Raw genomic sequence first — 57,671 nt, 5'->3', positions numbered from 1 at the left:
CGATCCGTCTCGCGGAGTTCGCGACTCAACTTGCTGTGCGATCAACATCGAAGCTGAGCGGGTTTTCGGACCGTGGATCGACAACACGTAACGACACGTTTCCATCCAGAACGTCGGTCAAAATTTTCCCGCAAACCTCTCCTCGCCAGCCTTCGAGAAGCTTCGGTGTTTTCCCCCGCTGATTGTCGAAGACATGCCAGCGGACAAGTTCCTTCAAATCAGAAGTCGTCCCGACAAGCGGCATCGAGATCCCCAATTCCTGACAGCGATTCGCGAGTGCTAAGCCTAAAATCCTCGCGAGAACTTCATCCTGTGAGGGGTACTGTTTACCCTTTTGCTTTGGAGGCAAATCTTCCTCAGCGATCTGAATCGCCTGTTTAATCACGGATAGAATTTCTTCAGCATGCTGCTGGTAGTCGCGACGGTTCATGTCGCGAACCATGTTGAGGTCTTTCAACGTTTTCGGCTGCCGCTTGGCAACATCGATTAGCAGGTCATCGCGGAGGACTCTGCGAGGCGGCTTATTCTTTTCGAAAGCAATCTGGTCTCGCCACTGAAACAACGCTTTCGCAGTTGCCATGTCGCGTCGACTCAAGCGAGAGAAGCCCGAGAGTCGCAGCCACCCTTCTCGCTGTTCCTCAGCGAACACATCTTCCACGAATCGTTCAAATTCAGCTTCAGCCCAGGAGAGTCGATTCAACTCATTCAGCGATTGTTGCTGAGTCTCCCAGATTTCAATCAGATGGTGTACATCTTCAAGAGCGTATTGAATTTGCTTCTCGGCAAGTGGTCGACGTTCCCAGTCGGTTCGCGTTTCTTTGCCATGCTTCACCGACGTATTCAAGACACGGTTCACCAAATTCGTGTGAGAGATTGGAAAGCCGCGTGAACGGAGCCCTTCGGCAATTTGCACATCGAGCAATTTTCGTGGACGCTTATGAATTGCGAACTGGCAGAAGCGTACTTCTTCACGCCCGCCATGGATCACGACTGTCGTTTTGTCGTCCGCCATGATTTCCCACCACATTGAGAGATCAGTGACTTCGAACGGGTCGACGCCCGCAATCACATCGTCAAAGGCGAACTGCAACAAGCAAAGCCTAGGTCGATAGTACGACTCTGAGGAGAACTCTGTGTCAAAAGCAACAATGCCCGCTTGCTCGATTTTTTCGCAAAGTTGATCGAAGTCGGACTGGCGAGTAATGAGTGTCACGGGAATAGTTTCGGTCGGAAGTGATGTCGAACAGGAGGGCGACTCGCCTCAGAGTAGGAAAGTGTGCAATTCTTGGCAACATTTCCAGCCGATCTTTCACAAAGACTTATGCGAAGAAACGGGATTCATCAACCGGCATCTCTCATGCCCGTCACTACGGAAACTCCCTTTCAGCACCTGTCAGGGGCTGCGAGGAACATTTTCAAAAGCATGCAGACAACGTACAGTGGTGATGGAGCAAACGGACAAAACCTTGCTCCAGTATAGAAAATTTCAGTTCAAGCAATAATCCAAAGTACGGACGATGATCCAAATGTTTACGCGATATCAATGCCTGGCACTTCTGATTCTGCTCACATTCACTGGGAGTTCAGTAGCTGACGAGCCTCAAACTCTCCGAGTGATGACATTTAATCTCTGGGTTGGAGGAGAAGCGGGAGGTCAGCCGCTTTCCAAAAGTGCGGAAGTCATTCAAAAAGCCGGAGCCGATGTCGTGGGACTCCAAGAAACTGCGGGAAGGGCGCGAGCAGGAACTCGCCTGGATCGAGCAGAAGAACTGGCTGAGATTCTCGGATGGAATTACCTCAACCAAAACGGACGAACCGCAATCATCAGCCGCTTTCCGATTCTCAGATCGACTCCAAACAAATGGGGAGCGGAAATCCAGCTTCCATCGAAACAAACAATTTTCATGTTTAACGCCCATCTTGCCCATGCACCGTATCAACCGTACCAACTTCTGAATATCCCCTACCATAACGGGGCATTTCTAAAGACCGAACAGGAAGCCATCGCAGCAGCCAAGTCCGCACGAGGAGAGCAAGTGCAGCAGCTACTTTCTGAAATCAACGCGTTTCAAAAGTTGAACCTTCCGATGTTTGTCACCGGCGATTTTAACGAACCGTCACACCTCGACTGGACTGCTGAGGCTGTCGAAGCAGAGCAGTCTCCCATATCCGTCCGCTGGCCCAGTACGGACGCGGTCCTGGCTGCCGGCTTTGTGGATGGGTATCGCGTTGCTCATCCCGACCCTGTCAAAAAACGAGGTTTAACATGGACTCCACTCACCAAAGAGACCGACCCGAAAGACCGCCACGACCGAATCGATTTCGTAATGTGCTCAACGAAAAGAACGCGCGTGACCGAGGCAAAAGTGATTGGGGAATCAAAACAGTACGCGGACATCATAGTTGAGAACTATCCGTCGGATCATCGCGCAGTAGTTGTTGAAGTGAAACTGATCGACGAACCGAAATAATCTTCCACTCACGTGAAGCGGTCTCGTCAGAAGTCTTCGCATTCATAAAATCCCCCCCGTCTCCAGAAAAGAGAGGAGCGGTAGATCCACATCAATCGTTAATGCATCTTGCGAATTGATTATTACGTTCTGCCTCGTGGCGAATGGCGGTTTTGTTAGAGCATCTTTCGAATTGGTTTGCAGGATCTGCCTCGTGGCTAACAGCATTTCACTAGCGAAATGCGTTCTTCACGGGCACACGGTAGAGCAAACTGCTCTAGAGCAACGAGTTCTTCACGGACACACGGTAGTACAAGGTAATCTATCGATTGCCGCGCACTTTGTGAAAGTTCTCCAGTAAGCAGCGAAGCCCAGCCTCTTCATGGGCTGAGCTAATCGAAATCCGTAAACGCGCTGTCCCTTTGGAGACTGTCGGTGGGCGAATTGCAGCAACAAGAACTCCGAGTGTTTGAAGCTCAGTGGCCAGATGGATGGCCCGCTCTGCCTCGCCCACAATCACGGGGATAATCGGACCGACCACGCTTTCTGGAACTGTCCAACCTTGTGACTGAAGCTGGAGCTTGATGCTCTCTGATCGGGAAAGTAAGTCTCTCCGCCGTCGTGGTTGGTTCTGAATTCTCTCCAGCGCGGCAAGTGCAGCCGCGCAAAGAACTGGCGAAAGTGCTGTCGAAAACATGCTGGTGCGCGACGTGTTCCACAGCCAGTCACACAAGATCCTGGAACCTGCCACAAATCCACCTTGGGCGCCGACAGCTTTACTAAGTGTCCCGACAGAAACGATGTTCTCCGATTTCACTTGTTGAGCTTCCAGCAAGCCCGACCCCCGCTCTCCGAAAACTCCCGTCGCATGAGCTTCATCAACCAGGAGCATCGCGTCAAACTCCTCAGCAAGTTTTGCAAGATCGCTCAAAGGAGCCACATCTCCGTCCATGCTGAAGAGTGAATCAGTAACGATCAGCCGTCTCCGAAAATCACCAGACTTCTCTAATTCCTTGCGAAGGGTCGAGAGTTCGCAATGCGGATAAACACGAAAACGAGCCCGCGAATGCCTTGCTCCATCGATTAAGCTGGCATGGTTGAGTCGGTCGCAGAAGATAACATCTTCAGGACCGACCAAAGATGTCACCGTCCCGAAATTGGCTGCGAATCCGGTCGGAAACAGAATCGCAGCTTCCGTCCCCTTGAACTCGGCGAGTCGTTCTTCCAGCTTAGAATGTAATGGCGTGTGACCAGTCACGAGCGCACTGGCTCGGGCTCCAACTCCAGTTCCACTTTTCAGTTCATTCTTCACGGCAGTCATGACCACTGGGTCATCTGCCAAACCGAGATAGTCGTTCCCGGAGAAATTCCACAACACCTGACCGTCAACTTCACATCGCCCCCCCGAGAGCGGTTGAACCTTCCTTCGCGCCCGAACGAGTGATCGCTCTTCCAGCGAGTGGAGCTCGTCAGCGATCCAGTCAAACGGAGAAGTCATACTCTCGGTCATTGAAGATGATGATGAAACACGAAAGTGTTCTAAGAAACTTGGGTGTCGTCCAGACCGCGTTCTTTCCTCACCTTGAGGACTTCCTGATAAACGGAATCGACCACACCGGAGTTCTCAGTAATTGCGAAGTACTGAATAACATTGACCAAAAGATTCGCCAGCAGCAAGCTGAGAGCGAGCGTAAAGTGAATTGTCGCTCCGTATTCCATTTGCGTGTTTGAAGCAGGGTCAGCGATGGCTCCGAAGGCTCCAGTGATCAGAATCAAACAAAGGCAGAGCATCATTCCCGGAAGCACTTTGTATTTCAGCTTCATATTATGACTGCGGGCATCACCATCAAAATGATAGGCCTCACTCGTTTCCTGAATCCAGCGGCCTGTCCCCATGAAGTACGTCAGCACGAGTGCATGTACAAACAGAACAAACGATGACGTCGCCAAAGCAAACAGGAAGTGGAAGGAGACTCCTTGCCGTGCAACCTCAGAAAGTGAACTGGCATCCTCGATCCGCCATCCCAGCCAAATCGTGACCAGAAGTGCCACGTTTCCAAGACTGGCTACAAACAGAAAAATCTGGTTCACTTGTTTCTCCAGAAGCCATGTGACTTCATTCGTAATTGACGTCTGAAATTATTCTCGCTCAGCCCGACAGTAAACTTCGCCATCGGGCTGGATTTCAACTCGAATCACCATCGGGCAACAACAGACAGGACAGTCTTCAATAAACTCCTGATCCCGACCTTGAGTCAGATCAACAGGAATCACGACTTCTTCGCCGCATGATGCGCAGATGTAACTCGCTTCTTCATTCATGGCGTCGGCTGCAATGATCGAGGGTCATATGATCCGGGGACGAGCATCGGTGCATTCAGTCTTTGTCGACTGGGTGGTCTGACACTTCGCAGCATGGATCATTTCAGATGATGATAATCAGCAAAGCGAAAGATCGGCACACTCAGCGATGACATTCTCAATAATCGATTATTCAAAGTCTTTCGCATTCCGATGTTCAAGATACTGAATCGCAATTTCTTCTTCGATCTTTTGAGAAAGGCCGTTAGCGAACAGGTCGAAATGAGTCTTTCCAGGCAGAATCACCACATTGGCATCGCTGCCCAGGTCTGCGAGCGTTTCTTTTACGAGCATCGTTGCTCCCTCAAGATAGAAGGTGTCCTGATCGCCCATGTAGATGTGAATTTTCCCCGCGAGAGCAGGTGCTAACGCTTTCCAATTTCTTTTGAGAAGGAGATTGATGTCATATTTCTCCCAACTTCGAGCCACTGCGTCATCGATCTCACCGGTCTCTCGATCCCATAATCGATAAGGAAGACCATTCGCGTCACGTCCGCTAAAAACAGCTTCGAAACTTTCCAACTGTCCACCATAGCCAAGGACATCTTCCATATGAGCAAAATTATCGTACCACAGCACAATCCGCCCATTCATACGGGCCAAAGGACGTCGTTTCCCGTCGCTATCAATGAACATATTTTCACTGGGCTCATAGAGATTGATTTGCTGAAAGTCTCGAAAGTCGACCGGATCGGGCGCGGTACTCCATGTGCCACCAAAGAACTTCGGTGAGTTCACCAGAACCCATAGTGAACTCCACCCTCCCGAGGAGTGCCCCGTCAGAAAACGCCCATATGGACGGGCATCGGTGCGAAATTGCCGATCAATCTCCGGAATCAACTCCTGAACCAGTGCATCTCCGTAAGGACCGTTATTCGCCGAGTTTGCAAAAACATGATGGCCACGCGGGCAACTGGGATCGAGCATCACCTTGATAAAGTCGACGCCCTGCTCGTTCAAGCGAGGCTGAGAATGCCGCTCGAGTTGCCGATCCACATGCGTCCCGCCAAAGCCTGGAATTTCGTAAATAACGGGATACCTTTTCTTTGTGTCTGTTTCATACCCCTCTGGGACCGTCACAGTGGCGTGCATCTCAACGGACCGCCCATGAAAATCACTCAGCAACCTGGACTTAATCGTCACAACTTTCGACCGGGCTGAAAGTTGCGGTCTCCCTTTCTTAACGATGTTCACAATCGGCAAGGTCACTTTCGGATCGTTTGCGAGGCGGACGACATTGCTGTATCCATTTCCAACCCCTGTGCCAACATTTCGCTCATAGGGATTCAGTCTGACCACTGCCTGAGCAGAAAGACCATTCAAATCTTTGCTACTTAGCGACTTAGGATATTTTCGCACCCTTGGATCTGTCAGCGAAATTTCTAACGACGTCCCAGGCGACCAGTCTTCGACATCCACTGAAACGAAGGGTTCAGGGTTGAACCAGTTCGGGCCTAGGCGAGGCTCACGATCCCCTTTGCTAAAGAAGAGAACGACCCGTCCCGAGTAGTTCTGGGAAAAAACTTTCTCGTCGAGCCGAACCTCAAATCTTCTCGAATCCGCGGCAGCAAAGGAGTTGACCCCACAGGACAGCAGAACCAGTAACATCAATGATAGTCGAAACATAGGTCATCCCGCAGGACAGCAATAAAAGGAAAATCAGAACAGAACTCTGGGTTCAATTCGAAACGAATTCTCATCTCGGGTAAGAAAATCTATAAAATGTTATCAAAAATGACGAACCTTTTTGATACACCGGAAGTCAACAGACGTAGAGAAAGGTGCGTGGATTGCAAATGGACTCAGCTTCCTGCAATATTGTACGCATCGTATCTCACCTTCTCACTCAGGCCTAATTACTGAGGCGAGATTTTTTGCTCCAGGTTACGACATCCATTTGAGCTTACGAAGAAAAGCGTAAGAATGAGACAGACTGACCAGCGAGCACTTCAACAGCTCAAATCCTGAGCTGAATTGTGTTTCCCAGAGATCTGCGAAGAACTTGCAGATCAACGACGGCGACGAAGTCGCAACAGGTGCAACAATGACACAGCGCATCATGACAAACGGCATGGAAATCAACGGAACAACTGGAACAGTCAATACGACTGTCGCCCAGATGGTCACCGTCGTCGCCGTTCGTGATCTCTGTGTCAACGTACGTACCAAGCGTAAAAGTCGCAGAGAGAACCAATGCGTTGATTCGTATTGTGACCCCGGGAAACGGCTATCTAAATCCTCAGGAGCAATAAAGCAGGACAGTTCTTGGCAACAGTCCTGTCTACATTCCTCCGACGGAGCACTACTACGGCATGCCGGTGATCTCCCGGCGGCAGCGTGGGCATCGCTCGTGATTAGTCGAGCGAATTCCTACGGCGCAGTTTCCTTATGACACTGAGCTGAAACCCCGTCGACCTTGTCGACGCTTTCAATTCGGTCTCACTGGTAAGTGCCAACCGCGGGGATTCACACATCTCGAGAGATGTGCAGTTTCTTCCCGCGATTCGATTGGTAATTTCTTACCAGATTTGATTTGGAATCCGCCTCAGACTGCAAGCACCATTCCGCTTACAGAACCGGCCCATTCCAAGTTTCCAGGATTCAGTCCGTGAGACATGCTCTCGAGAATCTCGAAGCGATAACGTCACACGGGTTCTTATTTTCACATTCTTATCCACCATTAGATAAAGGTTACTTCATGAATTCATTCGTCAAAGCCTATTCCGTTAGCAAGCGTCTCGTCTCTATGCCATGCGTACTACGGCGAGGATGTGATGTCGACCTGATTTGTTGTGCTCATGCACTCACAGGAAGACACAGCCAGTGGACAAAGAGGTACGACCCTTTTTACTAACAGACACAAAGAGACCGACTCCGGTGACTCTCCAAACTGCCCCTGAACCCAGCTTTGAAATTCCAAACTCCTAAACAGAGTTTTCATTGCGACAGTTTCAGGTGATTCTAGAGCATCTTTCGATTTGCTTTGCGGGATCAGCCTCGTGGCGAACAGCATTTTTTACCAGAGAAATGCGTTCTTCACGGGCACACGGTAGAGCAAACTGCTCTAAAAGGGGATCAGGTGATATGGAGTCGTCTCATAGTTGCCCCACGAGGGGGAGACGATATATGACCGATACATTAAACGTTGAATTGGTGCTTCAAGCACAAGCTGGCGACCGAGATGCCTTTGGCGAATTGGTGAAAGAGTACGAAGGCATTGTCTTTGCAGTCATCTTTCGTCGATTGCGAAATCGATCGGAAACACTCGAAGTGACACAGGAAGTCTTCTTGCGAGCAATGCGAAAAATTGATCAGCTGCGCGAGCCGGAACGCTTCGTCGGCTGGTTGAAGCGAATCGCAGTTCGCATGGCGATCAACCGAGCAGTCCGTCGACCACGGGAGACAATGCAGGACCCTGAATTGTTCGGCGGCGTATCCGCTGTCCACCAGGCTCCTCTCGACGATGTCCTGCAATCCGAAGAGGCCGGCCAAGTTCGAGACGGCTTGTACCAGTTACGACCACTCGATCGTGAAACGTTACTCGCCTTCTACTTTGAAGGTCAGTCACTCAAAGAAATGAGTGTTCGTTTCGCGAGTCCTATTGGGACAATCAAACGACGACTCCACACCGCCCGAGGCCGTTTGCGAGAAGCTCTCTGCGATTTGCAACCCGCCTGAGCGATCACCCTTAAACAGATGAGGTTCAACCCTCTCAGTAATAATCTGTCACCCACCTTGCCCGTTGAAGTGTTCCAAAGAACATTCCAACGGGCTTTTTTATTTTAAGAATCATGTAATATCACTGTAAACCTGTCCAAATTTCTTTTGGTATTCAAACAACATCTCGGCACAAGAAATACCTGCCCCCTTCTTGATTACGGAGGTAATACAATTTTTCAGTTGAAACATCTCGTGTAATCAGCCAAAATTGAAACTACAAAGAACACAATGCTGCGTTGTGATTTTTCATCTTAGCATTCAGTCAGGGCCACAAATCATGCCTCCTAAACGTCCCCCTAACACCCCTAATAAGAACAGTACGGGCAAACCACCTGTAAGAGAAAAGAGAAAACCGCAAAGGAAATCCTCCGGCCTGAACCAGGTCTCTCCTCTAGTATTAATCGGATCCTGCATCCTTGGAAGTTTTCTGGCAGTGGTTGCCGGAATCCTTATCACGGGTGGCTTCCAATCCAAAACTGATGAGAGAGTCGCTGCTCCCCAAGCAATCAATGAAAACGAACCTCCCCCTCATGCTGATGTCAATCAGCAGGACATGGGGAGCGCGTCGGAGTCTAGTTCTCACGCCTCAGCCAACAATTCGGAGTTGCCACAGATTCCGCCCCCGAAAGTGGCTACGCAAAGTCACTCGAAGGCAGATGAGAAGTCAGTACCTAACCCTGACGAAAAGAACACTGCGGACAGTTCCTCCACTCCGGCACCACCGATATCGCAGACCCGTCCTCCAATCGATACGAATGCAAATGAAGAAATTGCAGAAGAGCAGACATCGACAGCTTCTGACGGGCTGATTGAGCGAGTTAAAGATGAGGTGGCAGTTCTCCCTCCACCGATTCCACAAGTCTTGACCGAAATCAGCAGCAGCGCCTTCTCCTCAGCACGGAAAGCTTTCAAACAACAGACTTCCGCAAGAAATGCTTTTATTTTATATGAAGCATTTTCCAAGAGCTACGAATTTGACGAATTCCAACTAGAACGTGTTAATGAAGAGCTCGCTGAATGGCGGGATCGGTCTGAAAAGAATTTGTATAGGCTAGGGACCCAATGGGTCACCAAAGATGTCCGTGACAAAGCTGTCGCAGAAGGGAATCAAATCATCGAGGCTGGATTAAATGCAATCAGCGCTGGCAACATAGAAGGTGCAGTTGCTCTATTCGAGCAAGCAAGTCGCGCCAATCCAAATGGAATTCGCGCAGACTACATGATTGGATTGATTTACTCGCTTCCATTTTCAAACACAATCGGACCAAAAAACGCACAAGAACATTTTGAACGAGTCGTGCGTCGGAACCCTACTCATGGCGCTGCCCTAAACAGTCTAGGTATCGCTCAAGTCAAACAAAATGACTACCTGAATGCATTCCACTCTTTTCGAATGGCTTCGGAAGTCTTGCCCAAATGCCCAGAAGTCATTCACAATTTGAGTCGTGTAATATCGCTAACAAAGCGAAAACGACTTTCTCCTACAGAACAAATTCTCCAAAAATATGAATCCTTGTTTGCAGAACTCGTCGCTTCTGAAAAATCCCAGCATATTGGCGAAAATACAGGGTGGCTACATATGCCTCCAGTATTTGACCAAGAGGAACGTGACGAGAAGCTGATTCCGAATCAAGCTAAGGATGAAGTAGCAACAGCGTTCATAAAATTGGGGTCAGGGTCGGGCTTCTTGGTAAAACCAAATTACTACCTGACGAACCGCCATGTTGCTGTCCACGGCGACTTGGGTGTGGCAGACAAAATCGGAGTCATCATTTCTTCTCCTGGTGGCGATACAGAAGAGAAATTCGGCCAAGTAGTAGCAGTCTCAAAAGATGTTGACCTTGCATTATTGCATGTCGCAGAATCTAAGGGGACACCACTGCCTCTCTTAGACGTAACCACCCCACTAGCAAGCGACGTGCTGATATTGGGCTACCCTCTACCTGCTATGTTTGGGAGCCAGTTAAAAGCAACGCAAGGAATCGTCTCGGGGCTTCCTGATCAGTCGAGAAGGGATAGTGCCCCGTACTACTTCTTTGATGCAATCGCAGATCACGGAAACAGCGGGGGGCCAATTCTTGATCGCCAAGGGCGTGTAGCCTCAATTCTAACAATAGGAATTCCAGACTATTACCACGGAACTAAAATTGAAGCCAAATTTACTGGCGGAGTGCCGTCAATTGATGCGATCAAGTTCCTCAAGAAACACTTAGATGATTTCCCACCTGACGAGATCGTCGCCCATGAAAAGCAGGAATGGGCTGACCTTGTTGCCAAATACTCGCAAGGAATTGTAAAGGTCCAAGTCTACTACAAATCAGGAGTCCCAAACGTTGCAAAAGCCGATGCGAGGTCGCCTGAAGGATACAACGTCCTTGAAGATAAAACCTGCATTCGCTGCTCTGGAAGAGCACTCCTCCAATGCAATGTGAAGGGGTGTGTGAACGGAAAAATCACTCAAACGAGTTTCCGTTCTGGTTCTGTTGGCCTTGGGAACAACCGTAAAATTGCCAGGGTGCCAGTTTACAATTCGATTGATTGCAGGAATTGCAGAAATGGACTCATCAAGTGTCCAGATTGCAAAGATGGTTTGGACTTAGATCTACAATAAAGACAACGAGCACCGCAGGACTTACCCTCAGCGACGCCCCTCTGGAGATCATTTCGGCGGGGCGTTCTCTTTGAACCAGGTGAGCCACTCTGCCATGATTGCTTCGAGGATGCCCTCTTTGGATTTGTATTCTTCTACGGTGACTCCCCAGTAGAAACTGATCCAGCCGTCGGCGATGTCACGTGAACGCTCGATGAATTCAACCGTCTGATCCTGGCCGGCGCTGAGTGGAAAGATCTCTTCAATCACGAGTGGCTTGCCGATTTCATACACTTTCAAAGCTGCAAGTGACTCATCGATTTGATCTTTCTTGGGGTAGAAATGAACGCTGACAAAATCGAGCGGTCCGCTGACTTCAGGTGAATAAAACAACGGCTTGGCGTTTTTGAATGAATGCGCCCAGGGAATCACCCCCAGAGTAATCAGGTGGCTTTTGTCGACCTCTCGAATTGCATCAGCCATTCTTTTGACCCAGGCAGCTGCGACCTCTTTACGCTCCCGTCCTGCCAAATCCAAAGTGATTCTCTGCACGAAAAATTTCCCACCGAGCTCACCAGCTAACCATTCTTTCTCGCCATCTTTCCCCGGAACAACCGGTTCGTTCATTAAGTCGTAGCAAAAGATCGCTGGACTCTCTTTGCAAATCGTGGCGACTTCTCTCCAGAAATTTGCCTGGACGCCCCAACGCTGCTGCTCGGAAAGTGAATCATACCAGTCCGGGATATCCGCTTTGTGGTAACATGCGAGCCCAGTGATATCGAGATAAAGCTCGTTGTCTTCGGCCAGCTTGATCAGTTCTGCCAGCTTCTTAAGGTTCTTCAAGTTGGGTTTCGTGGGGGTCTCCATGAATCGCCCCAGCTGTAAATGAATGCGTACCACGTTGGCGTTGAGGTCTCGAATTTCCTGGAAATCTTCAACAACGGTCTCCCATTCATCATGCCAGTAATCTTCAACTAAACGCCCCTGACCAACTGCGTCATGATCGTAGTTCACTCCCCAGATAACAAACGGTTTTTCACTCCCCTCCAGAATAAAGTGTGAGCCATCTTGACTGACAACGATGCGAGCTTGCGCTGGTTTGTTGTCCTGATCAGCTGGCTCTTGCGCAAAGGAAGTTGAAACCATCAGCCCTGCAGCAACGACAAAGAAACAACTGCAAAACGTTCTGACTTTCACCCCAGAGCAACGGGTTTGGTCAATGAAAGAACGTCGACCTGTAAGGCCAATCACAGAGGCCATTTTGAAAAACAGACTCAACATACGAGGCACATACATCATTGAGACAGGTCCAAGAAGAATTTCAAACTGGTTCGATACAACAAGTATGAATGTAAAAATAGCCCCCAGTCAATGACCGGGGGCTATTTGATTCTTCCAAGATCAACGAGGACTTACTATTCGCCAATTCCAAGTTTGATTTCCACGGCATGGCTGAGCGTTTCGCGAACGAGTTCGACCGGGATGCGGTCGTAGACTTCGGCGAAGAAGCCTTCAACGATCATGTGCATCGCTTCGTAGCGGGAAAGCCCGCGGCACATCGCGTAGAAGACCTGTTCCTCATCGACCTGTCCGGCTGTCGCTCCGTGAGTACAGCGGACATCGTCAGCTTCGATTTCGAGGCCGGGGATCGCATCGGCTCGTGCACCAGAGCTGAGCATGAGTGCATCATTGCGTTGATAACCATCGGTCTTTTGAGCAATCTCATCGACCTTGATCATCCCACGCCAAACACACCGAGACTTGTCGCGACAGACCTGCTTGTACAACAAGTCAGAATATGTGTCGGGCTGATGATGTGTCTGTTGTGTGTAGTACGACAAGAGTTGCTTGTCGGTGGCGAAGGTCACGCCGTTAACCTGAGCCTGTGCTCCGCGTCCATCGAGGTGAACATCTTGATGGATGTGCATCAATTTTGAGCCGAGGCCGGCCACCGTCCATTGAGCCATCGCATCGCGGCCAACGCGCCCTGACTGGTGAGCGATGTGATAAACTTTGCCATTCCAGTTTTGAAGTTGAACGTAACGAAGTCTGGCTTCGTTTCCAACGATCAACTCCACTGCCCCCATGTGAAGTCCGGCAGTCTCCTCAGCGGCAGAGGAGGTCTCTTCCAGAAGAGTTGCCGAGGCACCATCTTCGAGGATCACCAGTGTATGGCTGAGATCAGTTGCACCGTCTTCCAGCAAACCAATCAGACTGTAAAGTGGTGCTTCCACTTCGACGTTACGTGGAACGTACAAAACGGCTCCACCGGTCCAGAATGCAGAATGCCAGGCTGCGAAACGATCCGCATCAGGCGAGACAGCTTTCTTGAGGAAGTAGGGCTCAAGCAGTTCTCGATGTTCGACGAGCAACTCGGAAATATTTCCGAATAGAACTCCCTTGGCTTTGAGCTCATCACTCAACGAGGATGCGACACATTTCCCATCGACTTGAACGATCGATCCTCCGAACTCACCACGATCCTGCATGAGTGTTTCGAAGGTCGTTTCCTCTGCAGAAGCGTCGGAAATGTGGTATTTCTCTGGCCGAAACAGACGCAGGTCAAGGCGTCTGTATTCTTCTGGCTCGAGTGGTTCTTCAAGCTTCTGCTGGTAAAGAGCGAAAGCCTCCCGGCGAAACTGAAGGAGCCAATCGGGTTCGTTGCGAGTTGAGAGAAAATTCTCAAATCCCGCTTCATCAAAGGTAATCGGAGTGGATGATGCAGTAGCAGACATGGGTTCGTTCTCAATCAGGTGAAAGCTGTTGGACCGAAGAGGAATTGTCGAAAGCAATGTTTCTTCGTTAGAGCGTAAGACCGCTCGATGTATGGACCGAAAGCTTGCATTGCTGGGCACAAGGCCCAGCAATGCAAAACAAATTTCCGTTATAACAATCCGTACGTTTTCAAGGTTTGCGTCAGGTTCGCGGTATCCGCTTCGCTGAGGCGTGTCAGTGGGAGACGAACATCCCCGGTATCCTTTCCGAGCAGCTGCATAGCTGCCTTGAGTGGAATCGGGTTCGTCGCCAATCCCAGCATATCCCGGCAAAGCGGGAAGAGTTTGTGGTGCAACTTTTGTGCTTGCTCGATGTTGCCCTCTTTCCAGGCTGCAATCATTGCCAGGACATCTTTAGGTACGATGTTCCCAGCCACAGAGACGACTCCGCTGCCTCCGAGTGCCAGCAAAGGCAGCGTTAAACTGTCGTCCCCGGAGAGGACTGTCAGATTACTGCCATTGAGGATTTGCGAAGCCTGATCCATTGAGCCAGTGGACTCTTTGACAGCGACGATATTCTCTAATTCGCCCAGTCGACAGATCGTCTCCGGATCAATATTTTTGGCGGAACGACCAGGGATATTATAGACAACCTGCGGAATACCGACTTCTTCAGCAACTGCTTTGTAGTGTTCGTAGAAGCCTTCTTGCATCGGTTTGTTGTAATACGGTGCAACGAGGAGAGCCCCATCAGCCCCGACTTCCGCAGCTTTCCTGGAAAGGCGGATCGCTTCTGCAGTGCTGTTCGAGCCTGTACCCGCCATCACTTTGATTCGACCTGCAGCCTGTTCACAAACAAGAGCGATGACACGCTCGTGCTCATCGTGGCTGAGCGTCGGGCTTTCGCCAGTTGTGCCACATGGGCTTACAGCGTTTGTTCCAGCAGCGACTTGATCGTCAACCAATTTGCGCAACCCGGCTTCATCAACTTTTCCATCTCGAAAAGGAGTCACGAGGGCGACGGTCAAACCTGCAAACATTTCACCCTTACGGGCCATTGTACTTTCTCCAATTTTGGGCAACCCAAACAGACCGATTCTGGTCGTTCTGAACTTTCGACCTTGCAAGACTGACATTGCTCATGTGGTCAAGCCCGGAGGGTAACAGTGTTCTTGCGTTCAGCAATCCAAGGATTCTCTAAGGAATCGACTTGGATTGAACAGCTCTATCTTAGAGAGATCAAAGAACGTAAGAAAGCGTCAGTGAGTCGAGTTCGAAAATCCGCCATTATCTGAGAATAGGGATCGTCGATTCCTTCCAATTGTCGGAAGTCTGAATTCCACTCGGGAAAGGTCTGGCCAAGCTGCTCTCGACCTTTTCTGCTTCAATCTGTGCAGCCCCTTGGCTTGATGTTGGAGAAAGCGTTGCTTTGCCCGGTGCTTCCTCAGGCTCTTCTTCAAACAAATCGAGCACTGGAACAGGACGTTCAGGCTTTGAGGGGGCCGGGATCGGAGCTGTCACATTCGTTTTAGGAGCTTCTTCCTTGTTTGCTTCAGGTTTTGTGGCCTCAGCAGGCTTTGCGGCCTCTGCCGTGGGCGTTTCGGACTCGGTAGGGGCAGGCACTTTCACCTCAGCTGGCTTCGCATCACCCGACAAGTTGAGTAGTTTCGGAGCTACAGGAGCGATAGGGGCCATCGCAAGTTGTCGCGGTGGGTCAATTTTGACTGTATGACTGGCAGTCAGCTCTCTCCCATCAGCCGTTTCCATTTTGACGTGGAGCAGGACTTCGTTCCCCTGTGGAAGTTCGTTCCAGGGCAAATCGAACCGCAAACCCGAGGAGAGATATCCGCTGTGCCAGAGCTCACCAGCTTTTTCGGGTGTGTAATCCCACTTCCCGATCGTTCGTTTGTCCTCTGGGAGCGAGAGATCGATTGCTTCGAGTTGGAGCTTCCCGACGACTTTCACCAGATCCCCATCTTTGTCGTACGGCGAGACAATCGCGTGAAATCGCTCATCTCCTGGTGTCTCATCTTTATTTTGCCCGGCGGTCAACAAGGTGTTAAACTTGAGAACTTCGACAGAGGCGATCGCTTCTGTCGCTGCGACAGCGGGGGCTTTTTCACCAGAATCGGCGATCTGATTTCGCAAGATACGAGCTTCACGCTGGGCGATGTTCAATTGTGAACGGACGGAGACCAATTCCGCTTTACGCCGATCATCCATCACTTCGAACTCTCGCAAGCGGGCTTCAAGAAGCTCGACATTACTCGGTCCACGACAGCCATACAACACGCACAACATCCCCAGTGAAACCACAATGGATTTCAAAGAGACTCGCGGCGACATCCTTGTCAACGAGGTGTTCATGATCCAAATTCAGATTACGGTGAGTGATCCATTGCGTCAAAAACGCGGTGGTTGCTCAATTTCGCGATGCTCTCATTCCTCTGCACGCCGACATGCGTGCCAAATGATTCAAACCTTGCGGTGATGAAATCTCTTCATCAACTCTGTTCACATCCCGCATCTTGGGATGCGATTCGATAGCACAACCTAGACAGGGGCTTCATGTCCCCTGCTCGGCTGCTACAAAATTGACTTCCATACCTGTTTGCCGTTTCCGCGATGAGTGCGTTCAGGTGATGAATCGCCCACTTTCACGGGGCTAATCTCAACAGGTCGATCTCTTCTTCGATGCTTTACTCTGGGCTACCAAGTGGGAGTTTGTCCAAAACTTTATCAACCAGTCCGTACTGCATGGCTGTTTCCGCATCCATGAAGTTGTCCCGGTCGGTGTCTTGTTCGATTTTCTCAAGTGTTTGACCGGTGTGCTTCAGCAGGATCTCGTTCAGCTTCCGTTTCATCTTGATGACTTCTTTGGCATGAATTTCAAGATCGGTCGCTGTCCCTTCCATGCCAGCCAAAGGTTGGTGAATCATGATGCGGGCGTTCGGAAGAGCGAATCGCTTCTCCGGAGCTCCAGCCGTCAGGAGCAAAGCTCCCATACTGGCGGCCTGTCCCATGCAGTAGGTTGCCACGTCGCAATTGATGTACTGCATCGTGTCATAAATCGCCATCCCGGCAGTGACAGAACCACCGGGGGAGTTGATGTACATGTGGATGTCTGAATTCGGATCTTCAAACTGAAGATAGAGCATCTGAGCGACCAACAGGTTGGCAACGTGGTCGTTCACCTGGGTTCCCAGGAAGATGATGCGGTCTTTGAGCAACCGGCTGTAAATGTCCATCGCCCGTTCATCACGACCGGACTTTTCAATGACAATGGGAACTAAACTCGACATGGGAATCTCTTTCTGTTTTCAGCGACCTGATTCAAAAGCATGGCAGGCGTTCGCTGATCTGTTGTCTCTGGAAGGTCGAACGACAAAACTAGACTGGCTGAGTTCGCTTAACTCGATTTCTCGTCAGCACTCTTACTTTCGTCCTTCTTGCCCTTGTCTTTCTTGCTCACGATTTCGTCAACGAGGCCATACTCTTTGGCTGCGGTCGGGGACATATAAAAGTCCCGCTCTGTATCTTTGGCGACAACATCAATTGGCTGGCCGGTATGCTCGGAGAGGATCTCATTAAGAACGGAGCGAGTTTCGAGGATTTCTTTCGCCTGAATTTCAATATCCGAAACCTGACCACCAACTTGCCCATACGGCTGATGAATCATCATCTTGGCATGCGGCAAAATGAATCGTTTTCCAGCAGCTCCCCCTGCAACCAGAATCGCTCCACCACTGGCAGCGAGTCCGACACAGTATGTGGCGACTTTGCAGTCAAGAAACTGCATAGTGTCGTAAATCGCCAGCGTTGCCGTGACCGAACCACCGGGTGAGTTGACATACAGGTGGATATCCTGATGTCGGTTCTCTGACTGAAGATAGAGTAATTTCATGACGATCATATTGGCGTTGCCGTCATGAATGGGACCATCGAGAAAGATGATCCGATTCTCTAAAAGCAAATCACCGACAGTCATTTGCCGTGTTCTTTGATAGTCGCTGTTTTGAGGCTGTACCGGTGAAGGCCGCTCGATATTCAAGTCAAACATACTCAATCTCAATTCCTGCTGAGTGCCTGCTGAGGCTCGATTTTGAATTCTCTGTGTGTTGTCTCTTCGTTCATAAAGAACGAAACTCTAACAATATTATGGAAATTGCGACTGTCGTAGCCGCGCTTCTTTTCATCGCTGTTTTACAAATTCACTCTGAGAGAATTGTCGATCAATAACTGCTGATGGATTTTGAATTCTCGAACTGCACAAAGAATTCCGGAACCAAAGTTCTCTCTCTCGGATTGTTCGTGTTTCTGCCGGATGCGTCAATGGCGATCGTGGTCTCTCCTCCAGACAAAAAACGATTGAAGGAGACTTCGAGCGACCGAAATGTCTCTCTGTTCCCGATTCTCGCACTGTCGCATGATGCCTGTTGAAAAATCAGTCTCCCTGAATAGTAGATTATACACTCACTGGTCAAGCAGAGTTGACACATTCTCCAAGCTTGATCTTTCGAGAATCGTCCCCAAAACTGACTGGTTTACCTGAGTCCTCTAACCTTCGATGTCGGGCTGTCCAGAGCGATTCCGAGCGATATGCTCCAAAATTGGCGCAACCAAGGCTGTCCATCCAGTCTGATGATTCGCTCCAAGACCGCGTCCGGTATCTCCGTGGAAATACTCGTAAAACAAGACGAGATCTTTCCAATGCTCATCTTTGGCAAAGCGGTTACCTCGAGCGTAACTGGGACGGGTCCCTTTTTCATCTGGGAGAAACAGGCGGACGAGACGACGACGAATTTCGTCTGCGACTTCCTGCATCGTCATCATATTTCCAGACCCGGTCGGACATTCGACTTTGAAAGATTCTCCGTAAAACTGGTGATACCGTTCGAGTGCTTCGATGAGAAGATGGTTCATCGGGAACCAGATCGGCCCGCGCCAGTTTGAATTTCCTCCAAACATGTAGGAATCGGATTCTCCAGGCACGTAACTGACGCAGGTCTCTGCCCCTCCTGTATCGAAGCAGAAAGGGTTCTTCTCGTGATATTTCGAGAGCGAGCGAATTCCGTAATCGGAGAGAAATTCTTCTTCATCCAAAAGATATTTCAGAATGCGCTCCAGCCGTTCCTTCGTCGGCAGTCCCAACAACCATGCCCCATTCCCTTTATTGGCATCTTCCTTGCCATGCTCAAGGAAGGTCATGAATCCATCCAAATCCTTTCGGTGCTTCAGCATCCAGTTCATTCGTCGCTGAAACTCCGGAAGTCGATGAATTACCCGTTCGAATAAAACATCAACTGTAAAGAGGGGAATGATTCCCACGATCGAACGAATTTTCAGAGGAATGCTACGGCCCTGTGTATGAAGATGGTCGTAATAGAACCCATCAGTTTCATCCCACAATCCCGTTCCATCCAGCGAATTCATGGCTTCTGCAATTGCGATATAGTGCGAGAAGAATTTATAGGCGATTTGCGAGTACGCGGGATTTCCGTCTGCAAGTTCAAAGGCCATGGACATCATGCTGGAACAGTAGAACGCCATCCAGGCGGTTCCGTCTGCCTGCTCGAGGTGATTCCCAATCGCCATCGGCTTCGAGCGATCAAAGACCCCAATGTTATCCAGCCCGAGAAAGCCTCCCGTGAAGATGTGCCTCCCGCGAACATCCTTTCGATTCACCCACCAGGTGAAGTTCAAAAGAAGTTTCTGAAAGACTTTCGAGAGAAACGCGCGGTCGCGTTGCCCAGGTGGCCCGGTCCTTTGATAGACCCGCCAACAGGCCCAGGCATGTACTGGTGGATTGACGTCACTAAAGTTCCATTCGTAGGCTGGCATTTGACCGTTGGGGTGCATGTACCAGTCACGAAGCAACATCGACAACTGATCCTTTGCGTAGTCGATATCCAGATTTGCAAACGGAATCATGTGAAAGGCAGAGTCCCAGGCGGCGTACCATGGGTATTCCCATTTGTCCGGCATGGAGATGACATCACGATTGAACAGATGTCCCCAATCCTCATTGCGAACCAATTGAGTTCCAGGGTAATTCGGACGATTGGGATTTCCTTTCAGCCAATCTTTCACCGAATAGCAATAGAACTGCTTGGTCCAAAGTAACCCTGCGCTCGCCTGCCGATGAACCTGATTTTCATCCTCCGTCAACCCCGGGCTGACTTTCAGATTGTGAAAGGCGTCCGCTTCTTCTTTTCTTCTTTCGAATGTTCTTCCAAACTCTTCGCCAAACGGAGTCGGTGATGATCGCGACTCCTGAGTCATGCGTAGTTGCACGACGACTTCGCTCATCGCAGGGACATCCAGCACATATCTCGCTGCCGCTTTTGTCCCATACTTGTGCGGATTCACCGCGCTCTCATCATTTTGAATCGTGTAGAGATGAAAGGCATCCTTGCAGCCTCCACGTGTGACAGGCAGCTTTTGCAATCGGGACGGGTTTGTTTCATTCTCGGTGAACAACCACTTCGGCTTGGAACCATCGGGAGCCAAATCAGCGAACAGGTGGAACCGTCCGAGCGTTTCATGTTCTGCAAGGACTCGATCGTTGCCGATGGCACTCAATCGAGGTTTTGCCAGGTCGGCTTCGTAGATATTTGGATCGACCCAAGTGTTGCGAAAACAGAATTGAGGAAGGAGATGCAATCGCGACATTGCCTCTCCACGATTGGCAACCGTGATCCGAATACAAATGTCTTCTGGAGATGCCTTCGCATATTCAACGAAGATATCAAAGTATTCATTTTCGTCGAAGATCCCGGTATCGGTGAGTTCATACTCCAAATCATGATGAGTACGGTTTCTGTTCGTCTCGACAAGGTCGGTATAGGGAAACTCCTGCTGAGGATATTTATAGAGCCCTTTGGCGTAGGAATGTGTCGGCGTCCCGTCCAGATAGTAATAGCACTCCTTGACGTCTTCGCCATGATTCCCTTCAGGACCACTTAAGCCGAACAACCGCTCTTTCAGAATCGGATCTTTCTCATTCCACATCGCAATGGAGAAGTTCAGCCGTCCTTTTCGATCGCACCAACCGAGAATGCCATCTTCTCCCCAGCGATACGCTTTCCAGGTGGCATCATCATGAGTGAAATACGTCCACGGTTCACCATTATCGGAGTAGTCCTCGCGCACAGTCCCCCATTGCCGCTCCGCCAAGTATGTTCCCCAGCGTTTCCAGTTCCCTTCCTTATCTCCGCGCGTTTCTTGAGCCAAGCGTTTAATCTCGGCGCCTGTCACAGAAAAATCCGCCATAAAATCCCTTTACCTGCGCTATTCGATGCTTACGTACTGTCGATCCGTGATGCCAATCAATGTTTCATTCTGCACGAAAACTGCTCCACGACACGAACCACAGTAAAAATCTGTTGTTCCCTTGCAGCGTGATATCTGGCACACTCGAATGAGGCAAGATCGCTAGCGATGAGGAAATTGTTCTGTTGCGGGTTCATCGCTAAACTCGCACCACTCAAAGTCCGCCAATTGTCTGTGCGACCTATTTGAACAACATTGGTCTCTTTCCAAAACAGGAAAGAGCCCCTGACTAACGACGCATCCACTAATGTGCATGCTTCCACCCTCGTGATCTTTTCCTGTACCGGATTTAAATACAACTATGTCTGAGTGGCAACGCAATATCCCCTTCCAAGTCGATATCGCTGGAATCATCGACATCATGGGGGCCTCCCTTTACAGCCGACACGATACTCCAATTCGTGAACTGCTTCAAAACTCTCATGACGCCATCATGCGCAGACGGCGCCGTGATCTCGAATTCCAGGGGCGAATTGATGTGGTTCAGAATGCCCAGGCGGGCATCCTGACATTCACCGATGACGGTATCGGGCTGACCCCGGAAGAAGCGGAAAACTATCTGGGGACACTCGGATTAGGAATCACCGGTTTGATCAAACGTGGCGAAGCGATGCCGCACCTCTCACAAGGTGGAGATCAGGGAGATCTGATCGGGCAATTCGGAGTTGGACTCTTCAGCGCCTTCATGCTCGCAGATCGGCTGATCGTCGAAAGCCGAAACGAAGCTGCAGACGAAGCGGTCCGCTGGGAAGCAGGACCGGGAACAGAAATCGAACTCTCCGTCAGCGACAAGCCGACCCCGGGCACAACCGTCACCCTGGTCCTCAAACCGGAGTACAAATTTCTTGCAGAGAACGAAGAGACCATCGAATCTGCGATCAAAGAGCATGCCGACTTCTTACCAATTCCGATTCATCTCAATGGCTCACAAACACGAGTGAACGTCATTCACGCAGCCTGGTTTGAACCATCGCAAGATGTGGAAACAACCGAACTTGCACTGCAAGCGTACTTCGACGAGGCACCACTCGACGTCATTCCGATCCGCGTGGAAGCCCCCATCCCCATTGCCGGAGCACTGTACGTAAGCCCGCAACGTATCCCGGGATTCAGTGATTCTGCGTCCGTGATGGTCACCGTTCGGCGCATGGTGATCTCCCGACAAATCAAAGAGTTGCTCCCGCCATGGGCAACATTTCTTCGTGGATGCCTTGAACTTCATGGATGTTCCCCGACAGCCAGTCGAGAGGATCTTGTCCGCAATAAAGCTTTTTCGATTGTCACGGAAACACTTGAAGACATCCTCTTTCGACACTTCGAAGAGCTCTGCGATAACGATCCTCAGCGGATGGAATCAATCGTCAATTGGCATCGTTACTCGATGGCTGGGGCGGCACTTGAAAGCCGTCGTCTGAGAGAAATTTTAAAAACATCGTACCGTTTCCCAACGTCGCATGGTCCGCTCACCATCAACGAGATCCTCAACCTTTCTGATGCAGACCCACTTTACGAAGAAGAAGCAGATCGGGTTGTCTGGTACAACACTGACCGCCGTCAGGAACAATGGGTCAACACACTTTTCTCCGGCCACTCCGCTCCTTGTGTGCACACGTTCCGCAGCTTCGAAGAGTCTTTGCTGGCTTACAGCCTGGCGGATGACTTTGAATCCGGGCTTGTCAGCGATCTACGAATCGCCAGCCCGAGCGCACCGAATTTTGCATCAGCGATCCTGGGAGTTCGAGAACTTGAAGACGCTCCTGCAGAATGGATGGAGTTCCTTTCAAATGTCGATGCAAAAATTCTGATCGGCTCCTTCCGAGAGGATCAACCAGTCATGGCGTTTCTGAATGAAAGATATGAACTCGCGAAGTCGTTTGACGAATTAAAGCAGAGAGGCGACATTCCGACAGGCTTTCAACGACTCATTGACACCCACCTCAAAGATGCCCCGAGTGGACAGAACGAAGTGATCCTGAATCGAAATCACCCGATGATCTCGAGAACTCTTTCGAAATCACCGGGAACTCCATTATCGAGCGTCACCCGACTGATCGTTGTAAACGCTCTGAATTCCGCTGGAGCAACAACTCCCAAGCCAGCCAGCCGCCAACAACAAGAGGATCTGGAATGGATCGCAGAATGCCTCTGGGGAAGAGAAGACTGACCTGACGCGTCACGAGAAAGCACACCGTACCGCTACACCGTATCGCTGACCTTCGTGAATGTCTTTGTCGCGATCGATTCCAAACAATTCACAACTCAGACCATTGACTGGATGAGTGAGTCCACATGAACAGGCGTGCTGTCTCCACTGGAAAGATCAGAGAGGAATGCACATCCGCGACCATGATCCTTTGCACGATACAAGCAGGCGTCTGCGATGCAGATCAATTCGTCAATCGATTCTGCCTGGTGCTGCGAACGAAACGTGACGGCTCCAACAGAAAGTGATAACTCTGGAAGGTCCGGGTAACCCTCTAAGCTCAAGTTCCGAATTCCACTTTGGATGCGTCCTACGGGAATTGCCAGCTGAGATGCAGTACACCCTGTCAGAACCGCAGCAAATTCATCTCCCCCATATCGAACGAGCAAATCGTATGAACGGAGTTTATGCTGTAATGTTTTCCCAACAGCTTCCAGAACGACATCTCCGACTGCATGGCCAAACTGGTCATTGACAGACTTAAAGTAATCGAGGTCGATCAGGATGACACAAATGGAACTGGGAACGCGCTCTAACCGCTGCCACTCTTCGGCAAGTCGTCGCTCGAACACCATCCGATTGGCGAGCCCTGTTACGGGGTCGACAAGTGCGTGTTGTAAAATCTGCTTGACCGAACTCCAGCGAAGATACAGTTCATCTTCCAAGAAGATGGCAGCCAGATCATCATCTCCCGTGGAGATGGTGGTTCCAAAAAATTCATTGGGCAGATTCGAACTGTCTGACTGCTGCTGACGAGGGTCTGGGGAATAAGAATCCAACCGGGCACTAATTGTCGACTCGAGTGGCATTTCATACCACCGGCGGCGCTCCACCGGATCAGGTGAGGCGACCTTCTTTAAAAGCTCTTCCGTTTCGACAACTCCAAGAATCGCCCCTACCCCGTCGACAACAATCAAATAACGATGCTCGTCTAAATCAACAGTGGTCAGCACATCTCCAACGAGTTGTGTGTGCAAAAACTGACGTGACTTTTCCTTAGTCCCGCCCTCATGCGTCAATCTAAATTCACGTTCCAACATAGCTTTCGCATCCAATCAATGTCTTTTTGAGATTACGTTTGCCCAAGATTCACTGACGCATATTTTCAATAATTTTTTCAATGAAGCTCAGACAATCGCGTCTCTGGCGAGCCCTGTCTCTCCGACGACGCATGAGTCTCTCTCAAGCAGAGGCCATGAAGCGCTAAACCCGCTATTGCATAAAAACTGTAAGACAAGAACGAACGGAGAGCGTAAAGAAAAACAGGAATTCTTCGAGTTCTGCTGAAGAATTTCAAAATGGTGAACACCGGCAACACGGCCCATATCAACACTTCAAATGATGCTGAATCACACCAACGCCAGTTCAAGAATCGCCTGCCTGATTCGGCAGGACGATTCGTAAAATCTGGGTGGTCCGAAGGGGCTCAGGGCGTTGCAAAAAAACAACACCACTCCCAATTCGAACTAACCGCGAGAAAGCAACCTCCATACCTGGAACGGCGCACAGAGATACGTCACTCAGCGATACGTCACTCAGGGATACCGTGCGCTACGACTCCAGGCAATTGTGTTGCCCATCGCAACGAGGTGCTGACTGAGTTTGTTTACACTGGCACAGCTTGACTTCTCCGTCTGCCTCAGCTGTAAACACAATGGGATTAAACCCTGTCCCTTTGTGAGCACCGTTACAAAACGGTTGATTCTCTGACAGGCCACAGGTGCAGTAGGCATATTTTTTGCCAGCCTCAAGCATGACTTTCGCAGGTTGACGACCAGCAATTTTTGGGAGTTCAGACATTTTGAATCGTTTCGATGAAATTAATGAAAGAGAAATGCCAAAGCATTTTTGAAATAAGCTGACACGTTTTGTCACATGGAATCGAGCGATCAACAACAGAGAAGCACTCTGCTCAGCCACAGATTCACAGCTGCAGATCCACAGTGACAGACACACACAAATATTATTAGAGCAAACCCAATGTTTGCCGTACCCACGAAGGTCATCTCCATGACTTCACAGGCTGCTCGCCAAGAGGCAGAACAAAAAGACCGTACTGGATTTGCTCTAACAAGAATGCTTAACGACCGCTGTGCCGTCAAACGACTCTGTTACTGAAAGACTTCGTGACAGGCATCACATGAATTGTTCGCTGCATCAAACCATTTTCGCCCTTCGGTTTTATCCTTGGCACGAATCGCTTCTGCCAGCTTGGTCGAAGCGTGAATAAAATCATCCGCATGCTTATGCCACTTCGGGAGATCCGCTTCGTTTTTCACTTCGTGTGTATCAGCTTTCATTGCCAACCCGAGAATTGCCCAGGTAGTCGCGTGGACCGGTTCACCTTCTTTTCCGCGAGGTCGTCGCAGCACCTTCAGGATCGCACCGTTTCGAGAATTGACCTCTTCCATCATCGGGTGCATGTTGATGAGCTTATTCCAAGGGTGCAGTTTAGCTGCCTCTCCGGTCGCCTTACCTGCTTGAGCCAGCTTCACCTTTTCAAAAGCAGCTTTCGCATCGTCCAAGCTGCTGTCTTTTTTGAACATCAACGCTGCGTCTCGCAAAGCAGCCCCCTGAATCGTCGATTCACTCGCATCTTGATGTTCAGCCAATGCTTGCCCGAGACAGGCCAATAGCCCAAACGATTGACGAATCTGCTTCGGACGATTCTCTTCGTAACCGTCCGAATCCTCCAGTGACTTTGACAACACCTCGACCTGTGTCTTGACTTCAAAAACGATGTCGTCGAGTGGAGCGACAGTTTCCACAGCAACTGGAGCCTGAGCCAAGGCAAGTTGGCCGACACAACACCAGACAACGACAGATAAGGCTTGAAACTTAATCATGATCACGCTTTCAGAAATCCAAACAGGCAACGAAACAAAAGGATGAGTCAGTTCAAAACTGACGGACAAACCCGATCGTTACAATTGAAACAACGAACAAAAAGGCGGTCCCGTTGACCACCACTGAAACGACACTGACCCCACGTTGATCTCGGGATTTTACCAAATCAACCAGACCAGCAACCAGCCCCAGCAATGCCATTATCGATCCGCCAAACAGGACTGCTCCCAAAAAAGGCATCAGCATTGACTGATCCCCCAAGTCGGGACCTGCATAGTTGACGACCAGACCAGTGATGACAAAGAGGAGAAGACTCGAAATTGTGAGCATCATCGAGGAAAATGCGATCAATCGCGGTAGCGGCCAGTTCTTGGGCTCGCCACTCCTGTTACCTGGAGTCATTGAATTCATAAGTCCTGCTCCTGCCGAGAATAGGCCATAAGACCTGCACCTCTGACCTCGCATCAATAAAAACCGGGATGTCTGGTGTCTCGATTCGCTTGACAACGCCGAGGGTAGCCATGATGATCAAATCCACGTCAATTGGAAAGTGATGCACGATTCCGCATCGTTTGTGAATACTCCTATTTCTTCGTCCTGTTTCCTGAATGAGTTTTAGAGAGCAAGATTGTTCCCTAAAAAATCGTTTCCGGATCAACATCTGCCGGATGAAACAGGACAAAACTGCAGGAAGTAGATTATGTCCGCAGGACAACGTCGTCTCGATATCGAGCAAATTGGTGATGTGACCGTCGCGAAGTTCGTCGACAAGAAGATCCTTGACGAGAACAATATCCAAATGATTGGAAATCAATTATTTGGACTCGTTGAAGAAGATGACCGGAAGAAAATTGTGCTCGACTTCACAGCCGTCGAGTATCTCTCCAGTGCGGCACTTGGCAAGCTGATTACGATGGATAAAAAAGTTAAGGCCGCAGGCGGCAAGCTTCGCTTGTGCTCCATCCGCCCCGACATTTACGAAGTGTTCGCAATCACCCGATTGAACAAACTCTTTGATATTCACGACGATCAGGAATCCGCGCTCGCAGGTTTTTAAACGCGGTACGGTTATTCTATTCTCGCATTCACTTCACAGCAGGCCATCCCTTCATGGCTGATGCCTTTGAATTTGAAGTCACAATTCCGAGTGATACCTCCCAGGGTCATGAGGTGCAGGAACGGATTCTCACTCAGTTAGAGCAGGTTGGCTTTACTGACAGGGACCTGTTCGGGGTGAAGCTTGCGCTCGAAGAAGGGATCGTCAATGCCATTAAACACGGAAATGGCATGGATCCCAACAAGAATGTCTTCGTGAAATGTGAATACGACGGAGAGTTGGTCCGTGTCATCATCGAGGACGAAGGTCCGGGATTCGATATCAACGATGTTCCCGACCCGACAGACGACGACAATCTCGAAAAGCCGAGTGGCCGTGGCCTGATGCTCATGAAAGCATTCATGACGAACATCGAGTACAACGATTCTGGAAACCGGGTCACACTCGAAAAAAAACGAACGGTTGAAAGCGAATAATCGTCCGCTTCAAACAGTTCCAGAACTCGCCCCACCCTTCTTAACTCGTGGCGCACAGCAAGTTTGCCGGTGAACACACTCTACACGACCACTCGGTAGAGCAAACCCCATTAAGCAAATCCAATACTGGTCATTTCGTTCGACCTCGTAACGAGCAGTCCATGAAGCCATGAAAGTGAACTTCACGGGCACGACCTGAATTGAAAATGCTTTAACAGAACTTAAAGATCAAAACGGGATTTGCTCTCAACAAAACCTCATTGCCTTAGATGTGGATCGTTCGTTTATCGACCGCCAAGGCAGCTTCTTTGATCGTTTCACTGAGCGTTGGGTGTGCATGGCAGGTTCGTGCGATGTCTTCGCTACTTGCTCCAAACTCAATGGCCGCCACACATTCTGCGATCAACTCACCGGCATTCGCACCGATAATGTGAACCCCTAAAACGCGGTCCGTCTTTGCATCTGCCAGAATTTTTACTTTCCCTTCAAGGTGTCCACTCGCACGCGCACGACCGTTCGCCATGAACGGGAAGGCCCCCTTGCGGTATTCGATTCCGGACTCTTTGAGTTCGTCTTCAGTTTTTCCGACCGATGCAATTTCCGGATCTGTATAAACGACCGAGGGAATTGCATTGTAGTTGACATGCCCATATGAAGAGAAAAGCTGCTCAACGCAGGCAATCCCTTCTTCCTCAGCCTTGTGAGCCAGCATCGCACCACCGATCAAATCACCGACAGCATAAACCCCGGGCACACTTGTCTGATACTGCGAGTTCACTTTCACAAAACCTCGCTGATCAACTTCAACGCCGGCCTCTTCCAACCCAAGACTGCCTGTATTTGGTCGCCGTCCGACAGCCATCAGCACTTTCTCACACCGCAGCGGTTCCTGCCCATCAATCAGAACGTCAACAGTTTTGCGATTAATCTTCACACCGGTGACTTTTGCCCCCAACTGAAATTCGAGCCCCTGCTGCTTGAATAGCTTCAAGGCTTCTTTGGCAATCTCAGAATCCAGACCGGGGAGAATTCGATCCATGTACTCAAGAACAGTGACCTGTGAACCGAGTCGCCGCCAAACAGTCCCCAGTTCCAGCCCAATGACTCCTCCACCAATGACGACCAGCTGCTTCGGAATCTCGTCGTACTTCAAGGCTTCCGTGCTGCTACCGACGTATTCGCCATCGATGCTCATCCCGGGTAGTGAAGCGGGAACACTCCCAGTCGCCAGCAAAATCTGATCAGCTTCAACCTGCACTTCCTCGCCACGCGAAGAGATCGTCACCTGCCCCTTGCCCGACAATTTCCCATGCCCGACAAGCCGTTCGATCTTGTTCTTTTTCATCAACCCGTCGATACCACCCGCCAGCGTGTCGACGACACCGGACTTGTGCTTCATCATCGCCGCCAAATCCAATTGCACCTTGGAAAAGGTAACGCCACGCTCTTTCATGCCGACCTGGGCATTTTCATATAAGTGAGACGACTCCAGAAGCGCCTTACTCGGGATACATCCCACTCTCAAACAGGTTCCGCCGAGTTGCTTCTCCTTCTCAACAATTGCCACCTTCTTTCCAAGCTGAGCTGCTCGAATCGCAGCCACATATCCGCCAGGTCCAGCACCAATGACAACAAGATCAAATTTCGCCATGACAGTCACAATAAGTTCAAAAAATCGCTAAGAGAAAAAGCTGTTCAATCCGAGCACGCCTGCCTCCTTGATAAGGTTTTTTGGAATACTTCGCCAGAAACCCACACAGAGAATTCAATACGAATCTGAAATTGAGCCCCAGCGTGGCGAGATTACCGAAACCAAGAGCCGCTTCGAAGATTCCGGAGATCCGTCCTACAAGACGAGCCATGCGCCAACTTGCCTACCTAAACTGCCGAAACGTCATCAAAACGATCCCAAAACACGTCCTTGAAATCATTACGACAACACTCTTCCCGCACACATTTCACCGACGAAGAAACCGTAAGCCGCATCTATAAAACTAGTTACGAAACAACACGCAATTTTTGCCGATTTTTGGCGCGCATCTCGCATTCTGGTTTACGCACTTCAACATCGAAGTGACCACTCAATCAGGAGAAAAGCCATGTTCGCCAAGATGACAACGATCGCAAGTTCAATCGCATTGCTCACTCTAATGGGATCAACCACCCAAGCATCTGAGCACAATGCTCGATACCGCCACCTCGACGATGTCGTCTTCTCCGCCTACGTTGATGCTCGCGAACTTCGCTGGGAACTCCACGACGACTTCATCGATTCTCACGACTACGAACATCTCCTCGAAGATGCTGACGTCATTCTCACATCCCTGCAAAAACTGGAACGGACGATACTCCGTGAAAGCTCTGACCTCACCATCGCTCGCGAGGCAGACCTTGTACAACGAAACTTATCAACGCTTACCCGACACCTGAACGGCAGCGACTTCGCTCGCGGCAGAAATGAACATCACCGAACGACATACAACGGTCGCGGATACGTCTTCTCTCCCGAGACTCAGCACGTTGGGCGAACCCATGTGCGAACTGCATTGAGGCTGATCGCCAAGATCGAAGATGCACTCGCCCACCTCCAAGACGAAGTCCGTCCAATCTCACATCACCATCGAAGTACTCCGCCACGAGCAATTCCAGTTCCTCAGCCTCAACCTGGACCAGTTCTAATCCCAAGAAACTCAAGCTACAGACCGGATCGCTCCGTCAAAATTCCAGTTGGGAACCACGGATCAATTCGAATCGGCTTCTAGAGCAGTTTGCCCTACCGTCTGCCCATGAAGAACGCATTTCTCTGATAAAAAGCTGTTCGCCACGAGGCAGTACCTGCAAACCAATTCGTAAGATGCGCTAAACCTTCTTTGAAATGATGTGCGTGTCCTGCACCCCAGCCACGGAAAGTACCGACAGCAACTCAAAGCACGGTCTGTTCATCAAAGATCAGACCGTGCTTTTTGCAATGATTCTCGTTCAAGACTCGTCCATCCAAGCCAAGAAACTCTTTCGCCCTTTTGGGGCAGTCATCCATGAAGTGTCCGGTTCTGCAAGTTCCAAGGCATCCTCAACAGTCAACCACCCTCTGAGAAGCGGCATTGAGCTGATGGTCCCTTTGCGAGTTTTCCATTGAAACTTCTTATTCTGCTCTGCCTTCTGTGCTACCTCAAGTGTGATACGAGCATCCTGCTTCACGTACTCAAGCACCTTGTCGTACTCTCCGCTGGCCCACAACTTCGGAACCTCAACTCCGGCAACACCTGACAGCTTCCCAGAAACATCGAGGCCTTTCGCTGCGGCATCCAAACCGACGGGGAAACCTTTCTCACAGACGATATGAAACATCATGTCGACGTGCTCACGCGCAAGCTGCTTGCACTCTTCAAACATCCCGGACTCCTCAGCGAGGACATCGAAGTCAAAACTGAGACCATTCCAAGTGAGAATGGAATAGCCCTGCTGCGTTAGCCCGATCAAATGCCGCACGAACGATGCCACATCAACCTGCGACATCCGGGAAGCTGGCCGGGGCTGATTCTTCTCACCCGCCTGATGTTCAAGACTGTGCCAAACCTCAGGCTCTGCCTGATCACATTGAAGCGTGGCGATGCAGGAGATCCCCAACGGACGGTGTGGCTTCCAGTCGAAGCCGTCCCCGGGAATATCCTTGGCAGTTTCAATATCGAAGGCGATCTGTTTTTTCATAAGAATTCGATTACATTTAACACTAAGAAAATACTTGAGCCCACTCGAGTGACATGCACTCATTCAGTTGAATGAAAACATGTCACATTCCGTGAAGAGAACAGGTCGAAGTTGCCATGAGATCTAATTCCACGCTGAGGCTGACTGCTTTTACAACTTTGATCTTGGGTCTCATTTCCTCAACGCAAGCAAGCGACAAGCCAACGGGTCAACTTGGCAAGGGAACGATCTGGGAAACACCATGGTACACAATTGACAGCGGCAAAGAGGGCCCAACTGTGATGGTGACAGGTGGAATCCACGGAAACGAACCTGCCGGAGCAGCCGCTGCGGAGCAAATCCGACACTGGGACATCAACGCAGGCAAGCTAATTGTCGTTCCGAAAGTTAATCGATTGGGACTTACCGCTGAGATGCGATGGTTCCCCCCAGAGCGAAATAACAGACCGCTCCGAGATTTGAACCGAAACTTTCCAACGATAGCGAACCCTGCCCCACGAACCTCATTAGCCACGGATGTCTGGGAGTTGGTGGAATTCACCAAGCCAGATTACGTGGTCGACTTACACGAAGGGTTCGACTTCCACATCGCAAATCCGAAGTCTGTAGGGTCGAGCATTATATTTGCGAAATCGAATGATCGCACAGAACTGGCCAACGCAATGCATGAGGCTGTCAACAAAACAGTCACCGACGAAGACCGGAAGATCGTGCTGCTCTCAAAGTCTGGTGCGGTCAATGGAAGCCTGATCCGCGCCTGTCAGGAGAAGCTGAACATCAGCGGATTTATTCTGGAGACCACATTCAAGGATCAACCACTCTCACTTCGAACGCGTCAACACCGCGTGATGGTTTCCACCCTCTTCCAGAAAATTGGTCTCATCGATCAGGACCAAAGCCATCGAGTCGCACCTTCGAAAGATGCGAGAGTTATCCAGATCGGCATGTACGATTCAGCAGGGGCAACCGAGAACGGAATCAACAACTTCAGCAAACTATTCAAGACGAACGACCAGTTCAACATGACACAAATTGGGCCTGCCGACATGAACCCTCAAGTCCTCAACCAGTTCGACGTACTTCTTTTCCCAGGAGGAAGCGGCAGTAAACAGGCTAAAGCGATTGGCGAGAGCGGTCGGAATGCAATTCGCAAATTTGGCGAAGATGGCGGAGGCGTCGTCGGAGTCTGTGCGGGGGCGTATTTATGTTCATCCCATTACACCTGGTCTCTCAACATGATCAACTCAGCTGTCTTTAACGAGACTATCGAAATCCCCGGAGTCGGCCGCAAATCAATGTGGTACAGAGGAGGAGCCAGTCAAGTTGAGATAGAATTTGACAAATCTGCTGAGCCAATCTTCAATCGATCTGACCTCACCAAGGTGCGATACCAAAACGGCCCCATCGTCAGCAAAGGGAAGAACACAAGCCTCCCAGACTTCACTGCACTCGCCTGGTTTCGATCTGAAGTCACAAAATACGAACCACAAAAAGGGACAATGATCGACACACCCGCCATCATCACCGCCCCGTACGGTAAAGGTCGAGTTCTCTGCATCAGCCCTCACCCAGAAGCGACACCCGGCCTTGAACCTGCAATTCTCGACGCCATCGAATACGTTCGACCACAAGAGAAATAGCGAAGCAGCCATCACGAATCCGGACTCGATTCCGATCAGTTTCCTGCTGGAGCATCTTTCGAATTGGCTTGCAGGTTCTGCCTCGTGGGGAACAGCATTTTTACTAGCGAACTGCGTTCTTCACGGGCAAACGGTAGAGCAAACTGCTCTTAACCTCGCAACCCGTTTGCCATTCGACAAACGGACAGATTGCTCACAGAAACGTGCAGGAAAAGCTTCCGCCGGGACATCAACGAACGAGCCCCGCTCAAGCAGCGGAATCTTCGCTCGAAACCTGCACCACAACTGGGTGAAAGCAGGTGACAACTTCTCTACCGATCGATTTCACCCATCACAATATCGAGCGACCCCACGATTGACGGGACGTCTGCGAGGAGAACCCCCTCACAGAGGGGACCTGTGACGGAAAGGTTACAGAAACAGGAGCTTTTCGCCCGTGCACGCAATGGCTCTGCTTGACCATCGCCAACGAGGTAGAATCCCATTTGTCCACGTGGGCATTCCGTCTCGAGATAGACTTCATCAACCGGAAGCTTCGTGTTCATTTTGAACGGAACACGATACTCACCTTCTGTGTGTGGGTACTTTTCAATGCCCTGTCGAAGGAGTTTGATGGACTCGACAATTTCCAGCATGCGAACAAAGAAGCGACACCAGTTATCGCCCATGATGACCTGCCTTGGGATACCACTTTCACCCTCAAACGGGGCGGAGATCACGTTAAAGTCGTAACCTTCGTACATGCGGGTGTAAATCTCTTCACCATCGCGACGCAAGTCGTAATCGACTCCACTTCCTCGGAGGACTGGCCCTGTACAGCCGTAATCAGTCGCCATCTCAGCGGACATCGCACCCAGCCCAGCCGTACGATTAATGAAAATCGCATTACGCGTCAGCAGGATATGGTATTCCTTGATGCGATCTTCGAGCCACTCAATGAACATCAAAACAGCATCGGTCCAAAGCAATTTCAGCTTAGGGTCTCTGCCAGTCAAAGAGGCCAGCCCCGGTGGGATTTCGATCATCCCGGGAAGATCATGGGTTGCTCCCCCAATCGTCAGGTAACTGTAAGTCAGCCGAGCACCACAGGCTTCTTCAAACAGATCAAGAACAATTTCCCGCTCACGGAAGGCGTAAAGAAACGGACTGAACGAACCGAGATCGAGCCCATAAGCTCCCATACCAACAAGGTGGCTGGCGATACGTCCAAGCTCAGCGATGATCAGCCGAACGTTCATAGCCTTCTCAGGAACCTCCAGGCCGACGAGCTTTTCAAAAGCCAACGACATCCCGAGATTCATGTTCATCCCGGCGAGATAATCCATTCGATCGGTGTAAGGAACCCACTGAGCCCCTGCCAGATTCTCACCGATTTTTTCAGCACAGCGATGCAAGTAGCCGATGTGTGGCGTGACTTCGTACACGACCTCACCATCAGTTCGCAGCAACAATCGCAACACACCGTGGGTACTTGGATGCTGCGGTCCCATGTTGATCAGCATCTCGTCCGTACGGACATCGAATTCGATAATTCGCTGATCTTCAAGTTGTGTTGCCATAGCCAGTCTCAGTATTTCAAAGGTCTCAACAGGTTGAGCCGGTAGGAAATGTTGTTGCAGTAATCAGTTGTTGAAATTACCCAATCGGCAGGATCAACTACTTAGCACGAACTCCGTGGTACTCCAGAGGGAATTCATAATCTTTGCGGAGTGGATGACCTTCCCAGTCGTCCGGACAAAGAATGCGGAGCGGATTTGGATGCCCCAGAAAGTTGATGCCGACCAGATCGAAGGCTTCACGTTCGTGCCAGTCCGCGATACCCCAGACGCCAGCGACTGAAGGAACCTCTGGCAGATTCCCTTCCTGGTCATCTTTCCAGCGAGGAAGGAGCACCTTGAGTGTCACTCGATGCTTCAGCGAGATGCTCAACAAGTGGTACACCACCTCAACGTGCGGCTCGTACGGAAATTTCTTTGCCAGTTTGGGATCTGTTTCCAGATAGTCGACGCCAGTCAGATTGGCGAGCATCTCAAACTTGAATTTGTCTTCGGTCTTCAAAAACGAACAGACGTCGACAATCGATCCGGCGGCAACTTCAATCCAGGGATCAATCGTTTCCGAATTCAATGCGACAATAGAATCGCTGCCGAATTTTTCTGTCAGTGCGTCGAAGATTTCCTGAGGTGTCATAGCTTCGAACCAAGATTGAAAGAACGTGTAAAATGACGTTCTTTAGGTCAGGAGGCGAGAGTTGTTTCGTGTTTTTTCTCAACGAGCGTATGTGTTTTCGGTTGAGCCTTAGCCGCTTTCGCCTGCTCGACCATCGCACGGACCCAATCCAGGTCACCACGTTTCCAAACATACGCAAAGCCAACAAGAAGCACACCGAAGAAAACAGCGATGTCTGCAAAACCTGTCCAGGCAAGCCGTAAGGCATCTGCGGAAGCAATGGCGGTCTCGGCAACAGTTGTACCTGGCTCAAGGTTCAGCAACTTGTCTGTCAGATTGTTTCGAGCCGCTTCGCTCAAACGTGAGTCAGCAAGCTGAGTTGCTCCCCCGAAGACGACAGCCCAAGGGAAGAAGAAGACAACTTCCACGTCGAAGATAATGAACAGCAACGCCACGACGTAAAATCGGATGTCGAACTGTACATAGCTTGAGCCAATGGTCGGCTCACCACATTCGTAGACCGCATCCTTTTCAGGAGTTGGCAAGAACGGGCGTACCAATCGACCGATCAACATTGGAGCAGCTACGAGAACTGTTCCAGCGAGAATGAACAAGAGAAAGTGAAGCGTCAGGTCCGTCATGGATTAACCGTGATTTGTCGACGAAAAATGATAATTATTCGGATTCTGCATACTCGAAGGGACTCGGCTCGCCCTTCACCCAGACTGGCTCGTACAGAACCTTGGATTCTGCAACAACCGCCGGATTCAAAGTGGCTTGCCCCCACGCAGTTTGCAGTGGCATCTTCGCGAAGTCGACGACACAACCATCTCGGCTGTAACAGCTAAGATCGTGATTCGACCCCATAAAGATGCAATCGACGGGGCATGGCTCAACACACAAGGCACAGAACATACACTTCGTGTAATCAATCGTGAACCCATCGATACGGAAACCTTTTCCGACCGGGCTTTTTTCTTTTTCGATGTAGATACAGTCAACCGGGCAAGCAACCGCACACTTTTCGCAACCGATACAGGTCGTCAGGTCGAAACGGTGAAATCCACGATAACGTGCCTTCACCGGGACTGGCGTTTCCGGATACTCATAGATTTGTGCAAAAGCTTTACGATCGTAGGTCGCTCCCATTGTAAAGAGCGTCACCCACATCCCTCTCAAGACGGTGGAAACGGCGTTCCACACGTTTCGAAACCAGTTCAGCATGATATTATCGCAAGTCTGGCGGTTCGACGAAAACATGGCAAACGACAACACCCCAAAGGGCATCGAAATTGCCACCAACTCATGAGCCTAACAAAACCCAAACAAAAAATCGTAACCCCAATAAACAACAAGGGTTCGAAGGAGCATTGCTAGCGTTTCTCAAAGTGTGCAAAGCATTATAGGTCGATCAGCGACTCTCGCAACCGAGCCTGTTCACCCGATTAGCACCATTCCCGAAGTAGGGAATGGACTTCGAGAAAATTCATCTCATCCCTTGTCAAGCTCTGAATATTACAAGCTTTAAGCAGCATGGCACGCTCGTTGATGTGTCACATCACCTGAGGAGTCTTAGATCTATTTCGTTCAAGATCATCCGCCTGCCTGGATGCAATTTCAACAACAGTCTTCGTGTTCTCTCGTGGCGAGCAGCCCATGCAGTCGCGAGCTCAATGTCACTCGCACAGAAAATAGCGAAGGTGCCTTAAAACTCTCCGACCTCAATGCCATCGGCACGGTCAAACAGGCGCCGATATGTTGCGACGTCGATGTTTTCTGAAAGAAACCTGACAGACCCATCACACAGTAAGAACTGGGCTCCTCCCATATGATGGCTCCCGAAGCCACCGGGATCGAAAGCGAGACGCGAAACCAGTTCTGGAGTCGGAGGTCGCGGTTGATTTGAAGCTTTCTCGTCGTCACTTCCTTCCCCCCCTTCCTCGTCGCCAAACCCGTCAAGCGATTCATCGTCACTCATTCCGTATCCGGCACCACCACCATACCCCTCTCCCATCAACGTTTCGTACTCAGCGCGGATAATTTCGTTCGGTTCGGAAGTCATATCGTTATAATAACGTGAGCCTTCTGGGGTCAGATTGATCAGGATCCCGCCGTTGCGCAGCGATGAACGTGTCCCCGATGCCCAACCGAGATCTTCCGGGCTACGTTTGGCTTCACCCGCCATGAGAGTGTGTGTCGCCCCATCATAAATTTCGTGATATCGGACTCGGCTGTTCAGAAACAGAACCCCATGATTATTGGTATCGATCGGGGCGGAACGGTGATGGTGATTTCCAGCATAACTGCTGAGAACAACGCTTTGATTCTCAGGAAGCGAATAAATTGATGCAGGATCGGACGGGCAGAGATACGTTTGGATCGAAACTTTTCGAGGCGGCAAGTTTGCCTCGGCGTAAATACTGAGGTCTCCATCAATCGCTCCAGACAGCAGCGACTCGTCAAGATAGGGGAGAATCGAAACCAGCCAACTGTGGTGGTAGCCTTCCGCCGTCTGTTCAATCGGGCCGGTCGAATTCACAACACCGGGGGGGAGTGTTTCAAAAGAGTTGTAGTAGCTATGAATCGCAAATCCGATTTGCTTCAGGTTGTTTTTGCATTCCGTTCGACGTGCTGCCTCGCGAGCTTGCTGAACCGCGGGCAAGAGCAATGCAATCAGAATCGCTGTAATTGCGATGACGACGAGGAGTTCAATCAGAGTAAACCCGCGCTGCTTTTTCACTCGGAGCTCCTTTTCGGTCACGAAATTCACGAATGCCTGCAATTCAACAGGCGAAAGAATTCCCAATGCACACAGACAGACTACAAGCTGTACCGCACTCAGAATAGTCACGATCAAGCGATCGCGACAATTCAGGAGGCCTCTTCCGCAGCCGCAAACGGAATCCAGTTCAACGTTTTACGCTCGACCAGTAGACACTGTTGGAGATATTTTGAAGTTTCTGAAAAGCCCATCAAACCTCAGCCACTAATGGTTCGCCCATTTCCGCGAGACAGTGTTCTTCACTATTACGCTTTTCCCAAAATGCTCTGGTTGACGTAGAATTCCCCATGCACCTGAAGATACGAGCTTCGAACATCTGGGAGAGGGAAGACTACACAACATCACGAACCCGGGTTCTTCCCTGATACTCTCGATCGCTGGCTCCCTACAACAGCAGCCGCTCTGTTCTGCATCCCGTCGCGGGTTTCACAGGTGCAGCAGCGAACATGTTCCCATATCGATGTGTCGATATTCGACAGAACATTGAAATTGACGACGCGTGAGGATGAAGCGATGAATCGGAAGCAGCTTTCAAAATTAGGAATCCCGGAATACTGCACGCTGGAAGCGATGCAGGGAATCCAATCCGCTGTGAAAGCAGGATTGCGAGGGAAGGACGCAAAGCAACGTTTGATCGCTGTCGCCGCAGCTCCGCAAGAGTATCTGAACGATGAACACTTCGGCGAATTCGCCAACGCCTTCTCAGAAGTCGAAGAGATCGAACCATCAACGCCTGTCGACTACGCAGTTTGGGGTGATGAGTTCATTGACGAGATGTCTCACAAACAAATGCGAGAAGCCTGTTCGCTGCCGCACGCGGTGGCCGGGGCGTTGATGCCTGATGCGCACCTCGGATACGGCCTACCAATCGGTGGAGTTTTGGCTCTCGAAGGGGCTGTCTGTCCGTACGCAGTCGGAGTCGACATCGCCTGCCGAATGAAACTTTCGGTCCTCGACTTGCCCACCGATTTCCTTTCAGACGATAAGCGACGCCGTGAACTGACGACCGCGCTTGAAAAAGGAACGGTTTTTGGGACCGGAAAAGCCTGGAAGCCACGAAAGAACCATGACGTCATGGATCAGGACTGGACCATCAGCCGGATCACGCGTGAAAGTAAAGACAAAGCCTGGAATCAGCTCGGAACTTCCGGTTCTGGCAACCACTTTGTCGAATTCGGCCTGTTAACGATCACCGAAGAGGAAGCGGGAATCGGAGTTGCACCCGGTGAATATGTCGCCCTGCTGAGCCATAGCGGAAGTCGGGGAACCGGACATGCTGTTTGTTCAACTTACAGTGCGATTGCTCGCAAGAAATTGCCGCGACGGTACGCACACGTCGGTCGTCTGGCGTGGTTGGAACTCGATACTCAGGAAGGTCAGGAATACTGGGCTGCCATGAACTTGATGGGGGACTACGCCTCAGCGAACCATGCAGTGATCCATCGCAACGTCGTGAAACTTGCGGGTGCGAGCGTGTTGGGAGGCGTTGAGAACCATCACAACTTTGCCTGGAAGGAAGTTCACAACGGTCGTGAAGTCATTGTCCACCGAAAAGGGGCAACCCCAGCTGGTGAAGGTGTTCTGGGAGTGATCCCGGGATCAATGGCAACGCCCGCGTATGTCGTCCGCGGAAAAGGGAACGCGGCATCATTACACTCGGCCTCTCACGGAGCCGGTCGAGTAATGTCTCGCAAGAAAGCGAATTCGATGTATCGGATCCAGTCAGTCCGGACAGACTTGAAAGCCCAAGGAGTTCACGTGATTTCCGCCGGCTCAGACGAAGTTCCAATGGTGTACAAAAACATCGAGGACGTCATGAACGCGCAAACCGATCTCGTTACGAAAATCGCACGTTTCGATCCCTTGATCGTCAAAATGTGCGGAGACGGAAGCCGACCTGAAGACTAAAGCAAACCCAACATCAGTCTTTACGTTCTGCCTCGGAAACGTTTTCAAATGGATGAAGCTTCGAGCGGGGTGGAACGAGTTTTCCCCTGCTCGAAGTGAATCCACCAAACCGCAACAGCCTCTTCCGATTTGTATCCGAAACCCCTGTCGGACAAGCAAGGAGTGCCGCTCAGTCCCCGTTTGCGAAAATTTCTCTTGCCTCAGAATGCGGATTGTCCTAGAAGTGACCCGGCATGATGCCAGACTACCAAAAAAAGACTGCTTGCAGGGACGCAGGACAATGCCGTTCACACTACGAGAACTCGCTGAATCACTGAACGGGAGCATTCAAGGTGACGCCGAGATGAGCGTTACAGATGTTGCAGCTCTCGAACACGCGAGCCCATCAGACCTCTCATATCTTGATTCAAAGAAACAACTTAGGGCAATCTTCAGCTCGTCTGCCGGAGCGATTCTTACTACTCCTGAGCTTGCCGAACACGCCAGAAAGCAAGGCTCGGAGTGCAATTTCATTCTTGTCGACGAGCCGCAAGCCGCCTTCATTGAGGCCATGCTTCGTTTTCGCCCGTTGCCTGAACGCTCAACGATTGGCCTCTCTGCAAAAGCAGAAATTCATGAAACAGCCCAGTTTGGTCACGGATGCCACGTCTTCCCTAATGCTTACATCGGTAAAAATGTTGTCTTGGGAAGCAACTGCGAAATTGGCCCCGGCGCGGTCATTCATGACAACTGCGTGATCGGCGACGACTGTGTCATTCACGCGAACGCTGTCCTCTACCACAACGTCACCCTCGGAGACCGAGTTATCCTGCATGCCGGAGCCGTCATCGGTGCAGACGGATTTGGCTACCGGTTTGTAAATGGTGGATTCGTTAAAATTCCGCACACGGGGACTGTCATCATCGAGAACGATGTCGAGATCGGAGCTGTGACCACTGTCGACCGAGGCATGATTGGTGCAACTGTCATTGGACAAGGAACCAAGCTCGACAATCAGGTCATGATTGCCCACAACTGCCAGATCGGAAAACACAATGCGTACGCTTCGCAAGTCGGAATTGCGGGCTCATGCACAATTGGTGACTACGTCCAAATGGGCGGGCAGGTCGGAGTTGTCGATCACGTGAAGATTGGCTCCGGCGCAAAATTCGGAGGAAAGGCAGGCGTGGCCTGGGACATGCCTGCTGCAGGAACCTTCCACGGAACTCCTGCAATCAACGAAAAAGAAGCGATTCGAAATCACTTCAGCCTGCAAAAGCTTCCTGAGCTTCGCGAACAGGTCAAAGCCCTTACGAACCAACTTGCTGAGCTTCAGGAACAGTTGGCAGAACAACATGAACCTGCCCGATCGAAATCCGCAGCTTAATCACTGCAGCGTTATTTTTGTCAAACGAAGAACTATTGAAGAAGACTCTCAGGCCTCCTGAAATTGTTGTTGCTCACTTAGGCGACATATCCTTCAGCGGAGTTTGTTAGTACGAAAAGATTATCCCGTCACTTTCCATTTAGTATTTCAGCTCAACTATGTCGGACTCGTATCGAGAACGAATCCTTTCGATCCCTCCTCGCCCAGGAGACCGGGTTGGTCTTCTGGCTGGCTGGGGGCGATTCCCTATTGTCTTTGCCAAAACAGCGAAGGAGCAAGGGTTCTCGGTGCAATGTATTGGCATCGAGGGAATGGCTTCTGACGAGTTGGCGGACGTTTGTGATCACTATCGCACTGCCCCTTTGGCGCGGATTGGCCGAGCGGTTCGGTACTTCCAAAAACGACGTGTCACCCAAGCAGTCATGGCGGGCAAGGTCGAAAAGAAAGTTCTTTTTGATCCCTTTCGATTATGGCGTCTCTGGCCTGACTGGAGAACCGCCGTCATGTGGGTGCGACACACTGCGAACAAAAAAGACGACACCATCCTGCTCGCGGTGATCCGCGAGTTTGAGCAGGACGGGATTCATTTCCGCTCCGCATTAGAGTTTTGCCCGGAGATCCTCGTGAAACACGGATTCCTCACCAAGAAACACCCTTCAGCCGCACAGTGGAAAGATATTCATTTCGGCTGGGAAATGGCCAAGAAAATGGGTGAACTGGATATTGGCCAGTCAATCGTCGTCAACGACACAGCCGTCATCGCAGTCGAAGCGATTGAAGGGACCGACCTGTGCATCCGCAGAGCAGGCACGCTCTGTCGCCGTGGCGGAATGACCGTCGTCAAGGTCGCGAAACCAAACCAGGACATGCGATTCGATGTCCCGACCATTGGACTTCAAACGTTACAAACCATGCGAGAATCCGGCGCCCGCGTCCTGGCCATCGAATCCGGGATGACCATCATTCTCGACGAGCCCGAAGTTTTGAAACTCGCAGACAAACTGGGAATCGCCATCGTCTCTATCAAAGCCGAAGAACTAAAACTCCGAGCCGTCGCTTAAAGCATTTTGGTGACTGTGGGGCTCTCTCTCACAACTACGTAAGCTGGTCGACACAAGGCCGAACGTGAAAACCGATAGCGATTCGCTTGAGTCGCTGCGAGCACGTCCCAAAGAAAGAACGTGAATTGTCACTTAAAAAATCCAGAGTGGGCCTGTAAGCCGGGTTCTGTCGGGAGTGATCATTTCTCTGGGGTGCTGATTGCTCAAGCACCTCGACGCGACCGACCCGGACGTCAAACGCAGCGAACAGCTACGTGCGCATCACGTTGCCGCGACACACTTCGCCCTGCTTGGTCTTGCTCCCGGTGGGGTTTACCATGCCAGGACTGTCACCAGCCCCGCGGTGCGCTCTTACCGCACCGTTTCACCCTTACCTGTTGCGGCAGGAGTTAGGATTTGGGATTCAATACTCTCTCAAACTTGGAATGGCTTGCGGTTTGAGCAACCTGGCTTGTCTCGCATTCTCAACACTTGTCGCACTCATAAAGATCACTCGCATGACTTCACTTTCTTGAATTCGCAGACTGCTCGCCAAAGACTTACCCCAATACACTAAATCCTGAATCCTAACTCCTGACCACTCATCGGCGGTTTGCTTTCTGTTGCACTTTCCCGGTCCTCGCGGACGGTGGGCGTTACCCACCACCGTGTTCTACGGAGCCCGGACTTTCCTCTGCTCTCTTCGCGCTCGCGCGAAAACAACAGCGATCACTCAGCCCACTCTGGAAAGAGAAGTATGCCAATTCGAGATCCAATTGCATAGAGCAGCATTCAACGCGGAAGGTTCGAAACGTCCAGCCAAAATCTCCTTCAGAGTCACCTATAGAACAGGCGACACGTATGCCTTGCTGGTGGTCAAGACCTGATGGTGATAACGTTTTATGTTGAACTATTTCCCTGCGAATTGAGATCGAGTTATGCAAACGGCACTTTACGGATCGATTGGCTGGAAGCATCCATTTGGAATTTTTCAGGTTCTGGAATGGGCAAAAGAATATGGCTGGGACTCAGTCGATGCGCGAGGGATGACCATCGATATCCCGGGCGGTCCGAAGAAACAACTCACCGCGTTTGGCTACGATATGCTTGGACCGCGACAAATTCGGCCAACCGCGCGACAACAACTTCGAAGTCGCTGCGAGGAACTTGGCGTCCCGATCATCTGCTTGTACGTCCCAAGTCCGGTGAACCTGAAAGGGAAGCTTGGAGAGGATTGCCGCAGACTCTTCAAAGAGTTTGTACAACTGGCTGCTGACGTTGGAATCGAGTGGGTCCGCGCGATCAACAACACGACAGAAAGCTACAACAACGAGCCGTTCACGGAAGAAGAAGCGTTTGCTCGAACGGTCGATGGACTCAAAGAGGTCGGCAAATTTGCAGCGGACCTTGGAGTCGGAATTCTCATTGAAAACAATGAGAACACCACGACTTCCTGTGCTGCCGAGCTTCTAATCATGAAGAGTGAAGTGGCTGACGCCTGCCGAATGGGGATCGCGTACGATGGGACGAACGCCTATTTCCAGGGGCTTAAGGAAATGGAAGAACTGAAAAAACTCGCTGGGGCGATTGATGTTCTCCACTTGAAGAATGTGAAGCGGCATGACGATCCAACTTTTTCGTATCTTCCGCGCGGAGACTTCAGCTACGAATGGACGTCGCTTGAGCAGGGAGATGTCCGTTGGGACAAGTTCCTGAAGCAAGCGGTCGCGGATGGGTTCGATGGTCCGCTAACGTTTGAGTACGTCAATCCATTCAAAGGAATGCCTGCGGACTACTGGAACATCCTTCGTGAACCTGAGAAGGCGGCGGCTGAGGAAATTGCGTATATCAAAAAAGTGCTGAATGAAATCACAGTTTAAATGCCTTATCACAACCCGCCATCTTTTCATTTCGCAACCTTACAGCCCGCTGCGGGTCAGGCTTCAGCGATGAAGGGACAAGTGCGAATCCTGATCTGCAAGACTCTTTTCACTTTGTGTCGAACTCAATGGTTCCGGACCAATGCTTGGACGGCGTGGCTTGTTGTTCACTGACGAACTGCTTTAAGAAAATCGTTGGGCCATCGGTCTCAGGGAGGGTGTCCAGAATTTTGTTGGCTTGATTCCATTCGCCAGACTGGACAGCATCAACGGCATATTCAAACGTTTGACATATGAACTCATTCACTTGTGCCGGCTGATTTTGGATCACTGGTTCGAGTGAGTACAAGTTCATTGGAGATGTCATCCCGAGCGGAATCACGTTTCCTAATCGACGAGTCACAGCCACGCTGCATGGAATACGGCCTTTGATTGCCTGTGCAGTTGCTTCATCAATACAGATGGGAACCCCGAACTTTTTGGACAATCCCTGCAACCGTGAGCCGGCGTTGACAACAGGACCGAAGACCCCCAGCTTCGATTGACGTGTCGTCCCGATTTGACCGGCAAGTGCACGTCCGGAAGCGATTCCCATTCCGATAGAGAACTTTTGGTCCGGAGAATCCGCCTGTTGAGACGCTTTCTCAAAGCCTTCAAAGATCCTGATAGCAGCCAGGCAAGCTAGAAGCGGACTGTCCGGATTTCGCACGGGCCAACCCCAGAACCCGAGAGCTGCATCTCCTTGAAAATCGGCAATCGTTCCGTCGAAATCAAGAATTCCGTCAGTCATGGTTCCGAGGGCTTCGCTGACGTTGTTCAATAGCGACAGCAGATCGTCTTCAAGCCGCTCAGCCATAATGGAAAAATTCCGGACATCGCAAAACAAGACGGCAATATTTCGTTCAACAGGACTGAGTGCATTGGCAGAAGTTGCATTGTTGAGACTCTCCAGGACTCGAGGAGAGAAGAAGGCGCCCATCCGTGTTTTTTGGTTTTCCAAGAGTCGGACCTGCCGAACAGAGCCGATGAATTGTGCAATCAGTTCAGCACAACGGACCTCGCCCAAAAGTGATTTCTGAGTGACGACCATCGCTCCATCACTGCCAGCACCGGAAATATACAGGCACCAACCTTCGCATGACTTCCCAGTGATCGGGGTGACAATCGCCCAGCCGAGCCCCTCGGTCAATGTGAAATTCGCGGAACTGACTCCGGCGTGCCAGATCTGCATGACGCTTTGTTGATTGCGAAGAGCTCGCAAGATGAGTCGCCGACTTGGCCTGAAGATGCCATCGAACGAATGTCGAGTATCGATTCTCAGCATCAGCGGCGGAGGAAATGCCGACTCGACTTCATATTCATTTGGAAGCTTGTCGACCGGAAACTGAGCAACAGCAACCGCGGTCGCTTTCGGGACTGCTTTCAACAACAGGCTTGCGAGACTGTAGGCGAGTTGCTCATCCGACTCTGACTGCGAGATGAGTTGCGGCAACTTCGAAAGCATCTCGATCCGATCATCCGCATCTCCAAATGAAAAATTACTGAGTTCGCCGGGAGAGTAGGAATGTTGCTCGAGCAAATCGGCGCTCCCTGTCTCGTCCATGGCATCGAACTGAATCAGCCCGTTACCAATATCGATCTGGCAGGACCCCGTAAGCGCTCCTTGAACAGTTTGAGTTACCTCTTCAACTTCAAGCTTGAAGCTCGTTGATCCGATGCGAAAACTTTCTCCGACTTGCAGAATCAAATGCGGAGCAATCTTCCCATTGAAGACTGCCGGGTTTCGGGCTGCTTGCAGGCAAACGAGTTTCAGTTCCTTTCCCGTCAGTGTCAGATCTGCATGTTCCCGGGAAATCGCGGGATCCCAAGGAACGGAAAGAGCTGCTTTCGTAGAACGTCCCAGCCGCAACGTCTGTAACTCCTTCAATTTGATTCGTAATGAATCAGGAGTTTTCAGACTTTGGATGTTCAGATAATACATAAATCTGGACGGCTATGACTCAGCAACGTAATGACCTGAATTGCACACTGACTCTGGAGGATACATTTGCTTAAGGCATGAACGTGCGTAACTAAGGAACTTTGTCGTTATTCTTTGCTCCGAAGTGGGGGGACGTGGCGATTTCATCTCTCAATTGAGAGACCTCAGTCTGTAATTGCCTCGCGTCATTTGCCCAACGACGAGTCTGCAAAATCGATTGTTCCAACTGCGGAAACAATCCTTTCTCAAGGTTTCGATTAACAAGATTGTTGACGAGCGTTTCGACAGAACCACGCAACCCGCGTCGCAAACGGCGTGTCAACAGGATAACGAGAAGTCCGGACCAGAGAATCAAGAACAGCCCGGCGGGAATATAAAAATCACTCGATAGAAGTGGCTGATGAAGAATGAAAGACTCGTAGAAAAAATTCGCGCCAACACGATACAGCACAAAGATTAAATAGGCGACGAACAAAAATTCGTACCAGCATCGCACGTGGAACTTGGAATTTTTTCTCGCCAATTCTTCGATTGATTCGTCGATCTTTTGACCGGCATCGACAACAAACTGACTTTCGACAGCCGCCGCCTCTTTGCGAAGTTGATCGAGTGATTGATCACTCATCACTGAAGAATCAAACCCTGCCTGAGAGACATGGCCGTCAATCACAATTTCAGCTTCGCGCAAGTGCGACTCATCGAGACCGAACTGACTCACTCGCTGAAGCGTTTCTTCGGATCGTTGCTCGCTACGAAAATGATCCAGCCAGCGTTTCCCCTGAATCGTCCCCAGCAGTGCCAACTGTGCAGTGCTGCGAGCACGAAAAAACGTGAGCGATGCCAGCAACCCACCGATACCGCTGTAAAACCTTAAACATGCCGAGAACGGACTGAGTCCCCAATGATCGGTGACTGCGGAAAGTAATCGGCGTTCCCACAATCCGTGGCTGGCGAGCAGTTCTTTTTTTAGCTGCTGTGCCATTTTTTGACTGAGTTGCTCCCGCTGCTGACTCAGTGCCGCGTCGAGAGTTTTTAAGTCGTCCTCTTTTCTGGAGATCATCTCCAGACAACGAGCCAAGCCAGATTGCAGCAAGTCAACAATGTTTGCTCGGCGAATTCGGAGACGTTCAGATGCTCCAAGTTTCGAGGTCAGCAAATCGATCAGTCGACCAAAATCCCCGGTCGGATGCTGAGACTGTTGTCGTTCGTGAAAGGCTTTCAGGGAGTCGACAAAAAAGAGATCGGGGACCTGATATTGGTCGACGAGTGTGGACCTCCAGTCGGCTCGGATATCTTCATCGAGATCGGCATGAGTTTGCACGAAGATCATTCGGCAACCGGATGCAGCTGCCAGCAGTTCATCTGAAACACGAGCTGACCGATACTTTTGTTGTGTAGAAACGACAAGCAACACATCGCAGTAAGGAAGTAATTTCCGTAACCGATCCAGATTTGTTCCGGCCTCGCTATCCTCGTTGGTATCGGGATCTGGACAATCGAGGATCACGAGGTCTCGCAGGACATCGGCCTCTGACTGGACGACATCAATGTCGTCGAGTGGCAGATTGAGAAGTTTCAGATCGGTATCGAAATGGACAATCAGCTTTGGCTTGCGAGTTGTCGGCCGCTCCCGACCGGAACTCGAAACCTCTTCTCCGACGAGTGCATTCACCAGTGAACTTTTGCCTGTTCCAGTCCCACCGAAGGTTGCGACGACAATCGGAGCTTCATAACGAAACTGCAGCGTCTCAACCCGGCTGAGAATACGCGTGATCAATGACTGGCAACGGAGTGCTGGCTCCCATTGGAGCGGGACAGAACTCCACGTTGTCACGCGATGACGAAGCCGGTCCAGCGTGGATAGCAGTTCAAGTTGCTGAAGGTCGTCATCTTTCATTCGTCGATGTCAGAAAAGTGTGGGGATCGCTCCACACTTCAAGTGTGGTCCGCTGGGATTCCGTTATCAAAAATTCGTCGACTGGGGAATTCTCATCTTCATTCAAAGTTCTATTTTCATTGAACGAAAACTTATGAAGCCTGGATCAAAAAAAACTGTTCGCTGCCCTGTTGACCAAACAGTTCACTAAGTGAGTTAAGCTGATCAAACAGTTGCAGACGATGGAGTGAGATACTTGTCGAGTTCATTGGCAACAATCACTCCGTAGTTGACGGCACCCAGCCACCCAGACATGATGATGCCAACAGACCCTGCGTGGAACAGACCGTTGATATGCTCAGGCAACGCTTGCGAGACTTTCAATCCTTCGAACTTCGTCCCGAAACTCGCTCCTTGAGCATGACGTGTGTAATGTTCAAAAGTCCGCGGAGTCGAAGCTTCGATCCAATCCAGTTTTTCCCGAATATCAGGAACGTACTGTTCGAGGCAATCGAGTGTTCCTTCGCACAGTTTTTCTTTTTCGTGCTGGTACTCTTCTTCCGTCAGTTTCGCCCAGTCGCTGTAGTTGGCATTTGTCGATGAGACCACTAACCAGCGGTCCGAGCCTGGTCGAGTTTGTGGATAGTAAAACGAGAACGTCCGACTGCTCACATTCATTGAGAGCATCGCGTTGATGTCGAAGCCATCGTGCTCGGAATGAAACAGCAAGTCCCCGCAATCGTCGAATCCTTCACCCGGCTTCAGTCCGATGTAAACCTGACAACTACTGTTGTTCAACCGGACTGCTTTTGTTTCTTCCAGATAGTCTTTGTCAAAATGCTCTTCGTCGACCAGTTTAAGAATCGTGGTTTTGAGGTTGGCGTTGGACATCACCGCCCCGCACTCGATGCGTTTTCCATTCACATGGACCGCTTTGACTTGCCGGTCCGGACTGACTTCGATTTTCTCCACGAGCGACCGAATCCGTATGTCGACACCGTTGGCGATGAGTTCTTCTCTCATTTTACTAATGAGCGCGTCGGTTCCCCCCTGAAACGTGAAGACCCCTTTGCTCATGAAATTACTGAAGACAATTCCGTACGTAATTGCCGGGTCTTCCAACGTCGACCCGTTTGCGTAAGCAATCGGTTCCATGAGCATGCGAACGACGTCGCTGCGGCCCGGGAAGAATTTCTCGAAGAGTTCCCCGGTTGTCATCTGCTGGTCATCAAAGAAATTCATCTTTCGAGACGCGGAGAAAAAGGCGTCGACTGTCTCGAAGGGAATATTGAACTGTTCGGTGATCAGCCGTGTGAAGTCTTTCCGATCAAACGTCGTGCGTAGTGAAAACTGTGGATTCTCGAACCGAATTCCTTTGAGCTGAACAATGCTCTCAGCGATTTCCTGTGTCCAATACTTCCGGCAACTTTTGATCATTCCGACAGGGAATCCGTGCAGAGAAATATCGAAGATATGCCCCCCGCGACGCTTGAACCAAGTCGCCATGCCTCCCAATTGATAGTGATGTTCGAGGAGCAAAACAGAGTAGCCCTGCTTGGCCAAAACATTCGCACTGGTCAGGCCAGCGAGTCCCGAACCGATCACGATGACATCGTAACGATCTTTTGTCTCTTTAAGAAAATCTTTTGCCATTGGGAGTTCAGATATCAATAGTTCTTAATTTGTGCGGACTTCCATGCAACATCATTGACAATTTCACTTCGAACATCCAGTTCGACAACGTCTGCATTTCCACGTTTTTTTCGTTCGCACACGAAGATTCACTCTTTTAAGCCTCACTCACCCAGTCTCACACGAGATCACAAGACTACACTTACCAGTCAGAGCAGCGAGCGAAGAAACAGCCCCGCTCTACTCAATGAGACCGATTGGCGAGGCCGAGCCCACGCAGAACGACAAAAATCGCCGTCACCGGACTTCACAACCGTTTCATTGCAGCGGCGATTTCAATTTCGATTTGTTCGAGAGGATTGAGTGGGTCCATTGGATTATCCATCGACTGGACTTCGTTGGTTTCCCGATTCCAATCGACTGGACCGTAGCGAGCGGGCTCAGGCTTCTTATTCAGAATGTGATCTCCGGCATCCCCTTTGTTGAAGTGCCAGAACTCGTACGGGAAGTGCATGAAGCCTTTCGATTCCATGATTTCCGTGATTGAGAGACGATTCTGAAGTTCGTCTTCGGTAATAAACGGAGATCGCATCGGCGTTTTTTCGCTCACTTCTAAATACGGTCCTCCACGCCAAACTTCGCTGCCGTCGTCTCTGCGAAAAACGGAGATATCAATCGCTGAGCCAGACATATGCGTGCCGATTTTCGGAATGTTAGCAACCAGCACAATCGCTCGGCGGAAGACGAATTCCACCGGCGGCATCTCCCCACCATTTTCCCAGATGCACTTCTGTAACACCAAATCGAAGACAGCCGGTTTGCGGACGAGTGTTCGCTGCATCTCCCGGGACCGAAACCCGTCTTCAACTTTCAGAATCCAGCCACGATCATTCATCACCCGACCGATCGCAATCACATCTTCCACGAGGCTTTCGCGAATAAAAAAGACACGATCGAGGTCACCTGCAATTTTCGATTCCGAAAACAGCATCTCCACGCCCGCAGCTTCAGCGGCATCGGGAATCGATGCAAATCCTTCCCCACATTCTTCGACCGGAAAGGTGAGTAACTCCTCGACCATTCCGTAGCCAAGTTCCAGCTGCTCGGTCCAATAGGCCCGTCGTGCCGAATCATCAAGTTGAGACATATTAATTGCGACCTTTGCTGACGTTGTTATGGCTTGTCGAGTTGGGTTTCCCAACAAGTACTGTTTTTCGCTACCGAGTTCTGTTTTTCTGTATCGACTGGTTCGACATGAACATTTTCAACTTCCTGAAACGCTGAACAACGTTGAACGCTGTCTGTTATGCGTCATCGCTTCCGCTTCGCCTTTGACGTAATTCGTCTAATCGCTTTTTGATCTCTGCTTCATAACCACGATCGACCGGTTCGTAGTATGTTTTTTCAACTCCCAGGTAGTCTTGGTCAACCCAGCCATCTCCACTGTTGTGAGCGTATTGATACCCTTCGCCATGCCCGAGGTCTTTGGCCCCTTGATAATGAGCATCCTTCAAATGCGTGGGGACGGGGACAATACGATTGTTTTCAATATCGTCAATGGCGGCATCGACCGCTTTGTATGACGCGTTCGACTTTGGAGCCGAGGCAAGATATGTCACCGCTTGTGACAAAATAATCCGACACTCCGGCATCCCGACCCGCTCGGTCGCCTCCGCAGCTGAGTTCGCTATGACCAATGCCTGTGGATCGGCATTTCCGATATCTTCTGAGGCGGAGATCACGATCCGGCGGGCGATGAATCTCGGATCTTCGCCAGCGACCAGCATCCGCGCCAACCAATAGATTGCGGCATCGGGATCACTTCCACGAATACTCTTAATGAACGCACTGGCGACATCGTAATGCTGATCCCCTTTGGCATCGTACAGGACAGCCTTCTTCTGAATCGACTCCTGTGCGACCTGCAAGTTGAAGACCTTATTATTCTCATCGAGCGAGAGCACTCCAATCTCGAATGCCGTCAGCGCACGCCGGGCATCTCCATCACAAATTTCAGCGAGAAACTCAATCGCTTCGTCGGTCGCCTTCGCCCCTGTTTCTCCAAGTCCGCGCTCTTTATCTGCCAGTGCGCGCCGAAGAAGTTGAGCAATGTCCTCTTCGTCAATCGTCTTGAATTCAAAGACCTGACTCCGACTGATCAACGCAGAGGCCAACGAGAAGAATGGGTTTGCCGTCGTCGCTGCAATGAGATTCACAACACCTGCTTCCACATCTGGCAACAACACATCCTGTTGCGTTTTGTTGAAGTGATGAAGTTCGTCGACAAAAAGAATCGTGCGGCCATCGCCCCGGGAAAGTCGATCACGCGCAGCTTCCAGCTCGGTCCGGAGTTCCTTCACTCCAACACTGGCAGCATTGAGAACAGCAAAGTGACACTGAGTCTGAAGCGCGATCACCTGCCCCAGCGATGTCTTTCCGGTCCCGGGAGGTCCGTAGAAAATCATCGATCCTAGTCGGTCCGCCTGCAACATTCGCTGCAAGAGCATCCCCTTCCCCAGAAAGTGCCGTTGGCCAACGAACTCCTCCAGCGATCGTGGTCGCATCCGCGCAGCGAGCGGTTGAGCCTTTGTTTGTGCTTGTTTTTCCTGTTGATCGAAGAGACCGGGCATTGCAGATGAGGCTAAAGTTAAGAGACAAGGAGCCAGTAGACTTGTAGGACTGATCCTGAAATTTGAATTTTCACTCAAACATTGAGAAAAGTGACCAGTCCACAAGTTCCGGACTGGTGTGAGTCAGAAGAGTTTAGAGTTGCCAGGCCTCTCTTGCCAATCTGCCAGCATATTACAAAACAACGCTCCCTGTTCGATGGCGTCGTCGAGGGCTTTGTGGGTGTGAGGATGCCTGTCAAACCAATGGCGAGGCATGTTTCTTTTGGTTGATTCCCGGTAGCCTTTGCCCATCAGCGACATGGCGAATGTTTTCATATCGAGTGCGGAATGCGAGAACGGACTCCGACCGACAAACTTAATGAGATACCAATAAACGAACAGAAAGTCGAAGCCAGCTGGATACGCTACAAAGACCGGCTTTCCTTCGAGTTCCTCCACCCAGTCAACATACTGCTGCATCCCCCCTTCCGGCGATTGCGTGTCGACCCGAGTGTACTGATACGCTTTTTTGTACCGGCTCCAGAATTCCATCGTTTCCGGGTGTCCGGTCGCTCCGGGAAGGGTCTCGAAGTTAATCTCAATTGTTGAAATTAACGTTTTATCAGGAAGATAAGCTGCCGACCCAAGGCTCAACATCGAATGCGGCCCCGGAATAGGACCATCCGTCTCGATGTCGGTGCTGATGTAAATTTCCATAATGAACTACAGTCAAATGAATGGTGGGATGAATCGACGAAATGAACTGCGGGAATAGAACTGGAGCTTGAATGAAATCAGCTTCGTAGAACGAATTCGTATCGTTATTATTCTATACTACCAGAGCTTTCACTTCGCGAAGTTCCCCTGCCTGGACTGTACCCAACTTTCAAGAACTGTGCCCAGCCTTCAAACCAAGGGGCCAAAACGCATCTGTGACGTTCGATATTTATCCACTGAGTTCATTTTTTTTCCTGAAAGTTCCCGATCATTCCTGATTCTCCACCTTCAACAGATCAGCCAAAAACAGGGCAGCCAAAATTCACTCAGTCCCGGGGATGGATTCTCGGTGGACTGATTGTGATTGCGTTTGCGTTGCGAGCGTCGGCCCCTGCTCACATGTCGATCGAGCATTTTGATGAAGGGGTTTATGCATCAAACTATTTCTCCAGCCATATGGATTTTCGTTACCCCGATCGACACCTTTATGCACCACCATTATTCCCAGCCATTCTCGAATGGGCTCTCATTTTTTCCGGTGGAAATCCGCATACGGTGATGTTCGTCAATGTCGTTTTGGGGACGGCACTGGTCGCTGCCATCTGGTGGTTGACAAAATTGATTGCAGGAGATGCAGCAGCCATCGCAGCTGCATCATTAGCAACGTTCAGTGATTTCCTGATTCAATACAGCCGAGCCGCGTTGACTGACACTCCTGTTTGCCTGTTCATGGTCTTAGCGGTCGGGTGTGGGTTGCTCGCATTGAGAGATCGGAACACGCTGGCGATTCTTGGTGCAGCCTTGTTTACGGCGGCAGCGTGGTGGACGAAATACAACGGCTGGCTGCCGTTAGCAATTCTCGGGGCTGGACTGGCCGGTTCAGTTCTATTTGATCGCCCCAAAACTTCCGAATGGATGCCTCGCGCGGGAACATTTCTGGTGATCGCTCTCGGGGCGTTTCTTTTCTGGTTGCCCTGTCTATGGAGCCTCCAAGAGCACGGTGGATACTCGGCAGTCGCACAGAATCATGCCGGTTATATCGTTGGATTCGGCGGCTGGTGGGATTCCTGGACGAGACACTTCAGCGTGCAGAGCCTCAACTCCAGGCTGTTAATTGTTGGTGGAGTTTGTGCCATCCTTTTGTTCCATAGGAATCGCAATGCAAATCCTATGCAATGGTCGAACCGGTTCTGGGTTGTCCTGTTCTTCTGTGTCTCAATCCTGGCACTGGGGCAACCGATTCTGTTCGCGCTTCTCCTCGCTGGATATGGCTTGTTCTCTGGGCTTCGGAAACAAATGGAAGTTGACCGATTAGGTTTTTGGTTGATCGCTGCGTGGATCGGCGGCCTTCTCCTGACGACACCACTCTACCGACCTTATCCACGACTTTTGATGCCGCTATGGATTGGCTTGATCATCGCCTCCTCTCTCGGTTTCCAGGCACTGTTATGCCACAAGGAGAACGCTGCCGTCGTTGCGAATAAGAAACGACTGGTCCTCAGAAGTGGCATACTCGGCCTCTGTTTAATCTTCCTCTTACGCTCAGGAATTGGGGAGTCGACATTCGAGGATCGCACTCAACTGGCGCGCATCTCAGAATCAATTGTCGAAGAGATTCAACACCTCGTCCGAACCACCAAACAGCCAAATGACATCGACGCGATTATTTATGTGATTGGTGAACCGGGGCTCTACTACCATTTAGCCAGCGACGATGGCGATCGGTTCAATTTCATCACTCAACCGGGATCGAATCTGGTGATGCTGACGCCGATACCAAACGCTCCCAGAATACCCACGTTCCTTGTTCTGGGACCTCATGCTCCTGATGAGCAACAAGAACTCAAAACGGAAACAGATCGAGCAACGCTGATTGAAGAGTTCCCCTACCATGCGAGCGACCTGGTGCTGCTGGACGACTTCCCTCCTTCGGAACTTGAGAAAAATCGGGAACAAAAAATCCAATTATGGAAGGTGATTCAAGACTGACTGACAAGCCCTTCAAGCGATAGACAGCACTCAGTTTTCCTGCCTATCGCAGCTTACCACGATGAATTGAAATCCCACTCCATCTGCGCAGGAATCCGAGCCCGTCTTCAGGTTCGGGCGTCAACATGCCGAATGAGTAGTGTCGAAGGTTTCGAAAGGTTTGAAACTTTTCACCACACATGGCAGCTCGGATGCTGCTCTCTCGAAATGATGCTGTACGGAGACAGACTGGCTATGTCAGAAGATCAACAAGTCGCTGCAAATCGTCGTCTTGGTCGAGGCTTAAGCGCGCTGCTTGGAAACAATGCTCCCGCTTCAGTCGAAAAGGTTGCGGAAGCCAAAGAGATCGGCGAACTCAGCTATCTCCCCATCAATCAAATCATTCGCAATCCGTTTCAGCCACGGAAGCAGTTCGAGCAGGAATCCCTCGGCGAACTAGCTGCCAGTATCAAAGAACATGGCGTCATTCAGCCAGTAATTGTCCGTGAATTTGAGGGATCTTATCAACTCATCGCGGGTGAACGTCGTTGGCAAGCTGCACAGAAAGCAGGCTTAACAACCATCCCGTGCCGGGTCGTCGATGTGATCGATAAGACCGCATGCGAATATGCTCTTGAGGAAAACCTCAAGCGCAAAGACCTCAACGATCTGGAGAAAGCACAGGCCTTCAGGGACTACCTTGACCAGTTCAGTTGCAGCATTGAAGAGTTGGGCAAACAGCTCAGCATGAGCCGTTCGGCAGTCAGCAACATGCTCCGATTGCTCGACCTGCCAGACCCAGTGAAAAATGCCCTCCACTCAGAACGCATTAGCGCCGGTCATGCTCGAGCACTTCTGGCGTTGGGAGAAGCTGACCAGCTTGCTCTCTGTGGCCGTATCCAGTCGGAAAAACTCTCCGTACGAAAAACGGAAGCTGCAGTCAAAGAACTGCTGACAGAGAACAAAGAAGACGCCGCTCCTGCCGATGCCGCAAAAGACGCAGAGACAGCAGACGCTGCTGACACGATTCCAATTTCTCAAGCAGACAACGACCGGACGAATCACGTCAGCTCGCTGGAAGCTCAACTTCGTGACCTGCTTGGCGTGAAAGTCGACATCAAACTCAAAGGCAAAGACACAGGCCAGATCCTGATTCCGTTTTCATCAAACGTTGAATTTGAACGCATCCTGAAACTGGTCCGACGCGCCGCTGCATAAATAAGTCACCTGACAACTCTCAGGATATCGCACTGAGTGCAACTGCTTTCTGTCGTTGACGAATCGCCAAAAGCGAATCGCTCCATTTCACGATTGAAAGCTGCCTCAAAATCAATCAAGGCCCCAACAAGACAGAGCCTTTCTCGCTCTGTCTTGTTGCGAGTGCCTGCTGTTCATCGAGCCTTGCAGGCTTCCCGGCGATCCCGTTGAACATCGCTGAGACGATCTCTACTTGAAGCGACTCATCGCTTCCCCAGCGCCCCGCTCCATCGACTGCTTCTTCTCCTGATCCATTGCCCGATCAGCCGCTGGAGCAAACCCAAAACTGGTCATTTCGCTCTGCTGAAAGTACGACACGACTGCGTCTTATCCTCTCAGCCTTCAAAGGCCGAAACTGGCAACTCATCAACTCTTCCTGATACAGAAAATTTCTCGCCGACGACGCATCGGAGTTCATCCATTTCGGTTTGCGCTTATCGCACTTCTCGTTGACTCAATTCTGAGAGACTCCTGTCCGGTCACTGCTGCTTTCTCAGAAACGAGCCTTCAGCTGTCCTACAAACGAGAAGCAAGAGGGGCTCACCTCAACCTGAATTTCGAGTGAAAAAGCGGTATGAATGTGAAAAAGAGGCATTAAATAGATGGGGATTCAAGGTCCAGCAAGAATTCGCGAAATTTGAACGTACCCACGGAACTTCCACCTCGACTTAATGTTTCAATCTACGAACAATTCTTGTTACTGAAGTAGCTATTGTCCCCCCCCTCAAGATGACTTGAGACTACCCCCCCTGACTTCCCTTCCCTTTTCAGCCACGGTTAACTGTGAACCGAAGAGCTTCAAAAGAGAATGGCTTGATTTAAGTAATTCACCTTGATGACTTTGTGAAATTTCTTGTCCGAATCGCGCGATGACCGCAGGTTTCCCCTGCATCCGCGTTTGATTCTATTTCTTCTTTTCCAGACCTATGGATCCGTAATGAAAACTCGCCCTGCGCGCCAACGTGGCTTTACACTGATTGAACTTCTGGTCGTGATTGCGATTATCGCAATCTTGGTGGCACTGCTGTTACCCGCAGTCCAACAAGCTCGAGAAGCTGCCCGACGCACACAATGCAAAAACAATCTCAAGCAACTTGGATTGGCACTGCACAACTACCATGACATTCACAACTCATTTGTTTACCGCAAAGGTGGAACTCGCGGCGGAGGTGATTCATCGCGACTGGACGGGAACTACGACCGCCGTTCAGGGATGATCTCATTGCTTCCATTCCTCGACCAGGCTCCGCTTTACAATCAGATTGAAGCTGGCGATACGTCAACAAGTCCAAACGTCCCTCCTGGGGGAGCTGCTCCCTGGAGTGGTTGGAATGTTTGGCATAAACAAATCCCAGGTCTCCGATGCCCAAGTGACCCTGGAATTGCGA

The 57,671-nt window shown here is 50.6% G+C and carries 45 protein-coding genes and 1 other RNA gene (1 of these 46 cut by a window edge); 16 read left to right on the top strand and 30 right to left on the bottom strand.

From position 1 onward, the window contains the following. Positions 1-25 precede the first annotated feature (25 nt). Complete coding sequence (locus ACN0YR_RS03245) at positions 26-1,213, bottom strand: ribonuclease D (RefSeq protein ID WP_417847760.1); 1,188 nt, start codon at positions 1,211-1,213, stop codon at positions 26-28. A 304-nt stretch (positions 1,214-1,517) separates the two neighbouring features. On the opposite strand from ACN0YR_RS03245, the gene ACN0YR_RS03240 reads away from it, so the two are divergent. After that, positions 1,518-2,471 carry an endonuclease/exonuclease/phosphatase family protein gene (locus ACN0YR_RS03240; protein WP_417847759.1) on the top strand — a complete coding sequence of 318 codons (954 nt, stop codon included), beginning with the start codon at positions 1,518-1,520 and terminating at the stop codon, positions 2,469-2,471. Between the two features lie 301 nt (positions 2,472-2,772). Here the strand turns inward: ACN0YR_RS03240 and bioF are convergent, their stop codons facing one another. The 4 genes from bioF to ACN0YR_RS03220 form a co-directional block, all read right to left on the bottom strand. After that, positions 2,773-3,948, bottom strand: coding sequence for an 8-amino-7-oxononanoate synthase (gene bioF / locus ACN0YR_RS03235; protein WP_417847758.1), 1,176 nt, complete (start codon positions 3,946-3,948; stop codon positions 2,773-2,775). Between the two features lie 41 nt (positions 3,949-3,989). Then, a complete protein-coding gene (locus ACN0YR_RS03230; protein ID WP_417847757.1) occupies positions 3,990-4,541 on the bottom strand; it encodes a hypothetical protein in 552 nt (183 codons plus the stop codon). A 48-nt stretch (positions 4,542-4,589) separates the two neighbouring features. Beyond that, a complete protein-coding gene (locus ACN0YR_RS03225; RefSeq protein WP_417847756.1) occupies positions 4,590-4,772 on the bottom strand; it encodes a CPXCG motif-containing cysteine-rich protein in 183 nt (60 codons plus the stop codon). Positions 4,773-4,940: 168 nt separating this feature from the next. Then, complete coding sequence (locus ACN0YR_RS03220; protein ID WP_417847755.1) at positions 4,941-6,437, bottom strand: alpha/beta hydrolase-fold protein; 1,497 nt, start codon at positions 6,435-6,437, stop codon at positions 4,941-4,943. A gap of 418 nt (positions 6,438-6,855) precedes the next feature. Here ACN0YR_RS03220 and ACN0YR_RS03215 point away from each other — a divergent pair, with 418 nt between their 5' ends. The 3 genes from ACN0YR_RS03215 to ACN0YR_RS03205 all read left to right on the top strand — a co-directional run bounded on the left by ACN0YR_RS03215 (position 6,856) and on the right by ACN0YR_RS03205 (position 11,142). Next, positions 6,856-7,203: a hypothetical protein gene (locus ACN0YR_RS03215; RefSeq protein WP_417847754.1), complete on the top strand. Its 348-nt coding sequence runs from the start codon at positions 6,856-6,858 to the stop codon at positions 7,201-7,203. A gap of 734 nt (positions 7,204-7,937) precedes the next feature. Beyond that, positions 7,938-8,489, top strand: a complete 552-nt coding sequence (locus ACN0YR_RS03210; protein ID WP_417847753.1) for an RNA polymerase sigma factor — start codon at positions 7,938-7,940, stop codon at positions 8,487-8,489. Positions 8,490-8,808: 319 nt separating this feature from the next. Further along, positions 8,809-11,142, top strand: a complete 2,334-nt coding sequence (locus ACN0YR_RS03205; protein ID WP_417847752.1) for a trypsin-like peptidase domain-containing protein — start codon at positions 8,809-8,811, stop codon at positions 11,140-11,142. Between the two features lie 48 nt (positions 11,143-11,190). Here the strand turns inward: ACN0YR_RS03205 and ACN0YR_RS03200 are convergent, their stop codons facing one another. The 7 genes from ACN0YR_RS03200 to ACN0YR_RS03170 all read right to left on the bottom strand — a co-directional run bounded on the left by ACN0YR_RS03200 (position 11,191) and on the right by ACN0YR_RS03170 (position 21,107). After that, positions 11,191-12,267 carry a cellulase family glycosylhydrolase gene (locus ACN0YR_RS03200; RefSeq protein ID WP_417847751.1) on the bottom strand — a complete coding sequence of 359 codons (1,077 nt, stop codon included), beginning with the start codon at positions 12,265-12,267 and terminating at the stop codon, positions 11,191-11,193. A gap of 269 nt (positions 12,268-12,536) precedes the next feature. Further along, the gene (gene sufD, locus ACN0YR_RS03195) at positions 12,537-13,856 is read right to left on the bottom strand and encodes a Fe-S cluster assembly protein SufD (RefSeq protein ID WP_417847750.1); all 1,320 of its coding nucleotides are present in this window, start codon (positions 13,854-13,856) and stop codon (positions 12,537-12,539) included. Between the two features lie 149 nt (positions 13,857-14,005). After that, entirely contained in the window at positions 14,006-14,893 is an 888-nt protein-coding gene (gene dapA / locus ACN0YR_RS03190; RefSeq protein ID WP_417847749.1) for a 4-hydroxy-tetrahydrodipicolinate synthase, read from the bottom strand. Positions 14,894-15,122: 229 nt separating this feature from the next. Beyond that, the gene (locus ACN0YR_RS03185; protein WP_417847748.1) at positions 15,123-16,202 is read right to left on the bottom strand and encodes a hypothetical protein; all 1,080 of its coding nucleotides are present in this window, start codon (positions 16,200-16,202) and stop codon (positions 15,123-15,125) included. Between the two features lie 332 nt (positions 16,203-16,534). Continuing rightward, positions 16,535-17,137: an ATP-dependent Clp endopeptidase proteolytic subunit ClpP gene (gene clpP / locus ACN0YR_RS03180; RefSeq protein ID WP_417847747.1), complete on the bottom strand. Its 603-nt coding sequence runs from the start codon at positions 17,135-17,137 to the stop codon at positions 16,535-16,537. A 107-nt stretch (positions 17,138-17,244) separates the two neighbouring features. Beyond that, the gene (locus tag ACN0YR_RS03175) at positions 17,245-17,895 is read right to left on the bottom strand and encodes a ClpP family protease (RefSeq protein WP_417847746.1); all 651 of its coding nucleotides are present in this window, start codon (positions 17,893-17,895) and stop codon (positions 17,245-17,247) included. Between the two features lie 497 nt (positions 17,896-18,392). Beyond that, entirely contained in the window at positions 18,393-21,107 is a 2,715-nt protein-coding gene (locus ACN0YR_RS03170) for an MGH1-like glycoside hydrolase domain-containing protein (protein ID WP_417847745.1), read from the bottom strand. 361 nt (positions 21,108-21,468) lie between these two features. On the opposite strand from ACN0YR_RS03170, the gene ACN0YR_RS03165 reads away from it, so the two are divergent. Next, a complete protein-coding gene (locus ACN0YR_RS03165; protein ID WP_417847744.1) occupies positions 21,469-23,331 on the top strand; it encodes an ATP-binding protein in 1,863 nt (620 codons plus the stop codon). 95 nt (positions 23,332-23,426) lie between these two features. Here the strand turns inward: ACN0YR_RS03165 and ACN0YR_RS03160 are convergent, their stop codons facing one another. From ACN0YR_RS03160 to ACN0YR_RS03145, 4 genes are all read right to left on the bottom strand, one after another. Further along, positions 23,427-24,410, bottom strand: a complete 984-nt coding sequence (locus ACN0YR_RS03160; RefSeq protein WP_417847743.1) for a GGDEF domain-containing protein — start codon at positions 24,408-24,410, stop codon at positions 23,427-23,429. A gap of 511 nt (positions 24,411-24,921) precedes the next feature. Next, on the bottom strand, positions 24,922-25,170 hold the full coding sequence (locus ACN0YR_RS03155; protein WP_417847742.1) for a CDGSH iron-sulfur domain-containing protein: 249 nt from the start codon (positions 25,168-25,170) through the stop codon (positions 24,922-24,924). A gap of 311 nt (positions 25,171-25,481) precedes the next feature. After that, positions 25,482-26,216, bottom strand: coding sequence for a hypothetical protein (locus tag ACN0YR_RS03150; protein WP_417847741.1), 735 nt, complete (start codon positions 26,214-26,216; stop codon positions 25,482-25,484). A 52-nt stretch (positions 26,217-26,268) separates the two neighbouring features. Further along, positions 26,269-26,628 carry a hypothetical protein gene (locus ACN0YR_RS03145; RefSeq protein ID WP_417847740.1) on the bottom strand — a complete coding sequence of 120 codons (360 nt, stop codon included), beginning with the start codon at positions 26,626-26,628 and terminating at the stop codon, positions 26,269-26,271. A gap of 289 nt (positions 26,629-26,917) precedes the next feature. On the opposite strand from ACN0YR_RS03145, the gene ACN0YR_RS03140 reads away from it, so the two are divergent. Next, positions 26,918-27,274 carry an STAS domain-containing protein gene (locus tag ACN0YR_RS03140; RefSeq protein WP_417847739.1) on the top strand — a complete coding sequence of 119 codons (357 nt, stop codon included), beginning with the start codon at positions 26,918-26,920 and terminating at the stop codon, positions 27,272-27,274. Positions 27,275-27,327: 53 nt separating this feature from the next. Then, positions 27,328-27,750: an ATP-binding protein gene (locus tag ACN0YR_RS03135; protein ID WP_417847738.1), complete on the top strand. Its 423-nt coding sequence runs from the start codon at positions 27,328-27,330 to the stop codon at positions 27,748-27,750. 265 nt (positions 27,751-28,015) lie between these two features. Here the strand turns inward: ACN0YR_RS03135 and lpdA are convergent, their stop codons facing one another. Then, positions 28,016-29,401, bottom strand: coding sequence for a dihydrolipoyl dehydrogenase (lpdA, locus tag ACN0YR_RS03130; RefSeq protein ID WP_417847737.1), 1,386 nt, complete (start codon positions 29,399-29,401; stop codon positions 28,016-28,018). A gap of 448 nt (positions 29,402-29,849) precedes the next feature. On the opposite strand from lpdA, the gene ACN0YR_RS03125 reads away from it, so the two are divergent. Continuing rightward, a complete protein-coding gene (locus tag ACN0YR_RS03125) occupies positions 29,850-30,512 on the top strand; it encodes a hypothetical protein (protein WP_417847736.1) in 663 nt (220 codons plus the stop codon). Between the two features lie 217 nt (positions 30,513-30,729). On the opposite strand, the gene ACN0YR_RS03120 is transcribed toward ACN0YR_RS03125, so the two are convergent. Further along, a complete protein-coding gene (locus ACN0YR_RS03120; RefSeq protein WP_417847735.1) occupies positions 30,730-31,458 on the bottom strand; it encodes a ribonuclease H-like domain-containing protein in 729 nt (242 codons plus the stop codon). Positions 31,459-31,574: 116 nt separating this feature from the next. Between ACN0YR_RS03120 and ACN0YR_RS03115 the strand changes: the two genes are divergently transcribed. After that, entirely contained in the window at positions 31,575-33,098 is a 1,524-nt protein-coding gene (locus ACN0YR_RS03115) for a BPL-N domain-containing protein (protein WP_417847734.1), read from the top strand. Positions 33,099-33,409: 311 nt separating this feature from the next. Here ACN0YR_RS03115 and ACN0YR_RS03110 read toward each other — a convergent pair whose 3' ends face one another. The 5 genes from ACN0YR_RS03110 to ACN0YR_RS03090 all read right to left on the bottom strand — a co-directional run bounded on the left by ACN0YR_RS03110 (position 33,410) and on the right by ACN0YR_RS03090 (position 38,007). Next, positions 33,410-34,657, bottom strand: coding sequence for an NADH-quinone oxidoreductase subunit D (locus ACN0YR_RS03110; RefSeq protein WP_417847733.1), 1,248 nt, complete (start codon positions 34,655-34,657; stop codon positions 33,410-33,412). A 97-nt stretch (positions 34,658-34,754) separates the two neighbouring features. After that, entirely contained in the window at positions 34,755-35,288 is a 534-nt protein-coding gene (locus ACN0YR_RS03105) for an NADH-quinone oxidoreductase subunit C (protein ID WP_417847732.1), read from the bottom strand. 47 nt (positions 35,289-35,335) lie between these two features. Further along, entirely contained in the window at positions 35,336-35,908 is a 573-nt protein-coding gene (locus tag ACN0YR_RS03100) for an NADH-quinone oxidoreductase subunit A (RefSeq protein ID WP_417847731.1), read from the bottom strand. Between the two features lie 34 nt (positions 35,909-35,942). Continuing rightward, complete coding sequence (locus tag ACN0YR_RS03095) at positions 35,943-36,491, bottom strand: 4Fe-4S binding protein (RefSeq protein WP_417847730.1); 549 nt, start codon at positions 36,489-36,491, stop codon at positions 35,943-35,945. Positions 36,492-36,972: 481 nt separating this feature from the next. Continuing rightward, entirely contained in the window at positions 36,973-38,007 is a 1,035-nt protein-coding gene (locus ACN0YR_RS03090; protein WP_417847729.1) for a DUF1559 domain-containing protein, read from the bottom strand. 555 nt (positions 38,008-38,562) lie between these two features. Here ACN0YR_RS03090 and ACN0YR_RS03085 point away from each other — a divergent pair. The 3 genes from ACN0YR_RS03085 to ACN0YR_RS03075 all read left to right on the top strand — a co-directional run bounded on the left by ACN0YR_RS03085 (position 38,563) and on the right by ACN0YR_RS03075 (position 42,384). Beyond that, on the top strand, positions 38,563-39,957 hold the full coding sequence (locus tag ACN0YR_RS03085) for an RtcB family protein (protein ID WP_417847728.1): 1,395 nt from the start codon (positions 38,563-38,565) through the stop codon (positions 39,955-39,957). A 280-nt stretch (positions 39,958-40,237) separates the two neighbouring features. Next, on the top strand, positions 40,238-41,323 hold the full coding sequence (gene lpxD / locus ACN0YR_RS03080) for a UDP-3-O-(3-hydroxymyristoyl)glucosamine N-acyltransferase (protein ID WP_417847727.1): 1,086 nt from the start codon (positions 40,238-40,240) through the stop codon (positions 41,321-41,323). A gap of 158 nt (positions 41,324-41,481) precedes the next feature. Further along, positions 41,482-42,384 (top strand): LpxI family protein, encoded by a 903-nt coding sequence (locus ACN0YR_RS03075; RefSeq protein WP_145202568.1) that lies wholly within the window; start codon positions 41,482-41,484, stop codon positions 42,382-42,384. Between the two features lie 139 nt (positions 42,385-42,523). On the opposite strand, the gene rnpB is transcribed toward ACN0YR_RS03075, so the two are convergent. Further along, positions 42,524-43,108, bottom strand: an RNA gene (gene rnpB, locus ACN0YR_RS03070) — RNase P RNA component class A. A gap of 193 nt (positions 43,109-43,301) precedes the next feature. Here rnpB and ACN0YR_RS03065 point away from each other — a divergent pair. Then, positions 43,302-44,243, top strand: coding sequence for a sugar phosphate isomerase/epimerase family protein (locus ACN0YR_RS03065; protein WP_417847726.1), 942 nt, complete (start codon positions 43,302-43,304; stop codon positions 44,241-44,243). Between the two features lie 109 nt (positions 44,244-44,352). Here ACN0YR_RS03065 and ACN0YR_RS03060 read toward each other — a convergent pair whose 3' ends face one another. From ACN0YR_RS03060 to ACN0YR_RS03035, 6 genes are all read right to left on the bottom strand, one after another. Then, positions 44,353-46,224, bottom strand: a complete 1,872-nt coding sequence (locus tag ACN0YR_RS03060) for an adenylate/guanylate cyclase domain-containing protein (RefSeq protein WP_417847725.1) — start codon at positions 46,222-46,224, stop codon at positions 44,353-44,355. 91 nt (positions 46,225-46,315) lie between these two features. Next, on the bottom strand, positions 46,316-48,121 hold the full coding sequence (locus ACN0YR_RS03055; protein WP_417847724.1) for a GTPase: 1,806 nt from the start codon (positions 48,119-48,121) through the stop codon (positions 46,316-46,318). Between the two features lie 204 nt (positions 48,122-48,325). Beyond that, entirely contained in the window at positions 48,326-49,753 is a 1,428-nt protein-coding gene (locus tag ACN0YR_RS03050) for a phytoene desaturase family protein (protein ID WP_145202577.1), read from the bottom strand. A 286-nt stretch (positions 49,754-50,039) separates the two neighbouring features. Next, a complete protein-coding gene (locus ACN0YR_RS03045; RefSeq protein ID WP_417847723.1) occupies positions 50,040-50,879 on the bottom strand; it encodes a M15 family metallopeptidase in 840 nt (279 codons plus the stop codon). Positions 50,880-51,036: 157 nt separating this feature from the next. After that, positions 51,037-52,362 carry a replication-associated recombination protein A gene (locus ACN0YR_RS03040; protein ID WP_417847722.1) on the bottom strand — a complete coding sequence of 442 codons (1,326 nt, stop codon included), beginning with the start codon at positions 52,360-52,362 and terminating at the stop codon, positions 51,037-51,039. Positions 52,363-52,485: 123 nt separating this feature from the next. After that, positions 52,486-53,061: an exonuclease domain-containing protein gene (locus ACN0YR_RS03035; RefSeq protein ID WP_417848006.1), complete on the bottom strand. Its 576-nt coding sequence runs from the start codon at positions 53,059-53,061 to the stop codon at positions 52,486-52,488. Between the two features lie 396 nt (positions 53,062-53,457). Here ACN0YR_RS03035 and ACN0YR_RS03030 point away from each other — a divergent pair, with 396 nt between their 5' ends. From ACN0YR_RS03030 to ACN0YR_RS03020, 3 genes are all read left to right on the top strand, one after another. Next, positions 53,458-55,047: an ArnT family glycosyltransferase gene (locus tag ACN0YR_RS03030; RefSeq protein ID WP_417847721.1), complete on the top strand. Its 1,590-nt coding sequence runs from the start codon at positions 53,458-53,460 to the stop codon at positions 55,045-55,047. A gap of 234 nt (positions 55,048-55,281) precedes the next feature. Beyond that, positions 55,282-56,244 carry a ParB/RepB/Spo0J family partition protein gene (locus ACN0YR_RS03025; RefSeq protein ID WP_417847720.1) on the top strand — a complete coding sequence of 321 codons (963 nt, stop codon included), beginning with the start codon at positions 55,282-55,284 and terminating at the stop codon, positions 56,242-56,244. Between the two features lie 976 nt (positions 56,245-57,220). Further along, positions 57,221-57,671, top strand: partial view of a DUF1559 domain-containing protein gene (locus ACN0YR_RS03020; RefSeq protein WP_417847719.1) — the start only. It continues 635 nt past the right edge of the window; 451 of the gene's 1,086 nt are visible here — the first part of the coding sequence; its start codon is at positions 57,221-57,223; its stop codon lies off the right edge, out of view.

Source organism: Thalassoglobus sp. (assembly GCF_048270125.1).
Lineage (GTDB): Bacteria > Planctomycetota > Planctomycetia > Planctomycetales > Planctomycetaceae > Thalassoglobus.
This window is presented reverse-complemented; position numbering and strand designations above follow the sequence as displayed.

Bases quoted from the DNA above. Each gene is read 5' to 3' on its own strand.
- ACN0YR_RS03240 (WP_417847759.1), top strand. From the start codon at position 1,518: ATGATCCAAATGTTTACGCGATATCAATGCCTGGCACTTCTGATTCTG.
- bioF (WP_417847758.1), bottom strand. From the start codon at position 3,948: ATGACTTCTCCGTTTGACTGGATCGCTGACGAGCTCCACTCGCTGGAA.
- ACN0YR_RS03225 (WP_417847756.1), bottom strand. From the start codon at position 4,772: ATGAATGAAGAAGCGAGTTACATCTGCGCATCATGCGGCGAAGAAGTC.
- ACN0YR_RS03220 (WP_417847755.1), bottom strand. From the start codon at position 6,437: ATGTTTCGACTATCATTGATGTTACTGGTTCTGCTGTCCTGTGGGGTC.
- ACN0YR_RS03215 (WP_417847754.1), top strand. From the start codon at position 6,856: ATGACACAGCGCATCATGACAAACGGCATGGAAATCAACGGAACAACT.
- ACN0YR_RS03210 (WP_417847753.1), top strand. From the start codon at position 7,938: ATGACCGATACATTAAACGTTGAATTGGTGCTTCAAGCACAAGCTGGC.
- ACN0YR_RS03205 (WP_417847752.1), top strand. From the start codon at position 8,809: ATGCCTCCTAAACGTCCCCCTAACACCCCTAATAAGAACAGTACGGGC.
- ACN0YR_RS03200 (WP_417847751.1), bottom strand. From the start codon at position 12,267: ATGGTTTCAACTTCCTTTGCGCAAGAGCCAGCTGATCAGGACAACAAA.
- sufD (WP_417847750.1), bottom strand. From the start codon at position 13,856: ATGTCTGCTACTGCATCATCCACTCCGATTACCTTTGATGAAGCGGGA.
- dapA (WP_417847749.1), bottom strand. From the start codon at position 14,893: ATGGCCCGTAAGGGTGAAATGTTTGCAGGTTTGACCGTCGCCCTCGTG.
- ACN0YR_RS03185 (WP_417847748.1), bottom strand. From the start codon at position 16,202: ATGAACACCTCGTTGACAAGGATGTCGCCGCGAGTCTCTTTGAAATCC.
- clpP (WP_417847747.1), bottom strand. From the start codon at position 17,137: ATGTCGAGTTTAGTTCCCATTGTCATTGAAAAGTCCGGTCGTGATGAA.
- ACN0YR_RS03175 (WP_417847746.1), bottom strand. From the start codon at position 17,895: ATGTTTGACTTGAATATCGAGCGGCCTTCACCGGTACAGCCTCAAAAC.
- ACN0YR_RS03170 (WP_417847745.1), bottom strand. From the start codon at position 21,107: ATGGCGGATTTTTCTGTGACAGGCGCCGAGATTAAACGCTTGGCTCAA.
- ACN0YR_RS03165 (WP_417847744.1), top strand. From the start codon at position 21,469: ATGTCTGAGTGGCAACGCAATATCCCCTTCCAAGTCGATATCGCTGGA.
- ACN0YR_RS03160 (WP_417847743.1), bottom strand. From the start codon at position 24,410: ATGTTGGAACGTGAATTTAGATTGACGCATGAGGGCGGGACTAAGGAA.
- ACN0YR_RS03155 (WP_417847742.1), bottom strand. From the start codon at position 25,170: ATGTCTGAACTCCCAAAAATTGCTGGTCGTCAACCTGCGAAAGTCATG.
- ACN0YR_RS03150 (WP_417847741.1), bottom strand. From the start codon at position 26,216: ATGATTAAGTTTCAAGCCTTATCTGTCGTTGTCTGGTGTTGTGTCGGC.
- ACN0YR_RS03145 (WP_417847740.1), bottom strand. From the start codon at position 26,628: ATGAATTCAATGACTCCAGGTAACAGGAGTGGCGAGCCCAAGAACTGG.
- ACN0YR_RS03140 (WP_417847739.1), top strand. From the start codon at position 26,918: ATGTCCGCAGGACAACGTCGTCTCGATATCGAGCAAATTGGTGATGTG.
- ACN0YR_RS03135 (WP_417847738.1), top strand. From the start codon at position 27,328: ATGGCTGATGCCTTTGAATTTGAAGTCACAATTCCGAGTGATACCTCC.
- lpdA (WP_417847737.1), bottom strand. From the start codon at position 29,401: ATGGCGAAATTTGATCTTGTTGTCATTGGTGCTGGACCTGGCGGATAT.
- ACN0YR_RS03125 (WP_417847736.1), top strand. From the start codon at position 29,850: ATGTTCGCCAAGATGACAACGATCGCAAGTTCAATCGCATTGCTCACT.
- ACN0YR_RS03120 (WP_417847735.1), bottom strand. From the start codon at position 31,458: ATGAAAAAACAGATCGCCTTCGATATTGAAACTGCCAAGGATATTCCC.
- ACN0YR_RS03115 (WP_417847734.1), top strand. From the start codon at position 31,575: ATGAGATCTAATTCCACGCTGAGGCTGACTGCTTTTACAACTTTGATC.
- ACN0YR_RS03110 (WP_417847733.1), bottom strand. From the start codon at position 34,657: ATGGCAACACAACTTGAAGATCAGCGAATTATCGAATTCGATGTCCGT.
- ACN0YR_RS03105 (WP_417847732.1), bottom strand. From the start codon at position 35,288: ATGACACCTCAGGAAATCTTCGACGCACTGACAGAAAAATTCGGCAGC.
- ACN0YR_RS03100 (WP_417847731.1), bottom strand. From the start codon at position 35,908: ATGACGGACCTGACGCTTCACTTTCTCTTGTTCATTCTCGCTGGAACA.
- ACN0YR_RS03095 (WP_417847730.1), bottom strand. From the start codon at position 36,491: ATGCTGAACTGGTTTCGAAACGTGTGGAACGCCGTTTCCACCGTCTTG.
- ACN0YR_RS03085 (WP_417847728.1), top strand. From the start codon at position 38,563: ATGAATCGGAAGCAGCTTTCAAAATTAGGAATCCCGGAATACTGCACG.
- lpxD (WP_417847727.1), top strand. From the start codon at position 40,238: ATGCCGTTCACACTACGAGAACTCGCTGAATCACTGAACGGGAGCATT.
- ACN0YR_RS03075 (WP_145202568.1), top strand. From the start codon at position 41,482: ATGTCGGACTCGTATCGAGAACGAATCCTTTCGATCCCTCCTCGCCCA.
- ACN0YR_RS03065 (WP_417847726.1), top strand. From the start codon at position 43,302: ATGCAAACGGCACTTTACGGATCGATTGGCTGGAAGCATCCATTTGGA.
- ACN0YR_RS03060 (WP_417847725.1), bottom strand. From the start codon at position 46,224: ATGTATTATCTGAACATCCAAAGTCTGAAAACTCCTGATTCATTACGA.
- ACN0YR_RS03055 (WP_417847724.1), bottom strand. From the start codon at position 48,121: ATGAAAGATGACGACCTTCAGCAACTTGAACTGCTATCCACGCTGGAC.
- ACN0YR_RS03050 (WP_145202577.1), bottom strand. From the start codon at position 49,753: ATGGCAAAAGATTTTCTTAAAGAGACAAAAGATCGTTACGATGTCATC.
- ACN0YR_RS03045 (WP_417847723.1), bottom strand. From the start codon at position 50,879: ATGTCTCAACTTGATGATTCGGCACGACGGGCCTATTGGACCGAGCAG.
- ACN0YR_RS03040 (WP_417847722.1), bottom strand. From the start codon at position 52,362: ATGCCCGGTCTCTTCGATCAACAGGAAAAACAAGCACAAACAAAGGCT.
- ACN0YR_RS03030 (WP_417847721.1), top strand. From the start codon at position 53,458: ATGTCGATCGAGCATTTTGATGAAGGGGTTTATGCATCAAACTATTTC.
- ACN0YR_RS03025 (WP_417847720.1), top strand. From the start codon at position 55,282: ATGTCAGAAGATCAACAAGTCGCTGCAAATCGTCGTCTTGGTCGAGGC.